We start from the raw sequence: 55,757 nt of genomic DNA, 5'->3' as shown, positions 1-55,757 counted from the left end.
TTCGAGCGCCTTGGTCAGTCCCTCCGGGCCGCCGTCGCGCAGTTCGGCGGCCGCCAGGAATGCGGCGCTCACCCTTCGCCCGCCAGTTCGTCGCGCAGCAAGGCGATGCTTAGGCGGCCCCGCCGCAGCTGCTGAGTGGTCGCCCCGCCCGCGAACGTGCCGAGCGTCGCCACGTCCGCGAGGCAGCCCGTGACCCGGGCCAGACTCAGCGCCTTCCCGGACGGCGACGACACCCCAGCGTACGGGCCACGGAAGACGGCACCGTCCATGAACGACTGCGGCATTGCCTGGACGAGCCGGACCAAGGCCAAGGCGGGCATGTGGTGGACAAAACCGGAGTCCCGACCGAGACGGCCGACGAGGCCGACGCGTCCGGCGGCGATCATCGCCTCCTCGGTCGCGACCTTCTCTTCGTCGGAGAGGTGATCGTAGGAGGTAGGGCAATCGATGTCGTTCCGGTCGATGGCCTCGGCCACACGCGCACGGATCTCCGTGAGGAGATCACGGCCCTCCGCGCCAACCGTGGTGCCGTCGAGCACGCTGTCTTGCAGGGACTCGGCGCGGATCGCGGCGACGAGCTGGGACGGGCTCCAGTCAGAGCGCGCCCGAACTTTCAGGACAGCGGCCAGTTCGACCAGGAGGAGATCGGCGTAGTCCGTGCCGAACCGCCTGAATGCGGAGTGCTCGGGATCGACGAGGGCGGTGACCTCGTTGCCCGATCGCTGGTCGAGGAGGACCGGGACGGACAGCCCACGGTCGTCGAGGAGCGGATCGCCCGGCTTCAGCAGAAGGGTCCGGACTTTCACGTAACCGAGTTCGGGGTGGCCGAACGGCCGGCTCAGGTAGGAGTGCGGCGACGCCGCACTCTCGTAACGGGCCAGGCGCTCGCTGCGGGTCTCCTTCTCCTCCTTCACCGCCACAGCAGTGGTGCTGAAGGTGGTGGGCGCACCCACCGGCCCGACAGCCGTGCCGGAGGTAGGCATGTCGATCGGGAAGCCAAGCGCGTCTTTGACGGCCTGCTCGTCGGGCTGGGCCGGCACACTGGCCGCCGTCTTGGCTTCCTTGCCTCGCTTCTTGATTTCCTCGTGCCGCAGAACCGCCTGCCACCAGTGTTCGTCGGACTGGAACTCGGCGGCGCCGGCCTGGAACTTCCGACCCCAGTTCCGGGTATCTGTATGGACCGGCTTCTGGCCGTCGCCCGGAACGAGACAGCGCAGGCCCGCGTCGTTGCGGCGAAAGCCCTTGAACAGCAGGGCCAGTGGACTCTCGTTCTCCGGGTAGGCCGGTGCGCGCTTTGGCTGCAGTGGCGCCACGCCGCGCAGCAGCTCTACAGCTGCGAGCCAGCTGGGGTCCCCGTACTCGAAAGCGTCCTTCTGGTACATGACGGGGACGTGGTCAAGGTGGATCTCGCCGATAAGGCGGCCGCCTTGGTGGGCGAGTTCGACCGGATACTCAGGCTCCTCCTCCTCGCCCTCGCGCCCGTGGGGGTTGTTCCAGGTGAAGACCCGCTTGTCCCAGCGAAGGATCTTCCGGCCATTACGCAGGAAGTCGATCCCGTACTCGGTCTTGTCGAGATAGCGCTGGACGCCAAGCCAGCCGTGGATCCGGCGTTCGCGCACCGTCAGGTTGCCGCTGCCGCAGACCGAGCAGACCTCACCCACACCAATCTGCCACTCCCCGCAGTCCTGGCAGGCGGTCCCGTCCTGGAGCTTCGCGTCGATGGGGATGTAGGCGGGGATCTGTTCCTTGCCGTTGTAGAGCACGTAACGGTCGTCGCCCCAGCGGCAGTGGCGGACTGGCTTGACCCGGGTTCCGCCGACGTAGAGTTCGAAGGGCCGCTCGGTCAGGATCCATGAGTACACCGAGCCCAGAGTGTTGCGGAGCGAGGCGCCATTGCGACGCAGCCACTCGGCACGCGTCGGCTGCAGACGGTCGACGATGATCCGCGTGCCGTGATGAGACGGGTCGCTCTTCGACTCAGTGATGTCCTTCGCTTCGAAGTCATCCTTGATCTGGTCGAGGTCGATCTCGACGCCGATCCATTCCGTGTCGCCAGCTCGCGTTGTAAGGATGCGGGTGCGCCTGCCGAGGCGGGCAGTCGAGATGTTGAAGCCCATACCGAACAGGCCGAGCTTGTCGTGCTTGTCGTTCCCGGACCAACCGGCTCGCACCGCACGCGCCAGCCGGTCGTACGACATGCCCCGCCCGGTATCACGGACCTCCAAGACCCCTTTCGCGGACGATGGCAGGGTCACGCTGACGGTGAAGCCGTCCGGCCATTCCGTCCCCGAGCGAAGGATGTCGAGGAAGTCGTCGAAGGGGTTGTCGACGAGCTCGGCCACGCACTGCCACTCATCGAAATCGATCTCGCCCAGCATGCTCAGTACGCGGGCGGAAGGGGTGATTTTCACTCTGGTGGGACCCTCCTGGCGGAATCGGGACGCTGTCGCGGCGGCTGCGGCGTGTCTGGGTACGGCGAAGCCGCCCGACCCTCATGAGCCGAACGTCCGATCCCGAGGTTAGAGGGGCCCACCGACAATCTGGCCGGAGTTTGCGAACCCCGGCGAACTGTGTGGCTACCGGGACGGGGAGGAAGGTGTTGAACCCACGCGAACAGGGATGATTTAGTCACAGATGGTGGTGAGGAAAACAGATGTGGCCGTCATAGCGCGCGGTTTCCTTGGTCGTCCAGTTTCACGGCGCGTTCCGCGGCAGCCTCAGATTTTCGTGTTCCCAGAACCGCGGGATGTTTCCGCCGCTCGGCGTCCGGGATTCCGTTCGCGATGGTCGTGTCTCGCCAAAATTCCTGACGTTCGCCGCTGGCCGTAGACGCTGACGGACATGCCAATGACAGCTGTCCATCAAGACCGGGACTCGGGCCCTCGAGACGAGATCCGCGTCCGGCGCAGTGTCGGCACGGGAGCCGCAGAGACGTGGTGGCGTAGATGCTGTCTGTGCAGCAGGGACCGGAGGGTTTTCTCTGCCACGCGCATCGAGGCCCTTGCCGAAGATAATGACGCGCATCCATCCGGCTGGTGGCGGTCGTACCTCCACCAGCGGCCGCGGCCGCGCCTCGGCCCAGGCCGCAGTCGTCATCTTCGTGTCGGTTCAGACCGCGTGGCAAGCTGACTCACTTGCTGCAGTGCGCTTTTGCGCCTGATCTTTCCTCCACCACGCATGGAAGACTGGCGTCATGATTCGAAGCCCATCCGAAGTCACCGTAGGCGCCGACGGCACGGTTGCCCTGCCCATGAGCGTCTTGGACGAGGCTGGGATTGACCCCGGTGAGACACTGCTGGCTCACAGCGACGGGGATGGCCAGATCGTCCTGCGCCGTCTAGAAGAGGCTGTCAGTGATCTGATCAATGGTCGCCCGCTGTAGCGACGAGATGCGCTGCACCGCGCTTTCGCCGGACGGCGTTCTCGATTCGGGTCGCTGCTCGGGCGAGGTCGTCGTGCTCCCAAACTCGGATGACTGTCCAACCAGCCGCCGTCAGGGTGTCGTTGGTCTGAGTGTCCCTCGCCCTGTTGCGGTTGATCTTTTCCCGCCAGAAGTCTGCGTTCTTCGTTGCGGGCCTGTAATGGTCCGGGCAGCCATGCCAGAAGCAGCCATCCACGAATACCGCGATGCGATCGCCGGGGAACACGAGGTCGGCTCTCCGCCGGACGTCGGCGATTGGCCGGGCGTCGACCCGGTAGCGCACGCCGCGGCGATGGAGCAGCCTGCGGAGCAGCAGTTCTGGTTTGGTGTCCTTGCCGCGGTTGCCGCGCATCGAGGCTCGAACCTCGAGCGACGACGCGGTCGACTCGGGCGGCAGCGTCTCTTGCGCCAAGAGCCCCTTTGTTCGGGCTTGTCGCCATGCCTCAGCAAGGTTCTGCTTGCGTGAGTCGAACTCGACTTCGCAGACGTAGCGCTCCTCAGTCTTGCCGTTTTGTGACCACCGTAGATATGCGCGAACGCGACGTGTACTCCGGTAGAGGCGGAGTGTGACGGAGGCGCGTGCGAGACGCCCGTCACCCAGGTCGACGTTGCGCCGATTGCGACCGCCGGCGGCGCGGTCTTGCTCAACTGCTGGCGCGGCCGCGCCAGCTCGACGCTTATACGCGCGTTCCGGAGGCAGCCTGTCCTTCCAGCGCCCCCCGACCCCTGTCTGCGGCATGAAGCTAGTGTCCCGCCGCAGCCAGGGCATCGGAGACGGCCTTGGCGAAGAACTCACCGAGAGCGACCGGCACGGCGTTGCCCAACTGCCGCATTTGCTCGCCTCGAGGGCCTGAGCCATGCCATTCATCCGGGAACGTCATTACCCGGGCGGTCTCGCGCACGGTCATGTAGCGGTGCAAGTAGGTAAAACCACCCGGTGCTGAGACGTCGCGGACCCGCTCGTCCAGCAGCATCACGGACTCGCCGCCTGGCACGCCGTGAACGCCGGCCTTGACCGTTTTCGCGGGACGATCGAGTTCGTTCGGGGTGTGCCCCTTGTAGATACGGGCTCCAGGCCAACCGACGTGACCGACGGCTCCGATCTCTTCACCGAAGTCGAACTTCTCCGAAAGTCGGTTCCTATCGACAGGGGGGAGTGCCGGGAGTTTCACGTCCGTGCCGTGTCCCTGAATGGCGTCGCGCATTGTGCGCCACGGCTGGCAGTCGTCTTCCTTGATCACCTTCGGGAGACGCGCACGCACTCGGTCGCGAACGTGGTCCTCTACGGTTGGGTGGCGCTTCCAGTAGGGTCCGTCCTCGTCGCGCATGGACCGGAACAGGGCCGCCTCGGAGAATCTCTCCGTTTTCACGTACTTCTCGAAGCCGTCGACGTCCACGCCGAGGTCGGCTCGGAAGGCTACGATTACGACCCGGTTGCGTACCTGCGGGACGCCATAGCTGGCGGCGTTGACCGGCACCATCACGACTCTGTAGTGATCCGGGTTGCTGTCGTCGTCAGATAGTTGATCGAGAATGCGCGTCAGGTCAGCGTTGTGATCCTGCCACTTGACCTCATCGTCGCGCTTCTCGAACGGGAGACTCAGCTCGTTCTGGATGTACTGGAAATAGTCGACGAAAGACGGCCGCAGGAGTCCGCGGACGTTTTCGCAGATAACCACCTTCGGCCGCATCTCTTGCACTGCCTTGAACATGGCCGGGAACATGTTGCGCTTGTCTTCATCGCCCTTGGCGACCCCGCCGGCGCTGAACGGCTGGCACGGAGGGCCTCCTGCCAGGACATCGACCTCGCCCTGGAAGGCGCTGAAGTCCAGGTCGCGCACGTCGCCCGGATAGAGGGGGGCGGGCTGCCCCGGTTTTGGCGGCTGAGGCTTCTTCTCCTCGGTGCGCTTCAAGCCGTCGACACCGAGGGTCTTTCGCGCACTCGAGATGAGTGTCTCGCAGGCGCGGTTGTTGAACTCGTTGAACAGGAGCGGGCGGAAGCCTGCTTGGTGGACCGCCATGGCAAGGCCGCCTCCACCCGCGAACAGTTCAACGCTGGTCCGCTGCTTCTTCGCTTCTTCAGGCAGGTCAACCATGGCGAAACCATACCGCGGAGTTGGTGATCATGGCGAACCATCACTCGAACGGGTCGCCTAAAAGTGAGCAAGACCATAGAGTTCGTGGTGATCAACACGGCGGAGAGGGTCAGGGGGATGGCGCAGGCGGCCAGGTCGGTCGGCCCGGGCGCCCGCCACGATGATTTTCGGCTGAGCATCACCAAGGCCCTTGGTGATCGACTGGCCCGCGCAGTGAGGCTTTTCGGTACCCGGAGTTCCCGAGCGAGCACAAGAGCGCCTGGCGGTACTGCCGGTCTGGCAGAGTTACCGAGACGCCGCCCGGGGGATCGCCGAGGATGACCTCTTCGTGCCGACGGGTGAGCAGGACACGTAGTAGTCGACCTAGTCCGTTCCAGCGGGGTCTTCCCGCAGACGGGCCGATCACCGATCAGGAAGCCATGCCTGCCGAGTACGCCCCCGCGTGGTTCGACCCTCTGTCAACCGAGCAGATCGCGAACACCATCTGCGAGACCTTCGAGCGGCAACCTCTGGTCTCCATGACCCACGAGATCTCGAGGTTCGAGGGTTCAGGGCTGTATGCCCTGTACTTTCGCGGTGCGAGCGTGGACATGTATCTGCCGCTCGCCAGCCTCCAAATCCCCGTTTACGCGGGGCAGGCCCTTTCCAGTAACAGCGCTACTGGGGAGAGGGTTCGGGAGCGATACCCCCTTCATAGCAGGCTTAAGCAACACCGTCTGTCGATCATGGAAGGCGGCCTGCCGATCGTGGAGTTCCGGTTTCGGGCCCTCCTGCTGCCTGACGTTCACGCCGATCTGGGGGAGAACGCGCTGAGGGTCGGATACACGCCAGTCTGGAACAGCAAGCTCAAGGGCTTCGGCAGCAAAGAGCAGGGGGCGACGACCCGCCAGAGCAAGAAGAGTAAGTGGGACACGGTGCATGATGGGCGTCGGCGCACTCATGGTGGTGTCGTTCATGACATTGAAAAGCTAACGATAGAGGCCAAGGCTCACATCGCGCAGCAGGTGATCGACTACGAAGAACTCCCATGGCCCCACCCCGCTACGGATACGTACCTAGATCTCGACACTCCGTGAGTCAGAACGGCAGCCGGTCTGCCGGGGACTGGGGCCGGTTGTCCCGCTGACCGTGGGCACTAGGGTGCGAGATGTTTTGCTCAGGCCGGAGGCGGCGAGCTCCCGATTTCATCGTCGACTAACTGATCGTTTCAGAATGAAGTTTGCTGTGCCCCTTGGCGGTTGGGTGATGTGTCGGCAGGATCTGTTGGGTGTCTGCTGATCTTGTGTCTGATGACCTGTGGGAACGTGTGGCTCCGCTGCTGCCGGCTCGTGCTCCGCGTCGGCACCGCTACCCGGGGCGGTTGCCTGCCGATGACCGTGCTGCTCTGTGCGGGATCGTTTACGTGCTGCGCAAGAGTGTGAGCTGGCGGGACGTCCCCGCTGAGCTTGTCGGGTGCAGTGGGGTGACGGCCTGGCGTCGTATGCGGGACTGGACCGAGGCTGGAGTGTGGCCCCGCCTGCACGAAGTCCTGCTGGCAGAGCTTCGCAGAGACGGACTGCTGGAGATGGACGACGCGGCGATCGATGCCTCGCACGTCAGGGCCCTCAAAGGGGGGCTCACACCGGACCTTCGCCGGTTGACCGAGCGCGGCCGGGCAGCAAGCACCACCTGATCGTCGATCGGAACGGAACTCCGCTCGCTGTCTCTCTGACCAGCGGAAACCGTCACGACGTCACTCAGCTCATGCCCCTGCTGGACGCGATGCCCCGTATTCGTGGTCTGCGCGGCCGGCCAAGGCACCGGCCCCGGCGGCTGTTCGCCGACCGCGGCTACGACTTCGACAAGTACCGCCGTCTCATCAGGGCTCGCGGCATCACTCCCAAGATCGCCCGACGTGGTGCCCTGCACGGTTCCGGCCTGGGCAAGACTCGATGGGTTGTCGAGCGGACCTTTGCCTGGCTCCACCAGTTCAAACGGCTCCGCATCCGCTACGAGATACGCGCCGACCTTCACCTGGGCCTCCTCCAACTCGCCTGCAGCATCATCTGCTTGAGACGGCTCAGAACCTCATTCTGAAACGATCAGTAAGGGCTGTCCCGTAACTGCAGGTGCGGGAGACCCTGGGCCGTTTTTGCCCTGGTGCCAGTCGCCACCGTGGGCGTTGTCAGTGGGCGAGGGCACACTGACGTCATGAGCGTTTCTTCGTCTCCCGAAGCCCATGCGTCCTGCACCTCCCCTGTCTGGGCGGAGTCGATGGGCGGGCCTTTGATCGCTGTCCCCGTCTCCGCGTTGGCTGCATGGCGTGGGTGTACGGAGACCGGGGTCATGGTGGGGGACGCCACCGCTCCAGACGACTACGACCGGGCCTGCGCGGTGGACGGTTTGGCTGGTGTGATCACCGTTGGCGAGAACGGTGCGCAAGCACTGGTGTTGGCGGACGAGCCAGCCACCAGCTGTTTTCTACCCGAGCATCGGGCCTTCCTGCGGTGGCTTGCGGCTGACTCCGAGGCCGGGCTGAAGGCGGCGGCCAGGGCTGTTCTTGCAAACCCCGCCACTGAGTGGGAGGAGTGCGGCACGTGGTCATCAGACGGACCAGCCACACTCATGGACTCTGCCGAAGCAGGTTCCGCGCTCGACACCGAGTATCCCGGCGGCGGGATGCCCTCCCAGGCGCCGGTTGCGCTGCCCGCTGGCCGCTGGAGGGTCCGAGCCACCCATACCAAGGCGGACGAAGAGAACTGGGTCGGCCTGGTCCAGATGCTGCCCATCCCCCTGCCACGGCAGGACCTACGTCTTCCGCGGACAGGGTGCAGCTCGCACCGGAGGGCACCAGGGCGCGAAACTCGTTGATGTCGCACGCCGGGCCGAAGTCTCCACTGGGACGGTGTCCAACGTCCTCAACCACCCCGATCGCGTCACCGAGGCGACGCGAATACGGGTGGAGGAGGCCATCACGGATCTTGGGTTCGTACGAGGCGGCACGGTGGTTGAGCCTGCGGTCCACTGGCGCAGGAACGGATTCGCGACGTGGCTGTTCACCCCAGCGGTATCGGGCTGGTATCCGAAGAAGGCACCGCAGGAAGCACGCCCCGTACCGCTACTAGGCGAGCCGTGGCCCGGAGTCCCCGCACGAGGACGCGGCGCCGGCCAACGGGCCGACGCCTGCTGGCTCCCGATCGCCAAGGGCCTCACGCCCCACGGACTGCGCCACACCCACAGGACCGTGATGGAGGACCTTGGCACCGAGAAGGTCCTCATGGACCAGCGCATGGGAGACATCGACGGCTCCGTCTCAGCACGCTATGCCCACGTCACCCCTGGCATGCGCAAGCGCCTCATGCTCGGCCTGACAGAGCAGTGGGACGCAGCACTCGCTGCCCGCTTGTCGATGTATCCCACGTCGCCCGTGCACGTGCTCGACGCCCTCCTGCGTGTACGCCGGTAACACGGGCCGAGGCGAAGTCTGGGCGGCGCGAGGCACCCGGACTTCCCGATCGCAGGGGTGAAGTCCGATCGGGAGCACACGGTCCTGCTGGAAGTTGGTTCTCGGATCATACGGACCGCCTATTGGGCCTCGGATGAAGAGGGGGATGCGTAACCACGGACATACGGGCCTAATATGAGGACCGCCTCGGCCGTTCGAGACTTGCTTGGCCGCCTGTCTCGGACGGCCGAGCGCCTTTCCGCGCGAGCCCGGCCGCCGGTAAACGACCCGGCGGAGTGGCCCCCGGGTGCCATACGATTGCGGCGGCTTGCAGATCCGGCCGTCACCATGCGTGACACGGTTGAGCGACCTTGCGCGGTCGCGCCTGCTGCACCCTCCCGACTTCGGTCCGCCGTGGCACTGCCGCCAGGCGCCAAACGTACGAAATGGAGCATCCAAGGATGGCTCGACACCTGGTAACCAGCGCGCTTCCCTACATCAACGGGATCAAGCACCTGGGCAACATGGTCGGGTCGATGCTTCCGGCGGACGTGTACTCCCGGTACCTCCGCCAGCGTGGTCACGACGTCCTGTACATCTGCGCGACCGACGAGCACGGGACGCCCGCCGAGCTGGCGGCCAAGGCGGCCGGCACGTCGGTGGCGGAGTTCTGCGCGCAGGCTCACGACGCGCAGAAGGCCGTGTACGACGGCTTCCAGCTGGCCTTTGACTATTTCGGACGTAGTTCTTCGCAGCAGAACGTCGAGATCACCCAGCACTTCGCGCGGCAGCTGAACGAGAACGGCTTCATCGAGGAGCGGGCGATCCGCCAGGTGTACTCGCCGGTCGACGGTCGTTTCCTCCCTGACCGGTACGTCGAGGGGACCTGCCCGCACTGCGGTTACGACAAGGCGCGCGGCGACCAGTGCGAAAACTGCACCCGCGTCCTGGACCCGACCGACCTGCTGGACCCGCGCTCCGCGATCAGCGGCTCCACGGAGCTGGAGGTCCGCGAGACCAAGCACCTGTTCCTGCTCCAGTCGAAGCTCCAGCACGAGGTCGAGGTGTGGGTGGCGCGGCACGAGGCCGACTGGCCGCACCTGTCGTCCTCCATCGCCCGCAAGTGGCTGACCGAGGGTCTGCACGACCGGGCGATCACCCGCGACCTGGACTGGGGCGTGCCGGTCCCGGCGGACACCTGGCCGGAGCTGGCGGCCGAGGGCAAGGTCTTCTACGTCTGGTTCGACGCCCCGATCGAGTACATCGGCGCGACGAAGGAGTGGTCGGACGCCGCCCCGAACGGCGAGAGGCGCGACTGGAAGTCGTGGTGGTACGAGGCCGACGACACCGTCCGCTACACCCAGTTCATGGCGAAGGACAACGTCCCGTTCCACACGGTGATGTTCCCGGCCACGGAGCTCGGTGTCCGCGAGCCGTGGAAGAAGGTCGACGTCGTCAAGGGCTTCAACTGGCTCACGTACTACGGCGGCAAGTTCTCCACCTCCCAGAAGCGCGGCATCTTCACCGACGCCGCGCTGGAGTCACTCCCGGCCGACTACTGGCGCTACTTCTTGATCGCCAACGCCCCCGAGTCGGATGACTCCTCCTTCACCTGGGAGCACTTCGCCGCCACAGTCAACAAGGACTTGGCCGACACCCTCGGCAACTTCGTCAACCGCGTGCTCTCCTTCTCCCGCAAGCGCTTCGGCGACGAGGTTCCCGCAGGCGCGGTGGCCGGCGAGGCGGAGACGAAGCTCGGCGAGGAGATCGCGCGGCTGCTGGCCGAGTACGAGGAGCACATGGACGCTCTCCAGTACCGCAAGGCCGGCGCCGCCCTGCGTGCCCTGTGGTCGGCGGGCAACTCCTACCTGGAGGAGAAGGCCCCCTGGTTGGAGATCAAGACCGACCCGGACGGCGCGGCCCTGACCCTGCGCACGGCGATGAACCTCATCCACCTCTACTCGGTCGTCTCCGAGCCGTTCATCCCGGCCTCGGCCGCCGCCATGCGCGGGGCCTTCGCCTTGGAGAACGACACCGCGACCTGGGTGACCGCCGAGCAGACGAAGTCCCTGGACGCTGTCCCGGCCGGCACGCCGTTCACCGTGCCGCCGGTGCTCTTCGCGAAGATCACGGAGGAGGACCTGGAGTCCTACCGCGAGCGCTTCGGCGGGGCTGACGCCTGAGCCAGGGACCGGTCACGATGGGCTGAGGGCTTCGAAGGGCTCTCAGCCGTCGAGGACGTGTCGGAGCTCGTCCTGGCGCAGGCGCTGGTCCGGGTCGGCGGTGTCCCCATCGAAGCGCACGCCTTCCCTGATCAGGAGGGATGCGGCGGTGTCCGTACGCGAGGGGTCGGGCCACTGGAAGCCGGGGCTGACCTTCCCGGCGGCCGTGAGGACGCGCCAGGGGTTGGGGCATCGACCGCAGGTGCCGAGGTGTTGACCTATGGGGACGGCATGGCTCCCGACCGCCGCCGCCAGGTCGCCGTAGGTGGTCCATCGCCCAGCCGGGACACCGCTCAGCAGAGTGTGCAGCCCGGTCCAGTCCTTGCGAGTGCCGCTGAGCTGCCTGGCCAGCCCGGTGAGGTCGGACCCTGCGAGCGTGGCCCATGCGTCGGGGTCGACGTCGGCGGGCACATGGGCGGTGTCCACGTCCCACCACGTCGTTCCCTGTATGCCGTCGGCGGTGCGTCCGGTCACGTTCGTGAAGATGTGGTTGGCCAGCCCGGTAGGGGAGTAGGAGGCTCCGTCCGCGTCCCAGACCAGTGGCTTGGCGGTGTCATTGGTCCAGGTGGCGGCTGCCCGGCCGGTGTCCTGCGCCACCCACGCCCGGATCTCGGCGCGGATCGCTTCCGTCACACCGTGGCGCGGTGTCATTAGCAGCCTCGTCCCATCAGGCAACAGGCCCGCGCCGACAAGCACGTGGACGGCGTTGCGTGAACGCGAGCGTTCCTGCAGCTTCTTGGCCGCCGCCTCGCCTTCGACCCGGGTCGGGGTGAGCGTGAACTCCTCGACCTCCGGGGTCGGATAGACCTTGGTGAACCCGGCGACGATATGCCCTTCCACCCGCCACAGGCCGACCTGGACGAGGTCGATGTCGATGCCCATCTCCGAAAGCCAGACGACGGAGTGGGTGACCTGCTTGGGGAAGTCGGCGGCGATGATCACCTGCCGAGGCCGCTGGAGCAACGCCGGGCTCCACTCCCCGTCCACGTGGTCGAGCAGCCGCTGCCTGCACGCGCCGATGTCGAGGGTCTGCCCCCTGCGCGACAGGAAGTCGCGGTGCGCCTGGGTGAGGGTGTCGAGGTCGAAGCGGGACACCAGGGCGGCGTAGGTGATCGCCTGGAGGTGCACGTCCCGGTCGGCCGTCCCCCGCTTCAGCTCGACCACGACGAGGCGCCCTGTCGCATCCAACCCGAGCACGTCCAGCCGGTCGCGGGCCGGCACTCCGTCGGTGTCGGCCCACCGGTCGTACTCCGCGGTGATCACGAGCACTGACTCCCCGAGCACCTGGGGATGGGCGATCACCCATTCCTGGAGGTGCCGCCGCTCCAGCAGGCTCTCGGCGGCGAGCCCGGTGCGCGATATCGGCGTGGCCGTCCGGCCGTCCACGGTGAAGAGATGATCCACGATGCCCCCTCGTGCGCCCGGCGCGGTGCGTCGGACGCCCAGAGCGTACGCGGGCGGGGTCCCTCTACGAGGGCTATCTCGCCGAATCGTAGAAACGCCGAACTGCTTCGGGAGCCAACGGGGAGCCGGATCCCGAGATCGGCTCCCAAACGGCTCCCAAACGGCTCCCAAGACGCCCCCGGAAACCACTCAGGGGCCTGATCCACTAAGTGGATCAGGCCCCTGACCTGGTGTTTCAGCTGTCGGGGTGGCGGGATTTGAACCCACGACCTCTTCGTCCCGAACGAGGTTCGAGCAAGATCGAGACCTGCGGAGCTTGCAAACATGCAGGTCAGGGCGTTGGTCTGAGGTGGCGTGACGAGGGTTCGGTTGCCCTCCGAAGGAAGATCATCTCCCAGAATTCTCCCAGGAGCGGAGTGCCTCCCTGTCTCGACTGTGCTTCGTCAAAGATTGCTGGCGTGAGTTTGCAGATGCCGTCGACTCATGTGGCGAGTGGCCGGCTGCTTAGTAGTCGGGTTCACGTTGGGAGATCAAGAACCGCTGGCTGGGCACACGGCGGCTCGGTCACGCTTGCCGATCAGCGCATGACACACGGTTCCCGGGATGCCCCGTGAGAGGATCGTGACGTGAAACTGATCGAGAACACCGAGGCGCGACGGGTGGAGGCGCTCAGTTTCCTTGCCCCTCGGACCCAGGCCGCCCTGGGGCAGTTCTTTACCCCTGCACCAGCCGCCGCCTTGATTGCCTCGATGCCTCGCCTAGACGCCCTGAGCCGTTCGGTGCGCGTTCTGGATCCTGGCGCCGGGGTCGGCTCACTGACCGCCGCGCTGGTGACCCGACTGCACGAAGGCCGCCCTGACCTGGACGTTCACGTCGTTGCTGTGGAGACCGACCCGCAGGTCACGCCCTACCTGCGGACCACGCTCGAGGAATGCAGGGCAACCTACGGCACCACGTTCGACCTCGTGCAGGGCGACTACCTCACGGACGACGACGCACTCATTGACAGGCCGTTCGACCTTGTCGTTGCCAACCCACCCTACGGAAAGCTCGCCGCAGGCAGCCTGCACCGTACGCACACAGCCCACGTCCTGGTCGATACCAGCAACATCTACACGGCCTTCTGGGCCAGGGCTACAGCCGCTCTTGCCCCCGGCGGCCAGATCTCGATCATCGTGCCCCGCTCCTGGGCCAACGGCACCTACCATCGCGCCTTCCGCCAGTGGATGCTCGACCGCACCAGCCTCGACCTCCTACACGTCTTTGAGAGCCGCAACACAGTCTTTGCTGACACCGGAGTCCTCCAGGAAAACGTCATCGTGGCTGGCACGCGAGGCGACCAGCAGCCAGAGGTCGTCCTGTCGGCGTCGATCGCGCACGACGACGTCCCGCTGCGCCGTACCGTCCCGTTCGGCGCCGTGGTCCTGCCCGGGGACCGCGAGCGGTTCGTCCGCTTCGATGACTCCGCTGTCGTGCCGCCGGCCGTCTCGTTTACCTTGGCCGACTTGGGCTTGGGCGTCAGCACGGGCAAGGTCGTCGACTTCCGCAACCGCGAACACTTGACCGAGGACCTTAGCGCCGACAATGTCGTGCCGATGGTCTACCAGGCCAACGTGCGCGGCGGAGAGATCGAGTGGCCACAGCGCCCCGCCAAGAAGCCACAGGGCTTCTCCCCCAGCACCGAGGCCGCCCGCAAACTACTCCTGCCCGAAGGGCGCTACGTCGTCATCAAGCGTTTCTCCGCCAAGGAGGAGAAGCGGCGCGTGGTCGCGGGCGTCTGGAAGCACGACGGCCCGGTTGCCCTAGACAACAAGACCAACTACCTGCACGAGAAGAAGGGGCCTATCGACCCTCAGCTCGCGCACGGGCTGATGCTCTGGCTGAACTCCTCGACGCTCGACGCGATCTTCCGCACCTTCTCCGGACACACCCAGGTCAACGCCGGGGACGTCAAGATGCTCCCCTTCCCCTCCCGTGACGACCTGGTGCGCTTGGCGCAGAACGCGCCGGAATGGCTCCCGGAGCAGGCAAAGCTCGACGCACTCGTGGCTGACTTGTTTCCCGCTGTCGTAGGCTCCGCAGTGTGATCAGCACTTTACGAGCATCCGTCGACAACGTCAGCGCCCTCCTGCAAGCCTTCGGCTTCGACAAGGTCCGCTGCAACAACAGGTCCGCTCTGACGGCCCTCGTTCTGCTCGGCCTGGAGCCCGGCGAGCCGTGGAACGCGGCGACCAACCCGCGTCTCGGCGTCACGGAAATCATGGGCGTCATTGCGGAGAAATGGGGCAAGGGGTACGCGCCGAACTCGCGCGAGACCTTCCGCAAACAGACGCTCCACCAGTTCGTCGACGCGGGGTTCGCTGAGCACAACTCCGATGCCCCCGAAGGGCGCGCGGTCAACTCCTCCAAGAATAATTACCGGATCGCTCCGGCTGCTCTGTCCGTAGTGCGTCTCTTCGGCACCCGGGGGTTCCAAGAAGCCCTCGACGCCTGGGTAGCCGAAGCTCCCACCCAGCAGGCCGCTTACAGGGCCACCCGCGAGATGCAGATGCTCCCGGTCACGCTGCCCGACGGCTCTCTGTTCCGCCTCTCTCCCGGTGGCCAGAACCCCCTGATCCGGGACATGGTCGAGGAGTTTTGCCCTCGCTTCGCCCCCGGCGGACAGGTGCTCTACCTGGGGGACGCCAAGGATCACCGCTACGACATCCGCCAAGACGACGTCTTCGCACGTCTCGGGCTGGCCTTCGACGAGCACGGCAAGAACCCGGACCTCGTGGTCTACGACGAGCAGCGCGGTTGGCTCTTCCTGATGGAAGCCGTCACTTCTCACGGACCGATCGACTTCGGACGGCGTGAGCACCTGAAGAACCTCTTCGCGACGGAAAAGGCAGGGCTGGTGTTTGTGAACTGCTTCCCGGACCGCGCCACGATGCGCAAGTGGCTGGCCGACCTTGCATGGGAGACCGAAGCCTGGGTGGCTGACGCGCCTGACCACCTGATCCACCTGAACGGCTCACGGTTCCTCGGCCCCTATGAGTGAGCCTTTTCAGCTCGCGCTCTGATGGGGTGAACCCCAGGTCGCGGTCATGACCGGTTTGGCGTAACCCGAAGACAACCCCGCGGTCAGTGGTACACACAGCTCCGCCTTCATCAGAGTCTCGGCGAGCTGGCGGACGTGACTGCCGACCTGTGCCTGGGCCGGACCGAGGTGGACAGGCGTGCTACACAGCAACAGGCGCAGGGCGGGTTCGGCCTTGTCGGCGATGGCGAGATGCTTGTCTAGAGTCATCGTCGAGCTTCCCCACCCGTGCGCTGCGCTCGGATTGGGCCACGATGTGTGCCTCTCCCGCCGGCTTCGGCCTACACGATCTTGCGCGTCTTCTCGGAGACACCCATGCGTGGAACCTTGCCAGAGCGCCCAGGCCGGGCGTACAAGAACGTGGCCAGTTGTTTCGGCGCGAAGAGGCCGTCGCCGCCTGATCGCGCCAACTGCAACCCTCAACGTCGAAGGCCCCACCGCGAACGGTGGGGCCTTCGACAACGTGCCCGGTGAGGCACTGGCGGAGGATACGAGATTCGAGCTCATTGGGCTTGACCGCCCCAAAGACGCTTTCCTAATGTTCGTCCGGGGTTCCGGAGGGCTCGGGAGCGTCCTGACCTACGGTGCAGGGGGTGTGGGCGAAGCTTCTGAACGGTGCCGTACGCCGGTGAAGGCAACCAGAACTGCAACCACGGAGTCGCTTCATGTGGTGTCGCTGCTGCCCGATTTGGCTTGCTCTTCGACCGGGTCAAGCTGCCGTTGCGGGGGCGTCGACTGTCGTCTCTTCGGAGCGGCCCTCGTCGAACAGGCTCAGCATTTCGTCGTAGACGCTATCCGGATCGTCAGTCTCCAGGATTAGCATGGCCACTATGTCGAGGGCATGGTCGATTTTGCCTTCGGAGTCCTTCTTGGCCCGCTCGATCAACTTCAGATTGCGAGCTGCTTCCGGCCTGGCGTCGGTGAAGGCAGCAGGCAATTCGTCGAGGGCGTCGGTCAGGTCCCAGCCCTGGGGAATGAAGTAGGTCGCTCGCGCCGGGTCCTGGCCGCGTGCTCTCACCGTGGGACACGTGATCCGCGGCCCATCGGTGATCTCTACGTCCAGGAGTAGCTTCGAGGCTGCGTGGTACAAGGCCGCCAGAGCCGGGTCGTGATCGTCGAGGACCACTTCGGAGATGATCTCGCCCTCGCTGGAGGAGAGCATACGGATGAGCATGGTTGCTGCGTCGAGGGAGATTCGTTCGGGATCATAGGCGGCTATACAGCTTTGTCCCTCACGGCGCAGCGTGATAGCCGTTGATTGTGCCGAATCTCCTCGGTGCACGCGGAGTGAAACGCCAGAGAGGCGCCTACGCGTCAGAAGCGTCATGCCGATACCTCCGCTCGTTGCCAGTTCCGCCCGAGAGCGTCACGGTAGTGGTCGCTGTGGCCATGCTGTTGGGTGCACGGCAGACGGTCGTGCCAGGTTTCGTCGGCGTCCGGCTGGCCGTCCGTTCGATCACCGGTGAGGGCGTCGCGGCTCGGGCGTCGTTCCAGACATTCGGACCCGACGACGCTGGTGAGGGCGGCGCGCAGCGGGCTGGGTTCGACGTGGCTGCGTTCGCGGACGATCTCTGCCATGTGCTTGGGGATGAGCTGTAGGACCAGCTGGATCGCGGCCTGCGGGTCGTCAGCCCCCTGGCAGACGGCCGTCAGGTCGCTGGCCACCTTCGCGATGACCACTTTCCCTATCGGAGTCACCTGGCCGTCCTTGACGACGAGGGTATGTGGAGGGAGCGCGTCGAGGTCGATATCGGCGCGGGATGCGCGCGTTCTTCGAGGCAGCGTCGTGGATTCTTCCGGGGCTATGAAGGGCTTGATCGTTCTTCTCCTCGGTCAGCGACGGAAATCCCAGCGCCGGATCCAGGCCGACGCTGGCTGTCCTGCCTTCCTAGCGGCCCGCCGAGAAATGGGGCCAGGTATCTCCACTCGTTCGAGAGACATGGGCCCAAGGGCGCCACACGGCAGTGCGATTTGTGGCACCCTCGGCTGGCGACTGCCCAGCCGGATCCTGCTGGCTGGCCTCGCTCAACCCAGCGTCGGCAAAGGCAGTTCGGGCCCAGGTGCACTCTGTTGCGTGTGAGCGGTCGCTCCTATCGTGGGTTGATGGCCAATGGCGTGTGGCACACCCAGTACGACATTGAGATCAACCTGACGCGGCCCGATCTAGGGGCCGACGGCTACCCCGGATTGCTCGAAGAGATCATGACGAGCGTCTCCGAGCGGAACCCGCAACTGCTGGAGTGCCTCGCGCACAGAGCAGGGAAGCCGTGTGCATCCGAGACCGGTGGCAAATCGCCGTGGATGTTCATCCGGCGCGCTCGTGTCGGGGGGCGTTACCCCTTGGTCGCCGCCCACCTGCCGATCACACACAAGCCGACACCGGCGGAAAGTGACCAGCACAAGGCCACCAAGGAGCGGATCGTCCAAGCCGCCGTTCAGTTCGGACTGTCCGCCGACGCCGAGGTGGGGTTGCCCAATCGGCGCGGCGTCACTGACGCGATGGTCACGGGGCCTGCCGGCGTCCGGATCGGATGGGAGATCCAGTACTCCCCACTCAGTCCCAGCAGCGTCCACCGGCGATCGATCATCGCGATGGAGCACGACATCACGCCGCTGTGGGTCGCGAAGGACGACCGGGCGGCCCTCATCGACCGGGCGCCTTGGGCCAGGGTCGACGACATGTCCTGGAAGAAGATCGCCGACGGTAGCGAGATGATCATCCGTGGTGGCTACCGGCACCTTCAGGTCTGGCGCTGCCTGTCGAGTAGCGCGTTGCACTGCCCCGACACCGAGGGGGCAGGCCATTGCGGCGCGATTCACGCCGAGTGGTTTCTTCCCGCGCTCTGCGATCCGCCCAAGCCTTCCGTCCGGATCGAGGACCTCATTCTCACCAGTGCGACCGGGGACAGTGTGCCGGTCTTCGTACCGAGCCGGAGGGGCGGCCGGGCGGGTCGCCACATGTGGGTTCCCCGCGCCGACTGCGGGACCTGGCGGGAGCTGACCGGCCAGTGGGATCCCTTACCCAAGGCACAGGAGCCTGAGGAAGATGACGAGATTACCTTCTCCGAGCAGGAGGTCGACTGGACCTGCCGTGCTGGAGAAGAAGGCTGGTTCAAGAGCGACGCCCGACCAGTCAGGGACCTGGGACAGCCCACAGGCGGGTTCACCCTCGCCCGCATGCCCGCTCAGCGTCAGCGCCGCAGCACCTGGATCACTGCGGTGGAGCGGACCGCGGCAGCGGCGGCCCTCGGTTGCCCGCCGTGGGAGGTTGGTCCGTGTCTCCGGTGCTCCCAGCTGATGCGCCGCTACGGTCGCAACGCAGCGATGGCGTGTAATGCTTGCCGGACCGAAGCCTGCCCGTAGATGTCAAGGGGCGTAGCGCGGGAACTGCAACCCAAGCAGAGCTGCAAGCAAAACCAAAGTGCAACCCTCCCGCACCCCGGTTGAGAACCCTTACGGCGTTGGCCTTCCGGCCGATCCAGCAGCGCCGTACCCGGCGACGGTCGGGTGCGGTCGGGCCGTATGGCGGGTACCGATCAGCTCGGACTCCGTCGAGTCGCCCAAGCCATGGAGCAGGGGGAGCGGGCACGGTCCACTGTGCTCCACAAGCCGGTCGTATTGGAGGGCGTTCGCGTCTCTACTGGGTGCTGTCAACTCCCGGGAACGCCCCGTGCTCCAGATACACCGTCTCGCCGCGCTGCCGCGCCTGGACGGCCTGCCCGATCCGGCGGGCCAGGCGCGGGATGGTCAGCTTCGCGATCTCGGAGACCGGGTGGAAGGCGACCGCCCGGATCTCGCCGTCCTTGAACACGACACGGTTCAAGGTAGCCTGGTCCAGGACTCCACCGTCGAACAGGTAAAGGATCTTGTCGCCCTCCGCTTCCGAGGGAGCCCAGTCCATCGCGAGGAGCCGCCCGATCGGCGGGGCGATGTCGAGTTCTTCCCGCACTTCGCGGACGCACGTCTGGAGCGGTGACTCTCCCTGCTCGACGTATCCGCCAGGGATATCGCGGTAGTCCTTGTAGGTCGGCTCGACCAGCAGCACGTGTCCGGCCTCGTCGAAGAACAGGGCGCCGGCCGCCAAGAGGGGTGTGGCCTTGCCGGCCAGGAATTCGCTGCGGTCCATGCGGGGCACCCTATCCGTGACGCGGTCGACCGCAGCCGATGCCTTCAGGCCACGACGTGGAGCCGTCGGGCGAGCGCGGTGAGATTGCCGTGAGGCCGACCTCGAGAGTTGCGTATCCAGCGGAGGACCAGTTCCCGGCTCATGGTGTGGTGACGGATCTGCTCGGGTGCGAGAGACTCCGCCTGGAGCAGAACCTCCAGGGCTTCGTCGCCCCGGTTGCGGGCCGCGAGGGCTCGGGCGATTTCGAGATGGTGGCGCACCTGCCGCTCGACGGGGAGGCCGCTGGTGTCCACGCGCTGTCCGAGGTCGGCTGCGATCTGGTGGTCACCGAGCTCGCCGGCAGTGGCCACCGTGTGAATAGCGACATTGGTGGGGCCGAACGCGGTCCAGAGCGCATTGCTGTCCGCCCCGAGGCGCTGAGCGGCCTGATCGGCCCGGCCGAGGATGTCACGTACGGCGTTCCGGTCTCCGGCGCGGGCCGCTGCCATCGCGCCAGCCAGATGCAGCGCGCCGTATACGGCCACCTGCTCTCCGGACGACTCCGAATCCGTCGGCCGCAGCAGTGTCTCGGCGTCCTCCAGTAGGTTCAGAGCGGCGTCGAACCGGCCGGTCGAGGTGAGGCAGTGCATTACGGACCTCAGCAGCGACCCGGTCACTGCGAGGTCACCGCTCTGCTGGGCGGCGGCGAGTCCTCGGTCCGCGGCCATCCAGGCGAGTTCTGCTTCGCCCACCTTCCCCAGTACTTGGGCGGTGGCCTGGTACGCGAGCGCCAAGAGCCGCTGGGCCTCGTCGCGTTTTGCGCCATGGTGGGCGCGGGTGGCGGCAAGCGCGGACGCGAGCAGCTCGGGGAGCCGGTCGGCGACCCACGCGTACCGCGCCGCCTGGTAGCCGTCCATTGCGGCGGATATGTCCCGGCGAAGTTCCACGAGTCCGATCGGCTCGCCCTCCTGTCGGCCAGCAGTGAACAGAGAGGTGAGCGTGCGGTAGTCCATGAGGACCGCACGCAGGTCGGGCAGGGCGTGCCGACCGGTGTCGGTACCCCAGTTCACGAGCGTCGGCTCGCCCAGTAAGTCGCCGACCGTCACTCCGAGGGCGCCGGCCAGGGTCTGGATCACGGAGAGCCGGTCGAGTTCGATGCGGTTGTTCTCCGCCTTGCTCAGCCAGTCCGTGGTCCTGCCCACGAGCCCGGCCAGTATGTCCTGGGACAGCCCGCGGCGCCGTCGGTACCACGCGACGCGCTCGCCGATGGTCAAGGTGTCGCTGATTCCGCGCATGGCCAGATTCTCTCCGTCCTTGCCCGGACGACCCCGGAAGAATTTTCCAGGGTGCGCGCCCAGAACGCTTCTACGGTCACACCACCCAGGCCAACCCGTCGTCGATTCGGCGGAAACGACGGACCGGCCGACGCGATGACCGGGAGGCAACGTGCCCACCGCACCCCGCACAAGGAACGACCGAGTGGAACGCACCTTTGCCGTGGAGTACGAGTGCGAGGCTGTGATCTTCGATCTGTTCGGCACGCTCGTGCCGGCTCCCAGCGATGCCGAACGCAGCTCGGCGGTGCGCGAGTTCGCCGCAGCGATGGAGGTCGGCGCCGGCATCGTCGCCTCGGCCCTGGGAGCTAGTTGGCGTGTACGCCACGACGGCCGACTCTCATCGGTCGAAAAAGTCGCCGCGTACCTGGTATCGCGGTGTGGTGCGGCCGAGAGCCACGTGAACGACGTGGAGACGACGCTGCGGCGCTTGGCCTTGGCCCGATTACGGGCTGACCGCTCCGTATTTCTGGTTCTGGACACGTTGCGGCGTGCCGGAGTCCGGTTGGCACTCCTCAGCGACGCCTCTCCCGAGATCGCCGAATGCTGGGGTAGGACGCCTCTGGCGTCCTACTTCCCCACCGCGGTGTTCTCTTGCGAGGAAGGCGCGATCAAGCCGGATCCCGGACTCTTCGCACGAGCGCTGGAACAGCTCGGCGTCCCGGCTCACCGCAGCCTCTACTGCGGGGACGGAGGCGGCGACGAGCTGACGGGCGCGCGGAAGGCCGGAATTCGTGCGCTGCGCGTTGAGCGGCGGGGCGGCCCGGCCGGGCTCGCCTTCGGTGAGAGGCCCTGGCACGGAGAATCTGTGGCTTCAGTGGAGGACGTGCCCGCCGTGTTGACCGCGAGGCGGGGCCGATGACCCCGGCACACGCCTGGGCCGTGCGCGACGGCTCGTTGCGTCTCACGGCTGCTCCGAGTCCCACCGACACCGAAGACACCACGTTGATCCACGTCCGTTACTCAGGGATCTGCGGAAGCGATATCGCCAAGCTGTGCCCGTCATGGCGCGGCCCAGTGCCGAGGCCGTGGTTCCCGGGACACGAGATCGTCGGCACCGTTGCCCGCACAGTCGACTGGGTCTGTGTGGACCCGCTGATCGGATGCCGGTCGTGTCCCGCATGCACGGACGGACACGTGCATCTCTGTCACGGTCTGCAGCGTGTCGGCTGGGATCTGCCGGGCGGGTTCGCCGAAGCGGTCCGCGTGCCGTCCTCCAGCATCGTGCGGCTCCCCGCCTTGGCCGACCCGGCGCACGGGGTTTTGGCCGATGCCATGGCGGTGGCCCTGCACGGGGTGCGCTGTGGCCTCCCCATGCGACCGGGCCGCCTCGGCGTCATCGGGACCGGCGCCATAGCCGTGTGCACCGCTGTCTGTGCCGTTCAGGCCGGGTGGGAGGTCCACCTTGCCGCTCGGTCCGCCGAGCGTCGCGACCGACTGCACCAGGCTCTCGGTGACGTACCCGTTGCCGTGCACCAGGGCATGTTGCCGCCATGCGAGGCCGTGGTGGACGCGGCATCCGGGCAGGATGACGCCCCGCTGCGTCAGGCCGTGTCCTGCGTTCGGGACGGCGGCACCGTCGTCGTCCAAAGCGCCTACGCACCGCAGGTCACGCTGTCCCTGCCGCTTCGTGACGTTTTCCGCCGCTCGATTACTGTCCGCGGCTCGTACTCCTACTGCCGTGCGAAGGGCCGCGACGACTTCCGCGACGCCCTGACCCTCCTTACTTACGGCGGTAGTTGGGCCGACTTACTCACCAAGGATCGCTACCCGCTTCTCGATCTGCCGCGGGCACTCGCCGATCTCCGCGGCACGGACAGACACCGGCCGCTGAAGGCCCTGCTCACCGTCGATTCCTGACCGGTCAGACCTGAATGGAGCGCTCACCGTGGCTTTGCAGATCCCACCACTGGTCCACAAGATCAATTCCCCTGCCGACATCGACCCCCACGACGTCCATGGCGGCATCCTCGGCATCCTCGGCCTTCCCGACGGCCACACGCGGGACGTGATGCTGGGAAGCGTCCTGACCGGTCTTCTCTTACGGGGCCCGAGAATCGCCGAAGTCGAAGCCGCCGTCCAGGCCGCCACCTGCCTGGACCGGGACGGCTGGGACTACTGCCGGCCGGCCGCAGGTGTGCGATTCGTGGGCTACACCGGTAGTGGAAAGAAGACCTTCAAGACCCTCAATCTCAGCTCCGCCGCGGCTTTCGTCGCCGCTACCGGCGGCGCTCACATCGCCAAGCTCGGCTCGCGCAGTGCTTCGTCGAAGACAGGCTCGCGGGACTTCATCGACCTGGTGGGCGCAAGCTGTGACGCGGTGCCGCACGATGAAATGGTCGGCATCGCCACCGAGTGCGGGTTCGGCTTCTTCTCCATCGAGCACCGGGTGCCCGAGTTCGACCGTCGATACGGCGGCCGGTTCCAAGCCGTGCACGCGCTCAGTCTGGCCTTTCCCGCTCTGCTCAGCCCAGTCGTCTGCTCTTCCTACGTCTATGGGCTCTCGCACCCCGCAGTCGACGTCTCCGCTCAGCTCCTCACCCGTCTCGGGCTCGCGGACGTGACCGTCGTCAACTCGTCCGTCGACGGTGTCCTGCAGGTGGACGAGCTGCTGCCCGGCGCCACAGTGCGCACCAGTCGCACCCGTGACGGGCTCGGCGATTCGTCCCTGCCCCAGGAGGTGCGCCTTGCCGCGGCGAGCATGCCCAAGGACCTGCGCTCCATCGCCCAGCGGCCCGATCCCCAGGCGAACGTGGCCGCCGCCGTCAGCGTTCTGGCGGGCCGCGGCAGCTCGTCGGCCCGCAACGCCGTAGCCCTCAACGCGGCTCTGCTCATGGTGGCCGGCCAAGCCGCCCCCACCCTCCGAGCTGGACTCGACACAGCGCAAGCCATCCTGCGCACGGACGCGGCCTTCGGCACCCTGCGGTGCTTCATCAGGCTCACCGGCGGCTCCCCGCACGCGCTTGAGGGACTTCTACCGACGGCCGCATACGGAGCCGCCTCCGCCCGGACGTCACGCAAGGAGGAGATCCCGTGCTGACCCGCGACGAGCTGGGCATCGTCCACCTGGTGCTCAACACCGACTGCAATGCGTGGGACCTGGCCCCGGCCACCGCGTCCCCTGGCGTGTGCCGCTTCTGCTACCGCGAGCGGAACCGGGTCACCACCACCCCTGCGGTCATCGCCCAGGTGATCGACCGCATCCGAGCCGAGTCCTCGGCGCACCGCATCGTCTTCACCGGCGGAGACCCGGTCATGCCGTACGACAACCACCTTGAGCCTGCCCTCCAGCACGCGCACGGCAGCGGCTTCGACACGAACCTGCACACCAACGGCCTTCTCCTCAAGGACCGCTACCCCGGCCTGCGCGAGAACGTCACGGTGTACTCCCTGGCCATCGACGGCCCTGACGCGGAGAGCGCCGACTGGTTCCGCGGTCAGGGCTACTTCGACCGCTTCCAGGCCAACACGGCCATGCTCATCGCCGACCATCGGCGTTTGGCCTTCAACACCTTCACCACAGCTGCCTCTCTCGCCGAACTCCCGCGACTCGCCGAGAAAATCGCCGACTGCGCCCAGGCCACCCCGGTCGAGTACTGGTTGATCTCCCAGTACAGGCCGATCGGGCGGGCGAATTCCCGCAAGGCCGGGATCTACGGATTCAGTCGCGAGGAATTCGTCCAGGCGGTGAACGGCGTACGCGATGTTGTTCCGGATCTGCCGGTCTATGCGCAGCCCACCCGCGAGCCGGACGACGCCTATCCCTTCCGCGTCTGGGTCTTGGGCGACGGCACGGTCACCGCCGACCTCGGCAGCGTGGCCGCGCCCCGCAACACCGAGCTCGGCAACCTCCTGGACGACGGCTTCGAGTCCCTCGTCCGCCATGCCTTCGCCCTTCGCGAGGGCGATCCCTTCCGCACGGCGCCAATCACACCCGAGGAGACGTCCGCATGAAGTTCGACACGGCCTATTACGACAACGTCATCGACCAGCACCGGTACGAGCGCCTCGGCCTGGGAACCATCGACTTCGCTCTGGCGGGGATGAGCCCGGACGACCTCCGCACCAAGTGGATGTGTCACACCGGTGCCCTCGACTTCGCCGAGGCCGTGGCGGCCGGCAAGCCCGCCATCGTCACCACGGGCGTCGGTCTCGGCGGGCCGCCGCACGCCGGCACTCTCTTCCAGCTCCTGCGTGCCGTCAAACTCCAGCAGCAGGGCCTCGATGTGCAGATCGTGCTCGGCGACCTGGACTCGTACAACGCTCGCCGTACCCCGCTGGACAAGGTGCGCCGCACCGCTGACCAGTACGAGGAGTTCATCCGCCGTCTTGGCTTCGACGAACAGCGCGGTGTGCTGCGTCGCCAGGAGGGCCACACCGATGTCCTGGCCACCGCCTTCCTCCTCTCCCGCCACCTGGACGACGAGGACTTCCACTGGGCCGAGGAGGACCTCTCCGGTCTCTACCGCAATCACGGTGTCTTCGACGGCCTCACCTACGGCATGAAGCAGGCCACGCTCCTCATGGCTGCCGACTTCGTTCAGCTGCTGACCGAGGGGCGGCACGTCCTGGTCTCGCTCGGCGTCGACGAGCACAAGTACGTGGCGCTCGCCCGACGCGGGGCCGCACGCTGGGGCCTGCCCGCAGACCAACTGTCCGGCATCTACACCAAGATGATCCCCGGCCTCGGGGGCCTGCCGAAGATGAGCAAGAGCATCCCCGGCTCCGGCCTCGACGCATCGATGCCCGCCGGCGACATCCGGGCCCTGATCGCTGGCGACCGCGACACATCCGGAGAGGACGAGGGCTCGGCTCTGCTCCAGATGTATGCCTGCCTGCCCGAGGTGGACGGCGCCTCTTACGACCGCGCCACCGCGGTCCGCAGGACCGGCTCCCGCGAGTGGCGGGTACTGCGCGAGGAACTCATCGAACGCCTGATCACCCTCTTCGCCCACTGGCCGAAGTGACGGACGGAGCCCTGACATGCCTACCGCACCTGTGCTCTCCACTCTCCCGCTCGGCGACGCCGCCTCGTACTTCATACGGGCCGGGTACCGCAGCCGCGACAGCGTGCAGTACTTCGCCGACGAGACCGACGAGGCCACGGTCTGGCAGCCCGACGTCTACCCCTACGCCGCCGCCCGCGCCGCGCAGCTCGGCTGCGACGCTCTGATCGACATCGGATGCGGCCGTGCCGGCAAGCTCGCGGCCCTTGCCTCCACGCACCCCGACTGGTCCTTCGTCGGGGTCGACGTCGGCGACAACCTCCGCTGGTGCCGCGCCAACCATCCCTTCGGCGAGTGGATCGAGGCGGATCTGGAGACTACCCGAGCGCTCCCCCTCGCCCGCGCAGTCATCAAGCGTTCCCTCGTGGTCTGCTCCGACGTGGTGGAACACGTACTCGACCCTCGCCCACTCCTGGCCCTGGTACGCGGACTGCTCGCCGCCGGAAGCTCCGCTGCGGTCTTCTCCACCCCGGCGCGCGAGTTCCGCAGCGGATACGAAACGCCCGGCCCTCCCCGGAACCCCAGCCATGTCCGCGAGTGGGCCGGCGACGAGTTCCAGGCGCTGCTCCGCGCCTCCGGTTTCGAGATCCACTACGCGGGGCTGACCCGCAGCGACGACGTGTCCAACGGGCTTTCCACGCAGCTGGTCGTCGTCGGCCTCGGGAGGGGGGACTTGTGACCACGACCGTCTCGCCCAGCCGAGGGCTGCGCGTCGTCCATGTCCCGGCCCGCACCCCGTACGCGCGCAAGCTACACGGACCCGATTTCCACATTCTCAACGGCACCGCGATCAGCTCCGGCGCCGTCGTTCCCACAGCTGTGACCGCTACGTGGCTCCTCGCCCACGCTCCGCTCACCTGGCTCGACGTGCTCCACCTCCACCACATCGACATCGAGGAGACGGCTGTTCTGGAACGTCTCCTCGACGCCTGCGCGGAATCCGGAGTCCGCGTCGTCTTCACCGCCCACGACACTCAGTCCATGCACGGCGACGAATCCGCATTCACCGAACGGCTCCGGCTCCTCCTCAGCGCGGATGTCGACTGGGTCTTCCTCACGGAGAGTTCCCGCAGGGAGATGGTCGGCCTCCTCGGCACTACCTCGCCGGCGACCGTCATTCCTCACGGCTACGTCGTACCTCCGGAGGCGCTCCGTGGCCGGGAGCGCGAGCAGGCCGTCACGTCTGCTCGCTTCCTCATGTTCGGCGCCTCGCGCCCGAGCCGCGACCAACTCTCGCCCGTCGTCAACTGGAGTCTCGGAGTCACCGACCCCGGCAGCACCCTCCGGTTGCTCCTGCGCGCCTTCAGCCCCGCCGACTTCATCCCGGGCAGCCCCGTGCCCCTCCTCCTGGAGACGGCTCGCCACGATCCACGCATCCGGCTGTCCATGCGCCCCTACCCCACGGACGACGAAGTCACCGACGCGGGCCTCGCCTCGGACGTACTCCTGCTCCCCTACCTCTGGGGGAGCCACTCCGGACAGCTGGAGCTTGCCTTCGACCTGAACCTGCTCCCTGTGTGCTCGCGCACCGGCCATCTGCCCGAGCAGTACCGGCAGCACGGGCAACTGGTCACCGAACCGGAATGGGTCGACTGGACGACCGGCCACCCGAACCTCTTCGGCGAACGCTTCCTCGCGGCGGTCGAGAACGCCCGTTCCCGCACGGGCTCTGATGCCCAGCGCCTCGACCGCACCTTCCTGGAGCACCGCGATCAGGAACACAAGGCGATCCTTGCCGCCTACGCCGGGGTCTACGGAGGTGCCCGATGACCACCCCACCCCGGATCTCGTGCGTCATCCTGTGCCACGACTACGGCCGCTACCTCGCCCGTGCCATCACCAGTTGCCTCGACCAGGAACCTGGCGACTATCTCCTGCAGGAGATCATCGTCATCGACGACGGTTCCACCGACGAGACAGCGGAAGTGTGCCGTCGCTACCGAGATTCCGTCCGGGTCGTCCGCCGCGACTCCCGAGGGTTCGGCCCCACCCTGACTGACGCCTTCCTCCTCGCCGAAGGCGACTGGGTAGCCCCGCTCGACGCCGATGACTGGTTCCACCCCGCCAAGCTCCGTGCTTGCGCTGAAGCGATCACCGGCGAACGGCTCTTCATCGAGCACTGGGAGTACGTCGTCGACGCGGCCGGCCGCCCCCTCGTCACCGATCCCCATCCCGGCGGAAACACCAGCACCCTGCTCGTGCATCGGGAGGCTGCTCTTACGCTGCTGCCCGTCGTCAACGAGATCTTCTTCCACGCCCTGCGTCACGCGGGTCACGGCTGCGTCCTCCCCGTGCCCCTGGTCCACTACCGCGTCCACGCGCACAACATGACCGACCGCCATACCCCCGGAGTCTCCCAGCGCTATCGGGCCGACGTTTGTACCGCACTCGCCATCCGACTGCGCACTATGGCCGCGGAGCCCCCGGCCTGGACCACCGCCAGCGTCCTGCGCCGGATGGCCCACCACTTCCATGCCCAAGCTGCCGGACACCGCGTCGAGGCGTACGTACAGACCGGGCAGCGTCACGCCTGCTGGCGCCCGCTCGCCGCCATGCTGGCCGGCACCATCCGATCTTGCGCACCGCCACGCCCCTGGCTGAGGGCGATCGCCAGCGCGGTGACCGGCCATCCGCAAGCGCCACTCCGAGAACTCGATAACAGCGGAGCCGGAGACACCGAAAGTGATCATTCAAATACGAGGACATGACCAGCGGTGATAAAATTGCCGCTTCCCCTTCTTACTGGCCCCGCCAGTGATCCAATCCAGGAGCGAACAGGCATCATGAGCCGCCTCAGCGAGTCCGTTACCCGCGCCATGCAGATCCTCTCTGGATCGGACCTGGCCGCGGACTATACGGTCGCCCGGCTCCTGGAAGAGACATATACGCGGCGCTCCCTGGACCTGTCGGACCTCTCCCCCCAGGAGCAGGCCGCTCTCGTCGAAGGCCGCGCCATCAACGTGATCCCGTCGGCTTCCACGCTCGCCGACAAGATCACGGCTGCGCAGTCCGCAGGCCGGCCGTTCATCGTGAAGTACGGCATCGACCCGACCTCGCCGGATGTGCACCTCGGCCACTCGGTGCCCATCATCATCGCGAGCCGGTTCCAGCGCATGGGGCATCACGTCGTGTTCATCATCGGCGACGTGACCGCGAAGATCGGCGACCCGTCCGGACGCTCCTCCGATCGTCCGCCGCTCACCGACTCCGACATCGCGGCAAACCTCTCCGGCTACCAGGCTCAGGTCACCCCGTTCATCGACTTCGAACGAGCCGACCTGCGCTTCAACGGCGAGTGGCTCAACAAGGTCAGCCTCCCCGAGCTGGTCGAGATCCTCGCCCGCGTGCCAGTCTCCATGTCCCTCCAGCGGGAGGACTTCCGCAGTCGGCTCGCCGCCGGCGACGGCCTTTCGGTCGCGGAGTTCGTCTACTCCGTGGTCATGGCACTGGATTCGGTCGCCATCACCGCCGACGTTGAACTCGGCGGCGTCGACCAGCTCCTCAACCTTCAGATGTGCCGCAAGGTCATGGAGATCAGGGAGCAAACCCCTGAGGTCGTCATCACCACGCCCCTCATCGAGGGCACCGACGGCACCGGTTCCAAGATGAGCAAGTCCAAGGGCAACTACGTGGGCCTCTCCGCCGCCCCGGACGAGGTCTACGGTCGTCTGATGTCCATCCCGGACCACGTCACCGAGTCCTACCTCAAGTTGCTCACGGAGTGGACGGACGACGAGATCCAGCTGGTCTCCAAGCGGCTGGCGGACGGCACCGCGCACCCCATGGCCGTCAAGCGCATCCTCGCCAGCGAGGTCGTGGCGGCCCTCCACGGTCTGGAGGCCGCTGAGGCAGCCCGTGCGGAGTTCACCGCCCGCTTCTCGAAGCGCTCGTTCGGTGACACGCAGAACCTCCCGGGTGTCTCTCTCAAGGAGCACGCCGAGACCACGCTGGGCCAGCTGATCAGTCAGGTGCTGGACTTCGCACCCAGCTCTTCTGCCGTCCGCCGCATCGCCAAGCAGAACGGCCTTCGCCTGATCAGCGAGACCAGCAGTGGCGACCAGCGCACCACGACGCTCACTGAAGCCGCGGTACAACAGACCCTCGCTGCCGTGCTCGCCGAGGTCGACAGCAGCGAGGGCGCTGACCTGTACCTCAAGGTGGGCCGGAAGGTCGCCCGGGTCGACAGCTGAGGTCAGAGAACGGCGGCGCCCACTCGTAGTGGGCGCCGCCGTTGCCATTTCCTCCCTCCCATGTGGCAGCAGCCCATGGGGGCGGGCTGCCTTGGCCACGCCCATGGAGCCCGCCAATCTCAGCCCACCTCGGTGCGGTAACCGGGCAGGTCATGCGCTCAGATATCGATTCGACTTCGGCGAGTGTCGTGGAAAGGGATGATTATTTCCCGAATTCGAGCCAGTTCGCCGGGGGCAGACAGCAAAGCCCGCAGAAAGACTGGAAACGAGGGGGAAGGCATGCCAACGTAAATGACCTTCCCGGAGACCGTCAGGTCACGTGGTTCGGAGCAAGGATAGGGATCTGGTAACCCGGCATCCCACCGCCGATGGCTCGCTCTACTGTGTCGGCCCTCGTCGTTCCGCCCACTTCGCCGCGGCGGCAGAAAATCCAACCTCATGCCCTTGGAGGCGCTCCTGAACCCGCATTTCCCATTCGATCCCCTCGCGAGCGGCCCCCCTCCCACGTACTGGGTCGGCCCCCGACACCTGGCCGGCGACGACGGTCGTCTCTACGATGCCGTCGCGGACAACCTCGCCAACTGCGGTTGGACGAGCCTGACAGTCATTCGAGGGCAGCGTCTGCTCGATGAGCCCCTGGAGGACCTTCAGGTGATGCGCAGCACGGTCCTGCACATCAGTCCTGATGCTCTTCGGTGGGCGCAGTGGGTGCTGCCGGACGAGCCGTTCTACCTCGGTGGGCTGCCGGTCGCGTGGCAGGTCTCTGCCCGCTCGGACGTGAGCAGTCTGCTCGCGGACTGGTCTGCCTACTTCACTCGTGACGTCCCGGGTGAGGTCATCGCCGATTTCCTCCTCGCACTCGACGGATGTGGCCGGCCCGCTGCTGCGTCCGCCGGTCCCGAGGCGGTCATCGATGGGGTCACCGCGCACGGCTGGTTCCGCGACGCAGAACAGCTCCACGCGGCAGCTGTGCACCCCACGTTCACTGCTCGTGTCAGCCTTGGTGAGGTGCCGCCCTTCATCCAGGACTCCGATCCCCGCGCTCTGACAGCCGATGCGGAGGAGCACGGGCCGATGGGCTGGCAGGCGTGGGCCGAGCCAGCCATGGGGGCCCCGTATCTGTGGGCTGCGTCGTTCAGCGCCAGCGTGCCGCACAGCCTGGTCGCCGCGTTCGCGACCTCGCTCAGCTCCACCACACCGGTGCTGCGCCGAGTGCTTCCGGAGAGCACGCGGGATCAGCTTCTATGGGCCCCGTCCAGCTGATCGCCCTCACCTCACTGCCTGGGCGGTTGGGCACGGCTCGCCCCTGCGTAGTCTCGGGTCCGTCGCGCTGGTCGTCGACCTCGTGGAGAAGGCGGTGGCGAAAGCTCGTGTGACCACCTGAACTCGTGGGTGTGCCGCAGGCCCGGCCGGTGATTCCGGTCGGGCCTGCGGCATGTGCGGGGCCGGGGCTCACGGGGATGGGTACGCGACCCTGCGGAGGCTGTGCGACAGACGGAGCCCTGAAGCGCGGCCCGTTGGTTTCAGCCGGTCAGTCCTGTTCGTGTCCGGTGTGCTCTTCGAAGGCATCGTCGGCGCTGACGATGTCGGCCAGGCGCTCGAACTCCGAGTAGTCCTCTTCGGTCATGAGGTCGTAGACGCTATCCGGAAAGGCATCGGGCATTTGGTATGCGTACTTCATGTACAGGCCGATGAGGGCCTTCTGCACCGTCTGGCGTTCACTCATCCAGTCGCCAACCGGCTGCATGTGCGCGACTGCGATGTCTATCTCCGTCGGCGTGCAGGTGGAGAGCAGCTCGTATTCGGCAGTGGTGAACGGGCGCCCGTCGTGGTGGAAAAGGTGATCGGGTTCGTCGCTGCGGGAGGCGTCTATGTCGGTGAGGAGAACGATGGCACGGGGTCGGGTGTCGGTGATGGCCATACAGGGAGTCCTTCCGGAGTGGGGGTCGAGGCATCAACTCTCCGGACGATCGCCGGTTTGGCTAACCGGCGATCGTCGTCTATGTTGCGCTCGTTTGTTGGTCAGCGCTGCCGAGCCGATGACCGCTGCGGGGGAGGAGCCGCGGTCGTCGAATGGGCTGGGACACCGATCCGTTGTGTGGTGCTTGGGGCCCTGGCGGCCTGGGCCCGCGGGCCGGGTGCGTGGCGCTGACTGAGGCGGCGGATGCGCCAGGTCAGCGCTCGGGCGGGGTTGTGGGCGTCTTCCAGGGTGCGCTGGCCCAGTGCCTGGCTGAGGATGGTGGCTGCGTTGTGCCCTGCTGCTTCTGCCTCGGCCAGGACGGTGGCGAGCGCGTCCCAGGCGGGGCCATCGAGAATGCGCTCGGCGTACTCCGGTACTGCTTGCTGGATGTGGTGGGCGAGGCGGCGCTTCGTCTGCTGGGCGGGGGCGCGACGCGCGAGGCCGGCCAGGACCGGCTCGGCGACCTGTCCGTAGGCTGCCCGCAGGTGGAGGAGAGCCCGCCCGGCGGCCTCCTCCTGCTGGGCGTTCTGGCGGGTGCGGTGCCAGTGGGCCGCGAAAGCAACCGCTGTGAATGCAGCGTCCAGGAGCATGGCGAATCCGGCACCGTCCTTGTCCTGGGGTCGGTCACGCCAGATTGCCTGGACGCTGCGGCGCAGTACGCGGGTGCTGTCGAGGTCGGCGGTAATGCGGGAGCGGGTAGCGCGCTCGAACACGATGGCGGCCTGTTGCAGTTCGGCCCTGGCTGCGGCCGGCGCGGTGATGGGCAGCAGGTCGAGTGTTGCGCCGAGAGCGACCAGCTGTCCTTGGGCGGCGGGGTCGTCGGCGGCGGAGAGGTGGTGGGGGATGCGTTCGGTGGCGGCGGTGGCTTCGTGCCACGGATTGCTCGGCCGGGCGGTAACCGGTTCGGGAACGCTGGTGGCGAGGCGTTCGCGGATCTTCGGCAAGGAGAGATCGGGGGACAGCGTGGATCCTGCAAACCAGACGGGATCGCCGTTCTCGTTGGTGTTGCCGGGCAGCGCGAAGTTGCATCCAAGTGCGTCGCCGGACGGCCCGCACTTGAGGCGCACGGTTACGCCGGTAGCCTCCAGCAGCGAGAAGAACTCTGTCTCGCTGTCTGCGGCGGCGACCGCCCTTCGCACACGTGTCCGGAGAACTTCGCGGGCCGTGGTGTCCTGGCCCAGGCGCTTGGCCTTGAAGTGTTCTTTGCTGGTCGGCTGCTTGGCAGCGGTCCCATCGCCCGCTTTCAACTGACGTAGCCCGTGGTCGATTTCGATCTGACGGGCTTCCTTCTGCACGGCCCGCTTGTCGTGGTTGCGCTGGGGGCGGCGTCCGTCCTGGCGAACCAGGGTGGCGGCGATGTGGATGTGGTCGTCCGCGTGGCGCACGGCCACCCACCGACACGCCTTCTCGTCGCCATCGGAGGCGATGCCGGCGGCGGCCACGATCCTGCGCGCGATGTCCGCCCACTGGGCGTCGGTGAGGATCGGGTCCTCGGGGGCGGCGCGGACGGGGCAGTGCCAGAAGGTGGTTTGTGGTGCGCGGTTGCCCAGCATTCGCACGGGCTGGTCGAGCTGTGCGGCGAGCTGCTTCTCCACGGCTTTGGGGTCGCGGTGCGGGCTGCGGCCGGGGTCGGGTGCGAAGTCGTTCCAGGATGCCACCAGGTGTGGATCCACGTGCTCGTTCGCCTGCCCCTTGCCGAAGAGGTAGCGGATCAGTCCGCGGGTGCCGCCCTGGCCAAGGATGATCTTGGGTATCACCGACTCACCGCCCCTCCATCACCCGGGCGACGGCACCGTCCACCGCATCCACAGATGCCTCGACGCGGTGGAGGATCCGCAGGACGGTGTCGGCTGCGGGCATGTCGCCGTCCTTGTTCAGGTGTCCGGTGAGCTGGTTGAGGTTGTTGCCGACCCGGCCGAGCTGCCCGTTCGCGGCGAGCAGCGCCTTTACGGTGGCGCGGTAGTCGGCCACGGCGGCGGTGGGGTCCTCGGCGCGTGCGGCGGCCAGCGAGCTCTCGGCGACGTAGCCGCCGGGTGCCATCTGGCTCACGGCGGCAGCGTGCTGGACGAGGTCGAACTCGTGATCGTTGTAGCGGGGGTGGACGCGGCGCTCGCGCAGCTGTCGGTCACGCAGTCGGCGGCGTGGCACGGGCTTGTGCGGGTCGAGCGGCGAAGGAGTGTTGGTCCCTCCCTCGGTCGGCACCCCCGGGCCGACCGACTCCGGTGCCGCCTCAGCGCCGGAAGCCTCCGCCTCCCCTGGGGCGGAGGCCGGGTAAGGACTCCTTACCCGACAACTTGCTGCGCTGTCGGGGTCGGTGGTCATCTCCTGCTGTTGGGCTGGGATTTCGTGATGCTGGTCGTGCACGGGCTGGTTCTCCGAGGGTGGCTGGGAGCGGAGTGATCGCGGGCCCCGTGTCCTCGTGCTCGTCGGCACAGGAGGGCACGGGGCAAGCGCAGAGATCAGGCGGCGCCGGAAAGGGCTGTAGCTGGGTTCTGTTCCTGCTGTTGGTCGGCATCGTCGAGTCCGCCGAGAGGCTCGCCTTCGACGCCGCCGTACGTGACGGGCTCGGCGTTGGTGGTGCGCTCGGCCCTCAGCTGGTCACGCACGATGCGGGCTCGCTTCTGGCCGATCTCCAGGGCGCTACGCAGACGCATGGCTGTCAGTCGGTCGTCACTCCAGTCGGCGGTCAGGAGCCGTGCCTCATCTAGGACTTCGGCGTCGGTGCGGGGACGGTCGGCGGTCGACTTGGGGGTGGCTCGACCCCGATCGGCCGCCCGACGCGGCGAAGCCCCGGTCGACGCCGACACGGCGGCCGACTGCCGTGATCGGCTAGAGGTGGCCGACATGTCGGCCTCAGTCGGCCCTGTCACGAGCCCCTCCACGACCTTCGTGGGAGTCGGCTCAGGTACCTGCGCCGGGCCAGATTTGTCCTGGTCAGGAATAGGGGCCGACTCAGTGGCGTGCACGTCGGCTCGTTCGCCGTCCGACTCGATGGCTGGCCGGCCGGCCGACTGGGCAGAGGCCGTTTCGGCAGAGTCGGCCGACTCGGGGTTGTGGTGCAGCACCTTTGCCACGAGGTCCGATCCGAAGTAGATCGACCCGACCGGGAGCGAGGTGGCCAGCAGCACGAGGGCCCAGTTCGCGGGGTCCCAGTCGGCCAGTCGGCCCCACTGCGTCGACCCGGTGTGCAGGGTCGGTATGAGGCCGTGCACGTAGTTCAGCAGGAGGCTGGCGAGCGTATAGGTCGCAAGGACCCGGAGCGCGAACTTCCGGTCCGTACCCGTGAGCACGAGCGTGGCGACCAGTGCGAGGGCCATCAGGCCGTCGACCACGATCGGGTAGAGCAGGGCGGCGGTGGTGTCTGCGCCGATGGCGCGGGCCACGTCGGACAGTGCGTTCCACGAGACCCGAAAGGCCATGAGGACCACGGCTACCAGCCCGAGGACCAGGGTGGTACGTGCGCCTGTCCGGCGAGCATCTCGTGGAGCAGTAGCAGGATGATGCCGATGCGAATCGCCTCGGCCGAGGAGGGCGGTGATGCGGGCAAGCAAGCGGGGTACTCCAGGTGGGCTCGGGGCGGCGGCCTTGGCGCAGGGGAGGGCAGGGGGTGGCCGCCGTGAGGTGTGATGTCTCGTACCACTCGTCGCGTGCCTGGTCAGGACAGGTACGGGTGGCGTGGTGATGTCGACTCGACTCGTTGCGGCTCTCCCACTCGTCCCCGCGCTGACCTGCGCGGGGACGAGTGGTGCGAGTGGAGTCGGGTCAGGCTGCGGTGTCGGGCAGCGGCTCATCCGCCGGCCGGGCGGCCTCGGCCACAGCCCTGGGCTCGGGGCAGTAGCGGGCCCAGGTGTCGAGGAATTGGTTCCGGGCGAAGCCCTTGGCCTGGGTGCCGTCGGGGAAGCGGCGGTTGGCTGAGCCGATGCCGTACGGCTTCAGGAGCAGCTGCAGTCCTCGCGGAGTCAGCCCGTTGGCGCCGTACTCGGCCCAGGGAGCTTCCCGATCCGCGTTCAGGGATTCCAGCAGATGCTTCGTGCTCAGCACGGCCGGGTCGCCCACAGCGGCGAAGGCGCGGCGGATCCCGACCAGGAGGCGGGTGCGTAGACCGCCCTCCTCGTCCTGGCCGGCCTCGTAGTCCGTCATGGTTCGGCAGGCGGTGCGGGCGAGCGCGGGCCAGTCGCCCCCGGCGAGGTCGGCGATGATGACCAGCGGTTCCCAGGTGTCTGCCGCGCGGTCCTCGACCGGCATGGGGGGCTCCATGGCCATCGCCTGCTCGTACAAGGGTTGCAGCCAGGCGTGGAGGCGGTCGCGGATCGCGTTCAGGGCAGGGGTGTCCCGGTTGGTGCGGAAGGACGCCACCTTCTCCCCTGCCGCACGGCGGCGCATCCGGATCACCACCGCCCGGTCCATGATCGTGTCCGGCAGGTCACCGATCCCGGCGAGAGCGGCCATGGCGAAGGTGGGGAACTCCTGCACTTGGTGCTCGGGCCCGGATACTCGCAGAGTGGGCCGGCCACGCTGGTGCCCCGCGTTGATGAGGCCGCGGACCTCCTTGTTCTTCTCTGCGGCCTTGGTGGTGCTGAACATGGTGTCGGCCTCGTCTACCAGGAGAGTCGGCGGGTCGTCCCCGTCGATCGACCGGAAGATCGCCGCTGCGCTGGCGTTGACCGTGATCAGGCGGTTGTGCACGGTCTCGGTCACCACGTCCAGCAGCCTGGACTTGCCGCACCGCTTCTCCGGCGCGACGATCGCCAGGCGCGGCGCGTGCTGCCACGCGCGCTGCAGATGCGTCGCCGCGACCCACAAGGCCACCGCCGTGACGGCCTCCTCGCTCGGCATCGCCACGTACCGCTTGACCTGCGCTCGAAGGGCTTCCAGGATCCGCGCTCCTTCGGACAGCGGCGGTGGCGACGGGCAGTCGTCGCAGTCCTCCTCTGGCGAAGGCGCAACGGGGCCGGCCGGTTGGCCGGGCACCGCGACTGGAGGCCACGAGGTGCAGGAGTCGTTGGGACGGGATGGCGTATTCGGCTGGGGATCGGTCATACTGGGCATCAGCTCCTCTGCTTGCGGGCCATATGGGACGGCAATCCCGGTCTCCGCAGGTTGATCGCTAGGGATGGCGGTTGAGAGGTTTGCGCTTGAGCCCCCGGCATCGCCGGGGGCTTCTTTCATGTCACGTGCGGTCGTGCGGGCTCCTCGGGTTGATCGGGTGGGACCACCACTATGCCACATGAATTGCGGATCGCAGAAGTGTTCTGCATCTCGCAGTGGGCATGCTACTGTTAGGGGTCCTGCAAATGGCAGGGGAGCGCTACGTACGGAAAGAGGTGGCCATGGCGGATGAAGACCCGCCGCAGGGCGTACTACTCAGCGGTGAGGGCAACGTCGCGGTGCGCATCAAACTGGAACGCGAGGCGCGCGGTTGGAGCACCAACGCCCTGTCCGACCGCATGAACGAGGCCGGCTTTGAGATGAATCCGTCCGCAGTCTGGCGGATCGAAAACGGCAAGCGCCGCATCAACCTCGACGAGACCATCGGCTTCGCCGAGGTCTTCGGCCTCGACCTGCGCAACCTCGTCGGCCCCCCGCAGCTGGCCGCCAAGGCCCGCGCCATGGAGCTCATCGACGAGATCATTGACGCGTTCCGCGCGACCCAGAGAGCCAACTTGGCTTTCACCGAGGCGCGCGACGCCCTCGACGCCTACCTCGCCGAGTATCCCGATATCCGCGAGGAAGCCGACGTGATGGTCTCCAACGCCATGGCGGAGGAGGCCAGCAGGACCATGCTGAAGATGCACGGCCCTCCGCCCGGCGGCGGCGACGTCGAGCCTGCTGACGAGGTATAGCCCCCTGCTCCCTCTCCCGTACTGGGCCCGCAAGCCCCCAGTACGGGCAGACCAATCTCATCCCTAGCGATCGACCGGCGGGTCGGCGTTGCCGCGCCCCATACCCGCCAGAAGAGGACCCATCCCTTGCGCCAACCCGCGATAGCCCCTGCCTCCGCACTGTCTTCGCATGCCGAGGCCGCCCTGCCGCGCCTCTATGCCCCCGAGGAGGTCGCCGCCGTACTCGGCTGCTCCGCCTGGTGGGTCAAAGACCGTGCTCGTCGGCGACTCATCCCGTTCACCCGCGTCGGCCGCGCGTACCGCTTCTCGGACGACCACCTCGCGGAGATCATCCGCATGCACGAAGAGCGCCCGGTCCGGACTCCGCAGCGTCCTGGTACCCCTGCGCCGCCCCGGAAGGCTCACGCTCGGCAGCAGCCCGATACGACCGTGCCCACCGTCCGCCTCAAGGCCCGGCCTCCACGCCGGACGACCAAGCCCCAGTACGGCATCGCTGCTTAACGCACCCCACACAGCAGAAGGGAGGGAAATCTGTGGGGTACGCAGAAAAGCGTGGCGGCTACTGGCGCGGCCGATACGAGATCGAGGACGGCAAGTACGGCACCGTCGCCGATTCCACGGGCGTCGTGGTCAAGTTCGCCACCAAGCGCGAGGCCAAGCAGGCTGCAGACGCGGAAGAGGTGACCGTTCGGCGCGGTGAGTGGCGCGACCCGGGCCTTGGTCAGGAGACCTTCGGCGCATACGCCAGCCGCTGGTACGCCGGCCAGGACCTGGCTGCCTCGACCATGCAGAACTACAAGCGCCACATCGAGGAGCACCTGCTCCCCGACTTCGAGGACAAGGCGCTCGCGGGCATCCTGCGCACGGACGTCGACGCCTGGGAGAAGAAGGAGCGGGCCGAGTACGCGGCCTCCAGCGTCAAGACCTGGCGCTCGACACTCCACCTGATCTTCGAGGACGCGATCGACGAGGGTCTGCTCACGTCCAACCCGGCGGCCCGTCGGCGCGGGCGAGGCAAGCGGGCCGGCCGTTCCCGTGACCGCGGCCCGGAGAAGGTCGTCACCGACGCACTCGGCATCCTGCTCACCGCAGAGCGGGCCGCCCTACTGTCCGGCCGCGACGACGAGTTCGTCGCCACGGTCCTCAAGGGCTACACCGGCAAGCGCTGGGGTGAAATCGTCGGCTTGGAAACGGAGTTCGTCCGGCGAAACGCTATCCGGGTTGAGTGGCAGCTGTACGAACTCGACACCGGCGAGCTGGTGCGCTGCCCGCCCAAGGATGACAGCTACCGCGACATCGACTCGACGGACTGGTTGTCGGCCCTGGTCTTCAACCACATTGCCCGCACGAAGCCGATGTCCTGCCCCTGCCATGGCAGGACGTACGTCTTCCGGGGCCAGGGTGTGGCGCGTACCGGCGGACACCAGGGCGCGAAGCTCGTCGATGTCGCCCGCCGTGCCGAAGTCTCCACAGGCACGGTCTCGAACGTCCTCAACCATTCTGACCGTGTACGCGAGGAGACCCGCATACGAGTCGAGCTCGCTATCGCAGAGCTCGGGTTCGTACGTGGCGGCGCTACGTCGGAGCATGCTGCTCACTGGCGTCGAAACGGCTTCGCCACCTGGCTTTTCACTCCGGCGGCCTCCGGCTGGTACCCGAAGAAGGCGCCCCAGGAGGCCCGCCCGGTGCCGATTCTTGGTGAGCCGTGGCCTGGTGTCCCGGCCCGAGGTCGAGGGGCCGCCGCTCGGGCGGACGCCTGCTGGCTCCCGATCGCCAAGGGCCTCACGCCGCACGGGCTTCGCCACACGCACCGGACGATGATGGAGGACCTCGGCACCGAGAAGGTCCTCATGGACGAGCGCATGGGCCACATCGACGGCTCGGTCTCCGCGCGCTACGCCCACGTCACGCCCGGCATGCGCCGGCGCCTCATGCTCGGCTTGACCGAGCAGTGGGAGGCGGCACTCGCCGCCAGGCGTGCTCTGCACCCGCGTTCCCCAGTATCTGCGCTGGACCGGCTCCTGCAGGGTGGCGGCTGACGAGGCAGGCCCAGCCCTCCCTAGGAGGGTTGGGCCTCGCCAGGTCCCCAGGTGTCTCCCTTGCGGATGTTGCAGATCCAGTGAGCTGCCTGCAGGTTCTCGGCTGTGTGTGCGCCGCTCTCCGCGACCGGCTGGATGTGGTCGAGGGTGGCGGACCACGGGTCGGGCCACTCAGCGGAAGGGTTCATGGCGCGGTGGCACAGCTTGCATACCCATTGATCGCGATCGTAGATGTCGAACGGGTCCACCTGATCAGCGCCTGCGTTGAGAGTGCCGTAGCCGCGCATGCGGGCCTGGTAGCTGTTGCGGGCCCGGGTGGAGCGCCGCTGCTTTTCCGAGCGGGCGGCATATGCCGGAGTCCAGAGGGTGGGTGTCGGTTCGGCGACGCAGACCCAGGCTTCCCAGTCGTAGGTCTTCCTGCCTTCGTCCACGTCACGGAAGATCTCGTTCTGCCAGTGCCACTGCCGGCCGTCGTCTCCCTCGAACGAAGTCTGCTGGACGAGGGGGTGTTCTTGGCCGGGCGCCTTGGTCCACCACAGGATGCGGTCCGTGTAGGCCAGAAGCGCGCCGGTCTGCTGGTGGATCGCGACCATCGGCTCTGCGTGGGGTTCGGAGTTTGCTCGGACCAGCGCGACGATCTCGTCAGCGCCCAGGGACGTTGCGGTGGCGTACGCCGTGACGGAGTCGTGCCGCTCGATGACATCGCCTTCGATGGGGCTCAGCCCGTAGAACTCGTAGGGGAAGTCGTCGTCGGCCGCCCTGGTGCCGAAGACCTGCGGTTCCCGTGCAGCCGCGAACCGGACACGCTGGTCGGCATCGGCGGAGGATCGGTCACCTCGATCAGGTATGGCGGCCAAGTCGATCTCACCCTTCGCGATCCGCGTCTTCGTGCGCCGCTTGAGAGTGGTGTTGCACCGACCCGAGCAGACGTGCCGATCGCGGTGCTCCCAGTGCGCGCTCTTTGGCACGGGCACTCCGCAGATCCGGCAAGGTTCGCCGCCCGTGGCACGTTCCGCCGCCGCGAGGATGGGGTTCCAGTAAGGATCACCAGGAACCTTGCGGGTCCTGGCGGGGTCGGGCACCGGAGGCGTCCCCGGTGTGAGCGTCTGCATCGGGCGCCGCACCTTCGGCGTGTCCTTCGGGCGCTCGACCCGCTGCCTCTTGGCAGCCGAGGTACGGCAAGGATCGGAGCAGTACTTCTGGCTGCGCGGGCGCCAATACTCCATCACGGTGCCGCAGACCGAGCACGGGCGACCCGCTCGTTCAGAGGCGCTGTTGTCGGCGTCGTCGGTGCTGCTGAAGCCGTAGTCCACGGGCTGTCCTCCGGTCGAGTGGTCGACTGAAGTTCGCGACCGCGCAGGTGCGAGCGGACGCGTGGGAGGCGTGCCTCCCTTGCCGGGCGATCGGCCGCTGGGAGAAGCCGACCAAGATCTTCTCCCAGATTTCTCCCAAACGATCTCCGGGAACGAGTCAGGGGCCCGACCCGCAAAGCGGATCAGGCCCCTGACCTGGTGTTTCAGCTGTCGGGGTGGCGGGATTTGAACCCACGACCTCTTCGTCCCGAACGCTATTCAGGGGGCTGTCAGGCTGGTCAGCTTGGTCCCGTGCTGGGCAGGAGCAGCGTCGGCTTGTCCGTGGGCGTCCACGCTCGTCCGCCCTCGGTTGAGTGCGTTGGCCCCCCGTTTGGCCCCCCGGGCGAGAGGGTCAACGCGCAAGGGGCGGCGTCAGAAGGGCCTCAGCGACGGTGGCCATGGCCGTGACGATCGTCCTAGCTCCAGCCGCAACGAGACTTGCCTCTTTGCCTGGCTTGTTGGCGAAGCCGATCGCCATGGAGCCTGCCCGCGCGGCGGCCTCGATGTCCGTAGTGGAATCACCGATCAGTGTGCAGGTGCTCGCTCTGACCCCAAGTTCCTTGGCGGCTCTTTCGAGAGAGAACGGCGAGGGTTTCATGAGGGCAGGGCGGTTCGGGGCGCGGCCGATCACTTGGTGCACGAATCGATCGAGGTCGTGAAGTGCTAGGAACTCCTTCACGCACGCCGACGAGTTGTTGCTGACGATCGCGACTCTTCGGCCGGACACGTGGGCCGCACGAAGGGAATCCACGGCGCCCGCGACGGGGGCACCCGCTGCCTTCACCGCCGCGACTTCCGCCGACGTGAGGACTTCTTCGATTCGGCGCACGGCATCCTCGCCGACGCGGGGTGCCAGTCGCAGTACTTCCATCGGGTCGTCCGTTTCGAAAGCCCGCTCGCCGGTCGTCGCGTCGATCTGGGCGAGCATGGAGGCCAGTTCTCGCGCGACGCCAGGGGCGGGGTACCCGGCGAAAACGTCGCAGACAGGCCCGTCGAAGTCGAAAAGCACGCCGCTGGTAGCGGCGACGATTGCGGCCAGGCTCTCAGACGCCATAGGGGTCAAAGTCCCTTCCAATGGTGCTCCAGACGCTCTCAAACCAGAGGCGTGCCTGTTCGACTTGCTGCGCGCCGCTGGTCGCGTCTCCCTCGTTGGTCGAGTAGTGGAACAGCGCGGCGTCTGCGCCCACCAGGTCGTAGATGTCGATTGCTTCCCCTCCCGCGGACACCTTGTTCGGGCGGATGGGGTAGTACCCGAAGAACGCATCTCCCTGGTTGATGACGTAGAGCTTGAAGAATTGCGTTCCACTGTGAACCCGCACGCTGACAGTGGCCTCTTGGACCAGGCCGAGGTGCTGAAGTTCCCCCACGGCGTTGGCGATGCTTCGGGTGAAGCCGACCATCATGTCGTGCATGCGGACCCGGAGGCGGGGATCGTCAGCGCCGTCACTCTGGCGCACTGGGGCAGCTTGGGGCACGGCCATGTCCGGCACCAGGATTCGGATACTGATGCTGGTCGGTGTCAGTCGGCCGACCCGGATCTTGTCGATCGGTTCCTGTAGGGCTCCGTGCAGCGTCTCGCTGGAGAACCCAGCGAAGTCGATTGAGACGTTCGGGCTGGTGAAAGCCTGCTCGACGTAGGGCCGCAGACCGGCCGGCCGCTCGGTCCGGTTCCGGACGTACACACCGCTTCCCTTGCGGGAGACGACCAGCCCCTCATCTTCCAGATCCCGCAGTGCGCGTTGGATCGTCGCCCTGGCGAACCCGTACAGGTCGGTGAGGTTCTTGTGCGACGGCAGCTTGTCTCCGGGGGCGAGCCTCCTCGTCCGAATGGCTGCGGCAAGGCTGCTTGCGACCTGCTCGTAGGGCGGGCGGCTGTCGTCCGGGTCCAGCGGTTCGGGCGTGAAAGTCATGCCTCAATGCTACGCCTCAAATCCGTGATCAGGGCAGCCAGGCTAGCCATCTGTTGACATGGCTAGCCATGATGGCTACGTTAAGGGCATCGCAATCGGGCTAGCCAAGTTGGTCAGCTCGGAAGCGGGGTGGCCCCTCTTTGGGCTGCTCCGACCTGCACGACCAGAGCGCCCGGAGGGTCCCGGTATCGGGAGTGAGCCCAAAGGAAGCCCTGTTCCTTGAGAACTGAACAGTGAACTGAAGCGGGGTGAGAGCCCTCGCTCCCGTGACGGCCGGGTGAGCCGTCGGCAGTAGTACGGCGCGTCGGCGCTGTACGCACGATCCTGCGGCCCTGGAGAACACCACGGTGCCACCCGCAGTGAGCTGCCCTGCTGAGCGCCAGGCAGAGAGATGGCGCCCCATCCTCCGCAGCTCACGCTGCGGCCGGTTGCCTCCCCCGCCCGTCCGGACTGCCCCTGTGGCGGTGCCGTACGGGCGGGGCTGAGGGGAGCCGGACCTTCCGCCCTCCTTTCCCCTTCTGGGAGTCATCGTGAGTGAAGTTGAGATCGTCTCGTTCGGCTACCTGCACGGCGAGCCGCCGGCCGCGCACCTGACCATCGACCTGCGTCACCACTTCCGCGACCCGCACGTCCGGCCTGAGCTGCGGTACATGACCGCCGATGACGCGCCGGTCCGCGCCGCCGTGCTGGCCACGCCCGGCATTACGGCCCTGGTCGACGCGACCGCCACGGCGGTCGACGCGTTCGCGTCCGGCCCCACGGCGGGCGTCGTGACGGTGGCCGACGGGTGCGCCGGTGGCCGCCACCGGGCCCCGACGTTCGCCCGCGCCCTGGCCGAGCGGCTCACCGCCGCCGGGCACAGCGTGAGCGTCCGGGACCGCGACATCGCCAAGGACGTCGTCCACCACTGACCGCACCACAAACCTCCGCACACCCCCTTCTGAACTGGGAGTCCGCGTGACTGCTTCCTGCGTGTTCTGCAAGATCGTCGCCGGGCTGGCCCCGGCGGACATCGTCCGTGAGTGGGACGACGTGATCGCGATCCGCCCGCTCGGCCCGGTCACCCCCGGGCATGTCCTGGTCATCCCGCACACCCACGTCGCCGACGTCGGAGAGGACGCGTTCGTCTCCGCCCGGACGATGGCCTGCGCGGCGGAACTGGCCGCCGAACTGCCCGCCGCGAACGTCATCACCAGCAAGGGCAGCGCCGCGACACAGACAGTCGCCCACCTGCACCTGCACGTCGTACCCCGCACCGCCGGGGACACCCTGCCACTGCCCTGGACGCCCCAGCAGCACGCCGCCGGATAAGACCAGCGGCCTCCACCCCACACCCGTACGCAGCGCGGCCCCGGGTTGCACCCCGGGGCCGCTGTCGAGCCGCACCACCTTCACAGGGAGAGAACGACTCATGAAGACCATCGCAGCACTTCAAGCCGTTGTTACGGCCACCCCGTTCAACGGTGAGCCGACGGACGCCGAGCTGGACGCGATCGACCGGGAACTCCCGGCGATCCTGGCGGACGTCGATCTGCTGGACGCGCAGATCATGACCATCGACCGCACCCCGACCGAGCTGGACCACCAGCGCATCCGCCGGGCCCGCCGCCGTGTGCTGGCCGCCCGCCGCGACCTGGCCAACCACACCGCCGCCGCGACGGACACCACGGTGTCGGGAGGTGCGGCATGACGTACGGCGCGCGGTTGTCCAACAGCTTCCTCGGTGAGTGGGAGCTGTACGTCGTCACCGACGGGATCAGCCTGGACTGGCCCGAGCACTCGTTCGGGCGGACCGAGCCGGTCCCCACGTTGCAGGAGCGGGCGGATGCGTTGGCCCAGCTCGGCTTCGTCCTCGCGGACGACGCGGAGTGGGAGTGGCAGGAGTGCCCCACTGGCGCCGCGGACCGCGTTCGCCTGCTGGCCTCCGTAGACGCCCAGCGCAAGGACGGTGCGTCATGAGCGACATCAACACCATCGCCGTGCGTCGGGCGCTCCTGCTGGTGTTCGCGGGTATCGCCCTGGCCGTCATCGGGGCCTCGCTCGCCATGGCCACCGGCCGTCCGGTGTGGCGGGCCGTGGCCGTCGGTGCTCTCGCCCAGACCTTCGGTTGGGTCCTCGCGGTGCACTACCGCCGGGGTGGTGCGGCATGAACCGCTGGGGCAAGGGCCTGCTGATCGCCGCTCTGGTCGGTGTGGTCGGCATGGCGTTCCGGGTGTCCTGGAACGCGCTGAAGGACGTCGCCACCGCCACCGGGGCCGACGAGACCGCCGCCACCCTCTACCCGTTCGTCGTCGACGGACTGATGGCGCTCGCCCTGGTCGCGACCCTTGTTCTGACCGGCGACGCCCGCCGCTTCGCCCTGCGGGTGCTGGCCGCCTACACGCTGGCCTCACTCGTCCTGAACTACGTCCACGGGCTGGTTCCGGAGCTCCACGACAAGGTGGTCGACTGGGGCCGACTGGCCGACTGGGACCCCGCCAACTGGGCGCTGGTCCTGCTCGCCACGTCGCTGCCGGTCGGGTCGATCTACTTCGGCTCCGACCTCGTCGCCAAGGTCCTGCACCACCGACCGATCGAGCACCCGGCCACCACACCGAATCAGGATCAATCGGCCGAGACATATGTAAATCGGTCTACGGCTGACCTGGAAGTATCGGCCCCCGCGCCGATCACTCCGCCCCCGGCTCCTGCGGAGCTCCCGGCGGCCCCGGCGGTGTCCCTGGTGAAGCCGACCGATCGGGTCCCGGCCGGTGCGGTGGCCGCCGAGTCGACCCGCCCGCGTCGGGCGACCGGACGCATCCCCGAGGTGGCCCGGTCGAGTCGACCTGCCCGCACCGCCGATCAGCTCCTGATTGAGGCGCGGTCGGCTACGGCCGACTGGACCGATCGGGAGCTGACCGCCGAGGGCATCCGCAAGGCGGTCCGCACTTCCCCGGCCAAGGCCCGCGTTCTGCGCGAGACGCTGCGCGCCGAGCGGGAGCCGTCGGCCGGCACGGGTGAGGCGGCGGCCTGATGGCCGACGTCTACCGGTGGCGTCTGGCCCCCGACGGGTTGGCTACCCGCCGTCAGCTCCGCGCGTTGGGGCTGCGGCCGGGTGGTCAGGACGTCGTCGCCGAACTCCACCGCCCCCGCCGCCGACGCGCCCCGCTGGTCGCCTACCTCTACCGCATCGACCACGCCAAGCCCGTACGGCCCATGACCCCCGCCCGTGCCGCTGCTCTGGCTGCGGCGATGCGGGCCCGCCGTACCTGCCCCAACTGCCGTACCGACATGGGCTATTGCATCCCCCGGTCGCTCGGCATGTGCGTCACCTGCCACGACACCACGTCGCCCTGGAAGGACACCACCTCATGACCGCCGCCGAATACCGCGCCGCCGCCGAACGCATCATCGCCAGCGACACGCCCCGCTTCGGGCCCATCCACCCCGAGGACTTCCGCAGGGCCGAGATCCTCGCGCAGCTCGCCGTGTCCGCCTCCATCTCCGAAGCCGCCGAAGCCCGAGCCGCCGAGCCCGCCCAGCACTGATCAACCGCCCCGGATCACGGCGTGAGGCTGCCGGATCGACTCCGGCCCGGGGCACTCCCACCACCGGCCCACGGAAGGACCCGCATGGAACAGCACCTGCCCGCCCCCCGGCTGCCGTCCGTCGTGCAGCTCCCGGACGGCACCCCCGGCTACACCGACCACCTCCCCGTCACCTACCAGCCCACCAACGCCATCCCGCAGGTGGTCCACGTCCACCAGGCACCCCCGGACCGCACGGTGCAGCGTCTCGCGCTCGGCTCCGGCGTGGGCGCCGGGGCCGTCGCTGCCGGGGTCTACTTCGGCCCGCTCCTCGTCGGTGTCCTCACCGCCATCGCAGCGAACCTCGCCCTGCTCGCCCTGGTCGCGTCCGTGTGCGCCTGGGGTGTCGTGACCGTCGTGAAGTCCGTCGGCGGCGGCAAGGACGCCCGCAAGCGCCGCTGACCCAGAAGGGAGACCACCGTGTTCCAGGCAGGTCAAGAGGTGCTGATCGTGACGTGTGAGGACGACCCACGCGCGGTCGGCAGGACCGGCCGGATCGTCGATGAGGTCCCCCCGGGGCCGCTGACGAACGGCCGGTGGACCGTGCACCGGGTCGGGCTGCTGATCGGCCCCGTCCTGTGCCACTCCCACGAACTGCGGCTCGCCTGACGGCTGCCCGCCGCCCCCGAACCAAGTCCGGTTCGGGGGTGGTTGGGGAGCCGGACAGTCCGGCCCCATCCAACGGGGAGGTCCACCGTGCACAGCTACACCAAGGCCGAGTCCCGCGAACGCGGCAGGCTGTTCCGCAAGGGGTTCCGGCAGTCCCTCGCGGACTGCGTCGACCCGGACGTCCGCCGCCGGATCGAGCGCATCGACCAGGCCGCCGCCGAGCGCGGTGCGCTCGAACTCGCCGCCCTGCACAAGGTTCAGGCCGCCGCCCGCCAGGACCTCGCCGCCGCGAAGGCCGTGGAGCGCACCGCTCCCCGCGCCGACAAGGCCACCGCCCGCGAGGCCCGCAAGGCCGCCGAGCAGCGCGTACGCCTCGCTGAGCGGGCCGTCCACAAGGCCGAGCAGAGCTGAGCGGGGGCGGCCGGACCCGGCCAAGGAAACCGGCCGCCCCCATCACACCCCACCCCGCAGCAACGAGCAGGAGAGAGGCACGTTCATCATGACCGAACCCGCCAGCACGGTCCCCGTCATGGGGACCGTGCACCACCTCGACGACCACCGCCCCACCACCCCGCCGGCCGAACCGGTGAATCTGGTCAAGGACCCGACCGCCGAGCCGACCAGCACCCCGCCCAAGGTCGTCCCGCAGGGGTCGCGGGTGGTCCGCACCGCCCGCGCTCTGCGCACGGCCGCCACGCACGAACGGACCCGCACGGCGGGCCGGTTCACTGTCCGCCACGGCATGTACGTGGTCGGCGGCGGCCGGATCGTGGCCCGGCGGGCGTGGGAGGGCCGTACCGCCGCCCGGTACGAGCGGATGTTGCGGGCGGCGGAAGCCGCGGGGAACCTCGACCTTGCCACCGAGTGGGAGGAGCGCGGGCAGCGGTTCCGCGCCGCACGTCACCAGCGCCGCATGGACCTGCTGTCGGCGCCGGTGAAGGCGGCCAAGGGGGCGGCGGCCGGGCTCGGCATCACCGCCGGTGGCCTGCTGCTCCTCGGCATCATCCTCGCCGTCGCCAACGAGAACTTCGCCGACCTCGCCACCCCCACCCTGGCCCTGATCGAGCTGATCCGGTGGATCGTGCTCATCATCACCGTGGTCTGGGGCCCGCTGGTCATCCTCGGACCGTGGGCCGCCTTACTGGCCCTGTGGGGGGTGGGCCGTCATCAGCAGGCGGCGCCGCAGTGGGCGCTGCCGGTGAGGGACCGTGACGGTCAGGGCACCCCGATCACGCCGTCCATCGTGGTCACCGCGATGCGGGACCTGGGGGTGTCGACGCTCCGCAAGGCCATCAAGGAGATGGGCGACGTCGGGGCGCAGATGCTCAGCCCGATCACGATCGCCGGGTGCGGTGTCGAGGTCGACGTTCACCTCCCGTCCGGGGTGTCGACGGAGGAGATCCAGAACCGGCGCAAGAAGCTCGCGGAGAACCTCAACCGGCACGAGCACGAAGTGTTCATCACCATCCCGCCGGCCCCGCGCACCGTCCGGTTGTGGATCGCGGACAGCGGTGCGCTGGATGAGCCGATCGGCCCGTCCCCGCTGGTCACCGACCCCGATATCCGAGCCGACTACAAGTCGGGCCGGGCACCGTGGGGCCAGGACCTGCGCGGCGATGCCGCCCTGGTCAGCTTGTTCCAGCGGATGCTGCTGATCACCGGGCTGTCGAACCAGGGCAAGACCGCGTCCCTGCGCGCGCTGGCCCTGTGGCTGTCGTTCGACCCGAAGGTGGAGTTCCGCATCGGTGACCTCAAGGGCATCGGCGACTGGGCCATGTTCGACGGGCTCGCCACGGTGCTGATCCAGGGGCCGACCGACGATCACGTACTCGATGTGACGGAGATGGTCGAAGAGGCCGCCCGGGAGATGAACCGGCGTCTGCTGGCCCCGGGCAAGGAGTTCCACCCGCTGGTCGTCATCGTCGACGAAGCGCAGGTGGCCTACGGGTCCGGGGCCGTCGACGAGAACAAGATCCCGCTGGGTGGGGCGAAGTCGACGTCCCGGTACTTCCGGGCGATCAAGGCGATCCACGATCAGGGACGGGCGGTCAACGTCACGACCTGGGAGGGCACCCAGGACCCGACGAACGAGAACCTGCCCAAGCGCTCCCGTGAGGGCAACCACATCCGCTCGTCCCTCGTGCTCGGCACCGAGTCCCAGGCCCGCATGGCGGTCGGGGACGCGGCGATCGACGGCGGCGCGGCCCCCCACAAGCTCCGCCAGGGCCTCGACAAGGGAACCGTCGTCGTCGCCGGGGACGGGATCAAGCTGTCCCCCGGGCAGACGTCGGTGACCGTGCGGACGCACTACATCGACGGCGACCAGGCCGCCGAGATCGCGGACCGGGCCAAAGCGTTGCGCGATGGCGTCACCACGGTGGCCGCGGTCGACCACACCCCCGAGCGCGACGAGGTCGCCGACATCTTGACCGTCCTCGGAGACGCGCCGCGGCTGCTGACCCAGGACGTGCTGAAGCGCCTCGCGGTGCTGAGCAAGGACGTCTACGGCTCGTGGTCGTTCATCGACCTCAAGCGGGCGCTGGACGGCACCGGGGCCGAGCCCTACAAGTCCGACGGGCGCATGACGATCGCCCGGGACCGCCTCGCCCGCCACCTCGACAACCGCGACACCGACGGTTCCACTTCCGCCGCCGAATAGCAGGGAGGCGCACCCCCGTCGGCAGGGAGGCAGGGAGAAGTCCCTGACCCGCTCCCTGACCCTGCCTCCCTGCCCTGAACAGCAGAAATGATCTGGCAGGGAGGCAGGGAGGCACCGCAGGTCAGACCCCCGAACCCCCCTCCACACACACCCCGGCAAGGGGTGCCCAAGCCTCCCTGCCGCACCAGCGGCAGGGATTCCGGATACCGCCCGGCAAGCCGAAAGCGACCCCCTCTCACGCCAATGAACTGGGGCCGCTCTCGTCTGCCAGAACCTTCCAGAACTGGAGACACCCATCATGACTCACCCCACCCCCGTGCGGGAGGCCGCACGCCTCGTCGCGATCGAGGCCGCCCGCGCCTACGTCGCCAACATCGGCGTCATCGACCTCACCAACGCCGGTGTCCTCGTCGGCCACCTCATGGCCGCCGAGACCCTGCTCATGGAAATCGTCGCCGCGCACGACGAGCCCACCGGAGCCGCGGCATGAACACCCACCTCCTCACCGCCGCACTGGACGCGGCCGAACGCGGCTGGCACGTCTTCCCGCTCCGCCCCCGCGACAAGCGCCCCGCCCTCCACGGAGAGACCGTCTGCCCCGGTACTGGCGACTGCGCGACCGGTCACCGCAAGTGGGAGCAGCGGGCCACCACCGACCCCGACCGCATCCGCTCCGCCTGGTCGACCGGGGCGTTCAACGTCGGCATCGCCACCAGCCCGTCCGGGCTGGTCGTGATCGACCTGGACACGGTCAAGACCAAGGACCCGAAAGGAACGCCTGACGGCGTCACTTCCCTGCAAGCGCTCTGCGAGCGCGCCGGGCGGACCGTCCCCGCCACCTACCGGACCCGGACCGCGAGCGGTGGCCACCACCTGTACTTCACCGCCCCGGACGGGGCCCGGCTCGGCAACAGCGCGGGCAGGCTCGGCAAGCACATCGACACCCGCGCCCACGGCGGCTACGTCGTCGCCGCCGGGAGCGCCCTCCCGAACGGCACGTACGAGGTGGTCGACCCCACCGATCCCGTACCGCTCCCGGAATGGCTGTACGCCCCCCTGACGCCCCGTCAGGCATCCCGGTCATTGACGGCCGCACCCGTGCCGGTTCGGGCCTCCCGGTACGCCGCAGCGGCTCTCAGGGCCGAAACGGCGGCCGTAGCCGGGGCCGGGGAGGGTGTGCGGAACTCGACGCTGGTTCGGGCCGCCCGCGCTCTGGGGCGGTTCATCCCGTCCGGCGACCTCGCCCGCCATGAGGTAGAGCAGGCTCTTAATTCGGCGGGATTGGCGGCCGGGCTCCGGGAGAACGAGTGCCGCAAGGCTGTGGCGAGCGCTCTGAACTGGTCCATCGCCAACAACTCCGGGCGGGCGGCATGACCACCGCCAGGAACCTGCGATTTAAGAGCCTGCCTGTCACCCCGAGCAGCCCGCAGGCCGCCAACCGGGCCGCAGGACCGGCCGGTGGTGGCGTGCCGAAAGGCGTCGGCCGTCAGGCCGTCCCCGTTGCTGTTCTCCCTGACCCGCACATCGTCACGGTGACCGGCATCCGACCCGGCCTCACGGTGCGCGGGCTCGGCCGCAACCAGATCCCCGCCGCCGACTGGCTCTGCGCCTGCGGCCACCACGAACGCGCCCGGGGCCGTGACCGCGTCACCGACCTGACCACCCGCGCCCGCGTCGACCACTGCCCGCACACCGAGCAGCACCGGAGGAACGCCGCATGAACACCCCCGCCCAGCAGCCCAAGGCACCCATCGACGGTGCTGCCCTGCTCAATGAACTGGAAGCCTTCCACCGCCGGTTCAACGTCTTCCCGACCGAGTCCGCCTACGTCGCGGTCGCCCTGTGGGACGCGCACGCCCACCTGATCGACTGCTTCGAGACCACCCCGCGCATCGCGTTCCTCTCCCCGGAACCGGGGTCGGGGAAGTCCCGGGCACTGGAGATCGTGGAAATCCTCACCCCCCGCCCCATGAGCACGGTGTCCGCGTCCGCGAACGCCCTCTACCGGCTGGTCGACTCCGCCGAGGGACTGCCCACGGTCCTGTTCGACGAGGTGGACACCATCTTCGGCCCCAAGGCCGGAGCGGACGAGGCCCTGCGCGGCTTTCTGAACGCCGGATACCGCCGCATCGGCGGGGCCCTGCGGTGCGTCGGGGACGGCTCCAACCAGAACGCCCAGGTGTTCGGCTCCTACTGCGCCGTCGCCATGGCCGGACTCGGCTCCCTCCCCGACACCGTCCTGACCAGGTCGGTCATCATCCGGATGCGCAAGCGCGCCCCCAACGAGAAGGTTGAGCCCTACCGCCAGCGCATCCACGAGAAGCAGGGCCACGCCCTGCGCGACCGGATCGCGAAGTGGGCCGACACCGTCCGCGACCAGGTCGCCAACGCCTGGCCCGAGATGCCCGAAGGGGTCACCGACCGGCCCGCCGACGTGTGGGAACCGCTCCTCGCCGTCGCGGACGCGGCCGGCGGAACCTGGCCCGCCCGCGCCCGCGCCGCCTGCCTCGACCTGATCAACGCCGGTCAGGACAACGACGAAGCATCGTTGGGTGTCCGGCTGCTGACCGACCTGCGCGACAAGGTGTTCTGCGGCGCCGACCGGGTGCCCACCGCCGTCATCCTCGAAATCCTGCTCCGCATGGACGACGCCCCCTGGGGCGACCTGGACGACAAGCCGCTGAACTCCCGGACGCTCGCCAAGCTGCTGGGCCAGTACGTCACCCCGGCCATCAAGCCCATCAAGCCGCGCGGCATCCGCACTCCTTCTGGGACCCCGAAGGGCTACTACGCGGAAGACCTCACGGACGCCTGGACCCGGTACTGCCCTCCACCCCCCGAGGAATCCGCAACATCCGCCACGTCCGCCACACCGCAGGTCAGCGGGGGTGAATCCGTGGCGGATACCGCCACACTCACCCGCCACACGTCTGCGGAAACCGCCACACCGCTCTTCCCGGTCGCGGGCTGACCCCCAACACCACCAGGTGCCGCCACACCCCCCGGATGTGGCGGCACCTATCCGCCACACCACCGGCATCCGCCACAAACCCAGGCCCCTGACCTGCGGTGTGGCGGCGTGGCGGACGTTGCGGATCTGCCAGGACAGGGCGGGCACCCACCCGCCACACCCAGAGGAGAATCCCGTGGCCACGCCAACCACCTCGCCACCCGCCCGCCTCCTCCGCGTCGATGTCGCGGCCGAAATCCTGGGCGTCAAGCGATCCACCGCATACGAGGAGATCCGACTCGGACGGCTGCGCACCGTCCAGATCGGCCGCTGTCGCCGCATCCCGACGGAGTACGTAGAGGAGTACATCGACCTCCTCAAGCGCGAATCCGACTGACCGAACCAGAACAGCGGGGCCCGTCCACTCGTGGGCGGGCCCCGCTGCATGAAAGGAACTGCCGACGTGGCAACCAGCAAGCCCACCCGCAGGGCCGGGCACGGGGAAGACACCATCTACTGGGACCAGGCGAAGAACCGCTACGTGGGGGCGGTCTCCCTGGGCCATGCGCCGAACGGCAAGCGCCTGCGACCCAAGGTCTACGGCAAGACCAAGACGGAGGTCCGCGAAAAGATCCGCGATCTCAAGAAGGAGGTCGCAGCGGGTGTTCGCACCCCCGCCAACTACACCGTTGAGAACGCCGTGAACGACTGGCTGGAGCGCGGACTGAAGGGCCGAGACGCTCAGACCGTGGCCAAGAACCGCACACTCGCTGACAAGCATCTGATCCCGTTCGTGGGCAAGGCCAAGCTCAAGGACCTCAGCGCCGACGACGTGGACGACTGGCTCACCGGTCGCGTCGAGGCGCTCTCCACGCGCAGCCTTCGAGACGTGCTCGCGATCCTCCGCCGATCCATCGAGCACGCCCAGCGGCGAGACAAGGCCGTGCGCAACGTCGCCCTGCTGGTGACCGTTCCGGAGGGGCGCACCGGCCGGCCGAGCAAGGCGCTCAACCTGGAGCAGGCTAAAGCCGTGCTTGGGGCCGCGCGGGGGAGCCGCCTCTACGCCTACCTGGTGCTGTCACTCCTCGGAGGGGTACGGACCGAGGAGGCCCGGCCGCTCACCTGGGATCACGTGTACCTGAGCCCCGAGGACGGCATCCCGCCGCACGTCGCCGTGTGGCGGTCCGTGCGCAGGTACGGGGAGACCAAGACGCGCAAGAGTCGACGGACGATCGCCCTTCCGAAGCAGGTCGTGGACGTGCTGGTCGAACACCTGCGGTGGCAGAAGCAGGAGCGCGTCTCGCACGGGATCGAGTGGCGTCCTGATGGCCGAGTGTTCACCACACGCAGCGGCGAGCCGCTGGATGCCGCGAACGTGCGGCGCGACTTCCGCGCCATCGTGAAAAAGGCGGGGCTCGATCCCGAATGGACGCCGCGGGAACTTCGCCACAGCTTCGTGTCCCTACTCTCCGATCACGGCATCCCGCTGGAGCGCATCGCCATGCTGGTCGGCCACAGCAGCCAGGCGACCACCGAGGCGGTGTACAGGAAGCAGCTCCGGCCAGTGATCACGCAGGGGGCAGAGGCTATGGACGAGATCTTCGCCGAGCGAAATAAGGCTCCCATGCCGAAGGGGTGATCAAATCCCTTTGGCCCCCTGTTTGGCCCCCCCGAGCATGACAGAGGCCACTTACGGATATCCGTAAGTGGCCTCTGACCAGCGTCGGGGTGGCGGGATTTGAACCCACGACCTCTTCGTCCCGAACGAAGCGCGCTGCCAAGCTGCGCTACACCCCGATGTCCACCGGACTCCCGGCGACATCGATTACTTTAGCCCACCGGCGGCCGGAGGCGAAATCCGGTTTCTCCGGTGCTGGAACCACCCCGCCACGTTCGGCCGGAGGTGGTCCACGGTGGTGATCAGGACGCCCAGGGCTGCGAAGAGCAGGCCGAGGGCGAGGGCCTGGGTGAGGGCGCCGGCGTAGCCGTAGGTGTCGACGTCGAGGAACGGGTACGGGTAGCGGGCCGGGGCGTCGGGGGAGAGCAGGGCTCCGCGGGTCAGGACGATGCCCAGGTAGGCCGCGGGGGCGGACAGCCAGAGGGGGATGTGGGCCGGGCGCAGGGTGCGGGGGGCGGTCAGCAGGAGCCAGTCCGCGGCGACGGCCGAGGGGGTCACCGTGTGGAGCAGGAGGCTCGCGGTGGTGGACCAGCCGGCCCCCGTGTCCGGGCCGCCGCGGGAGGCGCTCATCGGGGAGCCGCCGTGGTTCACCAGTACCAGGTGGTACATCAGGCCGGTGACCGCGGCGAGCAGGAGCACCCCGCCCGACAGCCTCGGCGACAGCGGTGGACCGCCTCGCCAGGAGCGTACGGCCGACCATCCGAAGGCGGCCGCGACCAGGAGGTTCGCCAGGACCGTGAAGTGGATCAGCGTCGGTGACGCGTAGCCGGTCGCCAGGGCGATGACCGGGCCCGCGGTCGCTGCCCCGCACGCGGTCGCGCGCAGGGCCGTGGCCCAGGGGCGGCGGGGCGCTGCGGGGTCCGGGAGCACCTCTGCCGCCCGGGGGCGGGGGAGCAGAGTCTGTCTCTTA

Annotated in this window: 58 protein-coding genes, 1 tRNA gene and 1 pseudogene (1 of these 60 running past the window's edge); 40 read left to right on the top strand and 20 right to left on the bottom strand. The window is 67.9% G+C overall.

Annotated features, from left to right (window positions below):
- Positions 1-72 carry the 5' end (the start) of a DEAD/DEAH box helicase family protein gene (locus tag HET64_RS03125; protein ID WP_215101948.1) on the bottom strand. The gene continues 1,593 nt to the left of window position 1, outside the view, so the window shows 72 of its 1,665 coding nt (coding positions 1-72); it begins with the start codon at positions 70-72; its stop codon lies beyond the left edge, outside the window.
- On the bottom strand, positions 69-2,411 hold the full coding sequence (locus tag HET64_RS03120) for an ATP-binding protein (protein ID WP_215101946.1): 2,343 nt from the start codon (positions 2,409-2,411) through the stop codon (positions 69-71). The genes HET64_RS03125 and HET64_RS03120 overlap by 4 nt, the downstream gene beginning before the upstream one ends.
- 782 nt (positions 2,412-3,193) lie before the next feature.
- Here HET64_RS03120 and HET64_RS39975 point away from each other — a divergent pair.
- Complete coding sequence (locus HET64_RS39975; RefSeq protein WP_215101944.1) at positions 3,194-3,382, top strand: AbrB/MazE/SpoVT family DNA-binding domain-containing protein; 189 nt, start codon at positions 3,194-3,196, stop codon at positions 3,380-3,382.
- Here the strand turns inward: HET64_RS39975 and HET64_RS03110 are convergent.
- Together HET64_RS03110 and HET64_RS03105 are read right to left on the bottom strand one after the other, a co-directional pair.
- Positions 3,363-3,833, bottom strand: coding sequence for a very short patch repair endonuclease (locus HET64_RS03110; protein WP_251144686.1), 471 nt, complete (start codon positions 3,831-3,833; stop codon positions 3,363-3,365). The genes HET64_RS39975 and HET64_RS03110 overlap by 20 nt on opposite strands.
- 331 nt (positions 3,834-4,164) lie before the next feature.
- Positions 4,165-5,517: a DNA cytosine methyltransferase gene (locus HET64_RS03105; RefSeq protein ID WP_215101942.1), complete on the bottom strand. Its 1,353-nt coding sequence runs from the start codon at positions 5,515-5,517 to the stop codon at positions 4,165-4,167.
- A gap of 419 nt (positions 5,518-5,936) precedes the next feature.
- Here HET64_RS03105 and HET64_RS03100 point away from each other — a divergent pair, with 419 nt between their 5' ends.
- From HET64_RS03100 to metG, 5 genes and pseudogenes are all read left to right on the top strand, one after another.
- Positions 5,937-6,593 carry an Eco29kI family restriction endonuclease gene (locus HET64_RS03100; protein WP_215101940.1) on the top strand — a complete coding sequence of 219 codons (657 nt, stop codon included), beginning with the start codon at positions 5,937-5,939 and terminating at the stop codon, positions 6,591-6,593.
- A 191-nt stretch (positions 6,594-6,784) separates the two neighbouring features.
- Positions 6,785-7,593 (top strand): IS5 family transposase gene (locus tag HET64_RS03095; RefSeq protein WP_215101938.1). Its coding sequence is split into 2 segments (ribosomal slippage): positions 6,785-7,124 and positions 7,124-7,593, totalling 810 coding nucleotides; the frame shifts between segments, so codons are not numbered across the junction.
- A 114-nt stretch (positions 7,594-7,707) separates the two neighbouring features.
- A complete protein-coding gene (locus HET64_RS03090; RefSeq protein WP_308369765.1) occupies positions 7,708-8,367 on the top strand; it encodes an immunity 21 family protein in 660 nt (219 codons plus the stop codon).
- Positions 8,282-8,962, top strand: a pseudogene (locus HET64_RS03085) (LacI family DNA-binding transcriptional regulator); the annotation flags it as partial. The gene HET64_RS03090 and the pseudogene HET64_RS03085, both read left to right, overlap by 86 nt.
- Positions 8,963-9,402: 440 nt before the next feature.
- A complete protein-coding gene (gene metG / locus HET64_RS03080) occupies positions 9,403-11,124 on the top strand; it encodes a methionine--tRNA ligase (RefSeq protein ID WP_215101936.1) in 1,722 nt (573 codons plus the stop codon).
- 42 nt (positions 11,125-11,166) lie between these two features.
- On the opposite strand, the gene HET64_RS03075 is transcribed toward metG, so the two are convergent.
- On the bottom strand, positions 11,167-12,567 hold the full coding sequence (locus tag HET64_RS03075; RefSeq protein WP_215101935.1) for an MGMT family protein: 1,401 nt from the start codon (positions 12,565-12,567) through the stop codon (positions 11,167-11,169).
- A gap of 626 nt (positions 12,568-13,193) precedes the next feature.
- Between HET64_RS03075 and HET64_RS03070 the strand changes: the two genes are divergently transcribed.
- Together HET64_RS03070 and HET64_RS39775 are read left to right on the top strand one after the other, a co-directional pair.
- Positions 13,194-14,654 (top strand): class I SAM-dependent DNA methyltransferase, encoded by a 1,461-nt coding sequence (locus HET64_RS03070; RefSeq protein ID WP_215101932.1) that lies wholly within the window; start codon positions 13,194-13,196, stop codon positions 14,652-14,654.
- A complete protein-coding gene (locus HET64_RS39775; protein ID WP_215101930.1) occupies positions 14,651-15,607 on the top strand; it encodes a BsuBI/PstI family type II restriction endonuclease in 957 nt (318 codons plus the stop codon). Before HET64_RS03070 ends, HET64_RS39775 begins: the two co-directional genes overlap by 4 nt.
- Positions 15,608-15,613: 6 nt before the next feature.
- Here HET64_RS39775 and HET64_RS03060 read toward each other — a convergent pair whose 3' ends face one another.
- From HET64_RS03060 to HET64_RS03050, 3 genes are all read right to left on the bottom strand, one after another.
- Positions 15,614-15,856, bottom strand: coding sequence for a hypothetical protein (locus tag HET64_RS03060; RefSeq protein ID WP_215101928.1), 243 nt, complete (start codon positions 15,854-15,856; stop codon positions 15,614-15,616).
- Between the two features lie 499 nt (positions 15,857-16,355).
- Positions 16,356-16,973: a hypothetical protein gene (locus HET64_RS03055; protein WP_215101926.1), complete on the bottom strand. Its 618-nt coding sequence runs from the start codon at positions 16,971-16,973 to the stop codon at positions 16,356-16,358.
- Positions 16,970-17,326 carry a hypothetical protein gene (locus HET64_RS03050; RefSeq protein WP_215101924.1) on the bottom strand — a complete coding sequence of 119 codons (357 nt, stop codon included), beginning with the start codon at positions 17,324-17,326 and terminating at the stop codon, positions 16,970-16,972. The genes HET64_RS03055 and HET64_RS03050 overlap by 4 nt, the downstream gene beginning before the upstream one ends.
- 423 nt (positions 17,327-17,749) lie before the next feature.
- On the opposite strand from HET64_RS03050, the gene HET64_RS03045 reads away from it, so the two are divergent.
- The gene (locus HET64_RS03045; RefSeq protein ID WP_251144685.1) at positions 17,750-19,009 is read left to right on the top strand and encodes a hypothetical protein; all 1,260 of its coding nucleotides are present in this window, start codon (positions 17,750-17,752) and stop codon (positions 19,007-19,009) included.
- 274 nt (positions 19,010-19,283) lie between these two features.
- Here the strand turns inward: HET64_RS03045 and HET64_RS03040 are convergent, their stop codons facing one another.
- Positions 19,284-19,772, bottom strand: a complete 489-nt coding sequence (locus HET64_RS03040; protein ID WP_215101922.1) for an NUDIX hydrolase — start codon at positions 19,770-19,772, stop codon at positions 19,284-19,286.
- A 44-nt stretch (positions 19,773-19,816) separates the two neighbouring features.
- Positions 19,817-21,046, bottom strand: coding sequence for a helix-turn-helix domain-containing protein (locus tag HET64_RS03035; RefSeq protein ID WP_215101920.1), 1,230 nt, complete (start codon positions 21,044-21,046; stop codon positions 19,817-19,819).
- Between the two features lie 184 nt (positions 21,047-21,230).
- Here HET64_RS03035 and HET64_RS03030 point away from each other — a divergent pair, with 184 nt between their 5' ends.
- The 10 genes from HET64_RS03030 (at position 21,231) to HET64_RS02985 (ending at position 31,544) form a co-directional block, all read left to right on the top strand.
- Positions 21,231-21,947, top strand: coding sequence for an HAD family hydrolase (locus HET64_RS03030; protein ID WP_215101918.1), 717 nt, complete (start codon positions 21,231-21,233; stop codon positions 21,945-21,947).
- Complete coding sequence (locus tag HET64_RS03025; protein ID WP_215101917.1) at positions 21,944-22,945, top strand: zinc-binding dehydrogenase; 1,002 nt, start codon at positions 21,944-21,946, stop codon at positions 22,943-22,945. The genes HET64_RS03030 and HET64_RS03025 overlap by 4 nt, the downstream gene beginning before the upstream one ends.
- 28 nt (positions 22,946-22,973) lie before the next feature.
- Positions 22,974-24,125 (top strand): hypothetical protein, encoded by a 1,152-nt coding sequence (locus tag HET64_RS03020; protein ID WP_215101915.1) that lies wholly within the window; start codon positions 22,974-22,976, stop codon positions 24,123-24,125.
- On the top strand, positions 24,119-25,039 hold the full coding sequence (locus tag HET64_RS03015; RefSeq protein ID WP_215101913.1) for a radical SAM protein: 921 nt from the start codon (positions 24,119-24,121) through the stop codon (positions 25,037-25,039). Before HET64_RS03020 ends, HET64_RS03015 begins: the two co-directional genes overlap by 7 nt.
- Positions 25,036-26,052 (top strand): hypothetical protein, encoded by a 1,017-nt coding sequence (locus tag HET64_RS03010; RefSeq protein WP_215101906.1) that lies wholly within the window; start codon positions 25,036-25,038, stop codon positions 26,050-26,052. The genes HET64_RS03015 and HET64_RS03010 overlap by 4 nt, the downstream gene beginning before the upstream one ends.
- Positions 26,053-26,068: 16 nt before the next feature.
- Positions 26,069-26,770: a trans-aconitate 2-methyltransferase gene (locus HET64_RS03005; protein WP_215101904.1), complete on the top strand. Its 702-nt coding sequence runs from the start codon at positions 26,069-26,071 to the stop codon at positions 26,768-26,770.
- Positions 26,767-27,861, top strand: a complete 1,095-nt coding sequence (locus HET64_RS03000) for a hypothetical protein (RefSeq protein ID WP_308369762.1) — start codon at positions 26,767-26,769, stop codon at positions 27,859-27,861. Before HET64_RS03005 ends, HET64_RS03000 begins: the two co-directional genes overlap by 4 nt.
- Entirely contained in the window at positions 27,858-28,799 is a 942-nt protein-coding gene (locus HET64_RS02995; protein WP_215101902.1) for a glycosyltransferase family 2 protein, read from the top strand. The genes HET64_RS03000 and HET64_RS02995 overlap by 4 nt, the downstream gene beginning before the upstream one ends.
- Before the next feature lie 75 nt (positions 28,800-28,874).
- Positions 28,875-30,281, top strand: coding sequence for a tyrosine--tRNA ligase (tyrS, locus tag HET64_RS02990; RefSeq protein WP_215101900.1), 1,407 nt, complete (start codon positions 28,875-28,877; stop codon positions 30,279-30,281).
- 444 nt (positions 30,282-30,725) lie between these two features.
- Positions 30,726-31,544, top strand: coding sequence for a DUF317 domain-containing protein (locus HET64_RS02985; RefSeq protein WP_215101898.1), 819 nt, complete (start codon positions 30,726-30,728; stop codon positions 31,542-31,544).
- Between the two features lie 268 nt (positions 31,545-31,812).
- Here HET64_RS02985 and HET64_RS02980 read toward each other — a convergent pair whose 3' ends face one another.
- The 5 genes from HET64_RS02980 to HET64_RS02960 all read right to left on the bottom strand — a co-directional run bounded on the left by HET64_RS02980 (position 31,813) and on the right by HET64_RS02960 (position 37,281).
- Positions 31,813-32,202: a hypothetical protein gene (locus HET64_RS02980; RefSeq protein WP_215101896.1), complete on the bottom strand. Its 390-nt coding sequence runs from the start codon at positions 32,200-32,202 to the stop codon at positions 31,813-31,815.
- 101 nt (positions 32,203-32,303) lie between these two features.
- Positions 32,304-33,998 (bottom strand): relaxase/mobilization nuclease domain-containing protein, encoded by a 1,695-nt coding sequence (locus HET64_RS02975; protein ID WP_215101894.1) that lies wholly within the window; start codon positions 33,996-33,998, stop codon positions 32,304-32,306.
- 4 nt (positions 33,999-34,002) lie between these two features.
- Positions 34,003-34,389 carry a plasmid mobilization relaxosome protein MobC gene (gene mobC, locus HET64_RS02970; RefSeq protein ID WP_308369759.1) on the bottom strand — a complete coding sequence of 129 codons (387 nt, stop codon included), beginning with the start codon at positions 34,387-34,389 and terminating at the stop codon, positions 34,003-34,005.
- A 311-nt stretch (positions 34,390-34,700) separates the two neighbouring features.
- On the bottom strand, positions 34,701-35,660 hold the full coding sequence (locus HET64_RS02965) for a DUF2637 domain-containing protein (protein ID WP_251144684.1): 960 nt from the start codon (positions 35,658-35,660) through the stop codon (positions 34,701-34,703).
- Positions 35,661-36,003: 343 nt separating this feature from the next.
- Positions 36,004-37,281: a DUF3631 domain-containing protein gene (locus HET64_RS02960; RefSeq protein ID WP_215101888.1), complete on the bottom strand. Its 1,278-nt coding sequence runs from the start codon at positions 37,279-37,281 to the stop codon at positions 36,004-36,006.
- A 290-nt stretch (positions 37,282-37,571) separates the two neighbouring features.
- On the opposite strand from HET64_RS02960, the gene HET64_RS02955 reads away from it, so the two are divergent.
- From HET64_RS02955 to HET64_RS02950, 3 genes are all read left to right on the top strand, one after another.
- Entirely contained in the window at positions 37,572-38,084 is a 513-nt protein-coding gene (locus HET64_RS02955; RefSeq protein ID WP_215101886.1) for a helix-turn-helix transcriptional regulator, read from the top strand.
- A 126-nt stretch (positions 38,085-38,210) separates the two neighbouring features.
- The gene (locus HET64_RS38670) at positions 38,211-38,585 is read left to right on the top strand and encodes a helix-turn-helix domain-containing protein (RefSeq protein ID WP_374105532.1); all 375 of its coding nucleotides are present in this window, start codon (positions 38,211-38,213) and stop codon (positions 38,583-38,585) included.
- A gap of 32 nt (positions 38,586-38,617) precedes the next feature.
- Positions 38,618-40,123 carry a LacI family DNA-binding transcriptional regulator gene (locus HET64_RS02950; protein ID WP_215101885.1) on the top strand — a complete coding sequence of 502 codons (1,506 nt, stop codon included), beginning with the start codon at positions 38,618-38,620 and terminating at the stop codon, positions 40,121-40,123.
- A 20-nt stretch (positions 40,124-40,143) separates the two neighbouring features.
- On the opposite strand, the gene HET64_RS39770 is transcribed toward HET64_RS02950, so the two are convergent.
- From HET64_RS39770 to HET64_RS02935, 3 genes are all read right to left on the bottom strand, one after another.
- Positions 40,144-41,436, bottom strand: coding sequence for an HNH endonuclease (locus HET64_RS39770; protein WP_215101883.1), 1,293 nt, complete (start codon positions 41,434-41,436; stop codon positions 40,144-40,146).
- A 391-nt stretch (positions 41,437-41,827) separates the two neighbouring features.
- Positions 41,828-42,529 carry an HAD family hydrolase gene (locus tag HET64_RS02940; protein ID WP_215101881.1) on the bottom strand — a complete coding sequence of 234 codons (702 nt, stop codon included), beginning with the start codon at positions 42,527-42,529 and terminating at the stop codon, positions 41,828-41,830.
- A complete protein-coding gene (locus tag HET64_RS02935; RefSeq protein WP_215101879.1) occupies positions 42,519-43,385 on the bottom strand; it encodes a GntR family transcriptional regulator in 867 nt (288 codons plus the stop codon). The genes HET64_RS02940 and HET64_RS02935 overlap by 11 nt, the downstream gene beginning before the upstream one ends.
- 527 nt (positions 43,386-43,912) lie before the next feature.
- Here HET64_RS02935 and HET64_RS02930 point away from each other — a divergent pair.
- From HET64_RS02930 to xerC, 18 genes are all read left to right on the top strand, one after another.
- Positions 43,913-44,296, top strand: coding sequence for an RNase adapter RapZ (locus HET64_RS02930; protein WP_215101978.1), 384 nt, complete (start codon positions 43,913-43,915; stop codon positions 44,294-44,296).
- A gap of 46 nt (positions 44,297-44,342) precedes the next feature.
- Complete coding sequence (locus HET64_RS02925) at positions 44,343-44,696, top strand: HIT family protein (protein ID WP_215101877.1); 354 nt, start codon at positions 44,343-44,345, stop codon at positions 44,694-44,696.
- Positions 44,697-44,796: 100 nt separating this feature from the next.
- The gene (locus tag HET64_RS02920) at positions 44,797-45,075 is read left to right on the top strand and encodes a DUF6284 family protein (protein ID WP_215101875.1); all 279 of its coding nucleotides are present in this window, start codon (positions 44,797-44,799) and stop codon (positions 45,073-45,075) included.
- Positions 45,072-45,344, top strand: a complete 273-nt coding sequence (locus HET64_RS02915; RefSeq protein ID WP_215101873.1) for a DUF6303 family protein — start codon at positions 45,072-45,074, stop codon at positions 45,342-45,344. The genes HET64_RS02920 and HET64_RS02915 overlap by 4 nt, the downstream gene beginning before the upstream one ends.
- Positions 45,341-45,535 carry a hypothetical protein gene (locus HET64_RS02910; RefSeq protein ID WP_215101871.1) on the top strand — a complete coding sequence of 65 codons (195 nt, stop codon included), beginning with the start codon at positions 45,341-45,343 and terminating at the stop codon, positions 45,533-45,535. Before HET64_RS02915 ends, HET64_RS02910 begins: the two co-directional genes overlap by 4 nt.
- Positions 45,532-46,398: a DUF2637 domain-containing protein gene (locus tag HET64_RS02905; RefSeq protein WP_215101869.1), complete on the top strand. Its 867-nt coding sequence runs from the start codon at positions 45,532-45,534 to the stop codon at positions 46,396-46,398. The genes HET64_RS02910 and HET64_RS02905 overlap by 4 nt, the downstream gene beginning before the upstream one ends.
- Positions 46,398-46,739, top strand: a complete 342-nt coding sequence (locus HET64_RS02900) for an RRQRL motif-containing zinc-binding protein (RefSeq protein WP_215101867.1) — start codon at positions 46,398-46,400, stop codon at positions 46,737-46,739. The genes HET64_RS02905 and HET64_RS02900 overlap by 1 nt, the downstream gene beginning before the upstream one ends.
- Positions 46,736-46,912: a hypothetical protein gene (locus HET64_RS02895; RefSeq protein WP_215101865.1), complete on the top strand. Its 177-nt coding sequence runs from the start codon at positions 46,736-46,738 to the stop codon at positions 46,910-46,912. Before HET64_RS02900 ends, HET64_RS02895 begins: the two co-directional genes overlap by 4 nt.
- Positions 46,913-46,996: 84 nt before the next feature.
- Positions 46,997-47,353, top strand: coding sequence for a DUF6251 family protein (locus HET64_RS02890; RefSeq protein WP_215101863.1), 357 nt, complete (start codon positions 46,997-46,999; stop codon positions 47,351-47,353).
- An 18-nt stretch (positions 47,354-47,371) separates the two neighbouring features.
- Positions 47,372-47,560 (top strand): hypothetical protein, encoded by a 189-nt coding sequence (locus HET64_RS02885; RefSeq protein ID WP_215101861.1) that lies wholly within the window; start codon positions 47,372-47,374, stop codon positions 47,558-47,560.
- An 87-nt stretch (positions 47,561-47,647) separates the two neighbouring features.
- Positions 47,648-47,971 carry a hypothetical protein gene (locus HET64_RS02880; protein WP_215101859.1) on the top strand — a complete coding sequence of 108 codons (324 nt, stop codon included), beginning with the start codon at positions 47,648-47,650 and terminating at the stop codon, positions 47,969-47,971.
- Positions 47,972-48,059: 88 nt separating this feature from the next.
- On the top strand, positions 48,060-50,219 hold the full coding sequence (locus HET64_RS02875) for an ATP-binding protein (protein ID WP_251144683.1): 2,160 nt from the start codon (positions 48,060-48,062) through the stop codon (positions 50,217-50,219).
- 298 nt (positions 50,220-50,517) lie between these two features.
- A complete protein-coding gene (locus HET64_RS02870; RefSeq protein WP_215101988.1) occupies positions 50,518-50,709 on the top strand; it encodes a hypothetical protein in 192 nt (63 codons plus the stop codon).
- Positions 50,706-51,593, top strand: coding sequence for a bifunctional DNA primase/polymerase (locus HET64_RS02865; RefSeq protein WP_215101857.1), 888 nt, complete (start codon positions 50,706-50,708; stop codon positions 51,591-51,593). Before HET64_RS02870 ends, HET64_RS02865 begins: the two co-directional genes overlap by 4 nt.
- Entirely contained in the window at positions 51,590-51,940 is a 351-nt protein-coding gene (locus HET64_RS02860) for a hypothetical protein (protein WP_251144682.1), read from the top strand. Before HET64_RS02865 ends, HET64_RS02860 begins: the two co-directional genes overlap by 4 nt.
- Positions 51,937-53,190, top strand: coding sequence for a DUF3631 domain-containing protein (locus tag HET64_RS02855; protein WP_215101856.1), 1,254 nt, complete (start codon positions 51,937-51,939; stop codon positions 53,188-53,190). The genes HET64_RS02860 and HET64_RS02855 overlap by 4 nt, the downstream gene beginning before the upstream one ends.
- Before the next feature lie 175 nt (positions 53,191-53,365).
- Positions 53,366-53,566 carry a helix-turn-helix domain-containing protein gene (locus HET64_RS02850; RefSeq protein WP_215101854.1) on the top strand — a complete coding sequence of 67 codons (201 nt, stop codon included), beginning with the start codon at positions 53,366-53,368 and terminating at the stop codon, positions 53,564-53,566.
- A 66-nt stretch (positions 53,567-53,632) separates the two neighbouring features.
- Positions 53,633-54,808, top strand: a complete 1,176-nt coding sequence (xerC, locus tag HET64_RS02845) for a tyrosine-type recombinase/integrase (RefSeq protein WP_308369754.1) — start codon at positions 53,633-53,635, stop codon at positions 54,806-54,808.
- Between the two features lie 84 nt (positions 54,809-54,892).
- Here xerC and HET64_RS02840 read toward each other — a convergent pair.
- Positions 54,893-54,966 (bottom strand) — tRNA-Pro (locus HET64_RS02840).
- A 28-nt stretch (positions 54,967-54,994) separates the two neighbouring features.
- The coding region (locus HET64_RS02835; RefSeq protein ID WP_374105531.1) for a Pr6Pr family membrane protein at positions 54,995-55,757 on the bottom strand (763 nt) is incomplete at its 5' end.

It is taken from the genome of Streptomyces sp. McG3 (assembly GCF_018619185.1).
Lineage (GTDB): Bacteria > Actinomycetota > Actinomycetes > Streptomycetales > Streptomycetaceae > Streptomyces.
The sequence above is the reverse complement of the archived record's forward strand: the minus strand, read 5'-3'. Positions and strand labels throughout refer to the sequence as shown.

What these genes read in the sequence shown, in the direction of transcription:
- HET64_RS39975 (WP_215101944.1), top strand. Translation starts at nt 3,194, where the DNA reads ATGATTCGAAGCCCATCCGAAGTCACCGTAGGCGCCGACGGCACGGTT.
- HET64_RS03105 (WP_215101942.1), bottom strand. Translation starts at nt 5,517, where the DNA reads ATGGTTGACCTGCCTGAAGAAGCGAAGAAGCAGCGGACCAGCGTTGAA.
- HET64_RS03100 (WP_215101940.1), top strand. Translation starts at nt 5,937, where the DNA reads ATGCCTGCCGAGTACGCCCCCGCGTGGTTCGACCCTCTGTCAACCGAG.
- HET64_RS03090 (WP_308369765.1), top strand. Translation starts at nt 7,708, where the DNA reads ATGAGCGTTTCTTCGTCTCCCGAAGCCCATGCGTCCTGCACCTCCCCT.
- metG (WP_215101936.1), top strand. Translation starts at nt 9,403, where the DNA reads ATGGCTCGACACCTGGTAACCAGCGCGCTTCCCTACATCAACGGGATC.
- HET64_RS03060 (WP_215101928.1), bottom strand. Translation starts at nt 15,856, where the DNA reads ATGACTCTAGACAAGCATCTCGCCATCGCCGACAAGGCCGAACCCGCC.
- HET64_RS03055 (WP_215101926.1), bottom strand. Translation starts at nt 16,973, where the DNA reads ATGACGCTTCTGACGCGTAGGCGCCTCTCTGGCGTTTCACTCCGCGTG.
- HET64_RS03045 (WP_251144685.1), top strand. Translation starts at nt 17,750, where the DNA reads ATGGCCAATGGCGTGTGGCACACCCAGTACGACATTGAGATCAACCTG.
- HET64_RS03040 (WP_215101922.1), bottom strand. Translation starts at nt 19,772, where the DNA reads ATGGACCGCAGCGAATTCCTGGCCGGCAAGGCCACACCCCTCTTGGCG.
- HET64_RS03035 (WP_215101920.1), bottom strand. Translation starts at nt 21,046, where the DNA reads ATGCGCGGAATCAGCGACACCTTGACCATCGGCGAGCGCGTCGCGTGG.
- HET64_RS03025 (WP_215101917.1), top strand. Translation starts at nt 21,944, where the DNA reads ATGACCCCGGCACACGCCTGGGCCGTGCGCGACGGCTCGTTGCGTCTC.
- HET64_RS03010 (WP_215101906.1), top strand. Translation starts at nt 25,036, where the DNA reads ATGAAGTTCGACACGGCCTATTACGACAACGTCATCGACCAGCACCGG.
- HET64_RS03005 (WP_215101904.1), top strand. Translation starts at nt 26,069, where the DNA reads ATGCCTACCGCACCTGTGCTCTCCACTCTCCCGCTCGGCGACGCCGCC.
- HET64_RS02995 (WP_215101902.1), top strand. Translation starts at nt 27,858, where the DNA reads ATGACCACCCCACCCCGGATCTCGTGCGTCATCCTGTGCCACGACTAC.
- tyrS (WP_215101900.1), top strand. Translation starts at nt 28,875, where the DNA reads ATGAGCCGCCTCAGCGAGTCCGTTACCCGCGCCATGCAGATCCTCTCT.
- HET64_RS02980 (WP_215101896.1), bottom strand. Translation starts at nt 32,202, where the DNA reads ATGGCCATCACCGACACCCGACCCCGTGCCATCGTTCTCCTCACCGAC.
- HET64_RS02965 (WP_251144684.1), bottom strand. Translation starts at nt 35,660, where the DNA reads ATGGCCTTTCGGGTCTCGTGGAACGCACTGTCCGACGTGGCCCGCGCC.
- HET64_RS02960 (WP_215101888.1), bottom strand. Translation starts at nt 37,281, where the DNA reads ATGACCGATCCCCAGCCGAATACGCCATCCCGTCCCAACGACTCCTGC.
- HET64_RS02955 (WP_215101886.1), top strand. Translation starts at nt 37,572, where the DNA reads ATGGCGGATGAAGACCCGCCGCAGGGCGTACTACTCAGCGGTGAGGGC.
- HET64_RS02940 (WP_215101881.1), bottom strand. Translation starts at nt 42,529, where the DNA reads ATGGCGTCTGAGAGCCTGGCCGCAATCGTCGCCGCTACCAGCGGCGTG.
- HET64_RS02935 (WP_215101879.1), bottom strand. Translation starts at nt 43,385, where the DNA reads ATGACTTTCACGCCCGAACCGCTGGACCCGGACGACAGCCGCCCGCCC.
- HET64_RS02920 (WP_215101875.1), top strand. Translation starts at nt 44,797, where the DNA reads ATGAAGACCATCGCAGCACTTCAAGCCGTTGTTACGGCCACCCCGTTC.
- HET64_RS02915 (WP_215101873.1), top strand. Translation starts at nt 45,072, where the DNA reads ATGACGTACGGCGCGCGGTTGTCCAACAGCTTCCTCGGTGAGTGGGAG.
- HET64_RS02910 (WP_215101871.1), top strand. Translation starts at nt 45,341, where the DNA reads ATGAGCGACATCAACACCATCGCCGTGCGTCGGGCGCTCCTGCTGGTG.
- HET64_RS02905 (WP_215101869.1), top strand. Translation starts at nt 45,532, where the DNA reads ATGAACCGCTGGGGCAAGGGCCTGCTGATCGCCGCTCTGGTCGGTGTG.
- HET64_RS02900 (WP_215101867.1), top strand. Translation starts at nt 46,398, where the DNA reads ATGGCCGACGTCTACCGGTGGCGTCTGGCCCCCGACGGGTTGGCTACC.
- HET64_RS02895 (WP_215101865.1), top strand. Translation starts at nt 46,736, where the DNA reads ATGACCGCCGCCGAATACCGCGCCGCCGCCGAACGCATCATCGCCAGC.
- HET64_RS02890 (WP_215101863.1), top strand. Translation starts at nt 46,997, where the DNA reads ATGGAACAGCACCTGCCCGCCCCCCGGCTGCCGTCCGTCGTGCAGCTC.
- HET64_RS02875 (WP_251144683.1), top strand. Translation starts at nt 48,060, where the DNA reads ATGACCGAACCCGCCAGCACGGTCCCCGTCATGGGGACCGTGCACCAC.
- HET64_RS02870 (WP_215101988.1), top strand. Translation starts at nt 50,518, where the DNA reads ATGACTCACCCCACCCCCGTGCGGGAGGCCGCACGCCTCGTCGCGATC.
- HET64_RS02865 (WP_215101857.1), top strand. Translation starts at nt 50,706, where the DNA reads ATGAACACCCACCTCCTCACCGCCGCACTGGACGCGGCCGAACGCGGC.
- HET64_RS02860 (WP_251144682.1), top strand. Translation starts at nt 51,590, where the DNA reads ATGACCACCGCCAGGAACCTGCGATTTAAGAGCCTGCCTGTCACCCCG.
- HET64_RS02855 (WP_215101856.1), top strand. Translation starts at nt 51,937, where the DNA reads ATGAACACCCCCGCCCAGCAGCCCAAGGCACCCATCGACGGTGCTGCC.